Here is a 57,472-nt window from a genome sequence, read left to right on the forward strand (position 1 = left end):
CCAGCGGGTCGCCCTCGCCCGCGCCCTCGCCACCCGCCCCCGGCTGCTCCTGCTGGACGAGCCGCTGGCCGCCCTGGACGCCCGCACCCGCCTCGACGTGCGGGCCGGGCTCCGCCGCCATCTGGCCGAGTTCGAGGCGGTGGCCGTCCTGGTCACCCATGACCCGCTGGACGCGATGGTGCTCGCCGACCGGCTCGTGGTCGTGGAGGAGGGCCGTACCGTCCAGGAGGGCGCCCCCTCGGACATCTCCCGCCGCCCCCGCACCGACTACATCGCCAGCCTCGTCGGCCTCAACCTCTACCAGGGCCGTGCCGACGGCCACACCGTACGGCTCGACGGCGGCGCCACCATCACCACCACCGAGGACCTCACCGGCCCGGTCTTCGTCGCCTTCCCGCCCGCCGCGGTCACCCTTCACCGCGACCGCCCCGACTCCAGCGCACGCAACCTGTGGCGGCTGGAGGTCGCCGGTTTGGAGTCGCACGGCGACCAGATCCGCGTCGACCTCACCGGCGAACTCCCCCTGCTGGCCGACCTCACGACGGTGGCGGTGGCCGAACTGTCCCTGCACCCCGGCCGCACCGTCTGGGCCACCCTCAAGGCGACCCAGACCCACGCGTATCCGGCCTGATACTTGCTCCACCGGGCCGGGAAGTGCCGATCCATCAGGTGTCTCTTGAGCGACGGGCCAGGAACTTTCCCAGTTCCCACACGAGCAGGAGCCCGAGGGCGGCCAGCAGCGCCCAGCCGAACTGCCGCGCGTTGATCTGGGCCGTTCCGAGGATGCGGCGGAAGCCGTCCATCTGAGTCACCAGTACCGCGAGCACGAACTGGGCCAGCGCCACCCAGTTCATCTGCCTGCTGTCGAAGGTGGACGTCGTCAGCACCGAGTCCGTCTCGCTGCGGCACTCGAACGCGGCCACGATCAGACAGAGGGCGAAGGCGGTGAACGCGATCGACTGGCCGGTGCCGACGCTGTCGAAGCGGGTCTGACCGAGCTTGATCAGTCCGAGCAGGACGACGGTGATCGCCAGCCCGCCGAGTCCGACCGTGACCAGTACGGGCCGGGTGAGCACGGACTCGCCTCGCGGTCGCGGCATGCGTCGCATGAGCCCGGGGCTCTCCTGGTCGAAGCCGAGCGCGAAGCCGAAGGAGGCGTTGACGACGAAGTGGATCCACAGCACCTGCGGCGGGGTGAACGGCTCACCGGCGGTGATGTTGAAGACGGTGGCCCCGAGAAAGGTCAGCACGAAGGTGACCAGCAGGAGCAGTACGAATCGGATGTACTTGGTGAGGTTGTCGTAGATTCTGCGGCCCTGCTCCACGGCGTAGACGATGGTGGCGAAGCGGTCGTCGGAGAGGATCATGCGTCCGGCGTTCTTCGCCACGTCCGTGCCGCTGCCCATGGCGATACCGATGTCGGCGACCTTGATGGCGGGCGCGTCGTTGACGCCGTCCCCGGTCATCGCCACGACCTCGCCCTTCTTCTTGAGCGTGCCGGCGAGCAGTACCTTGTGCTCCGGCGCGACGCGCCCCACCACACCGATGCCGTCGATCCGGGCGAGCTGCTCGTCCTCACTCATGGCGGCGAAGTCGGCGCCGAGGACCGCCTCGCCGGGGATGCCGAGCTGCCGGGCGATCGCCGCGCCGGTGGTGACGTCGTCACCGGTCACCATACGGACCCGGATGTGCCCCGCCTGCGCGCCGGCCACGGCTGCCCCGGCGTCCTCGCGCGGCGGATCGACCATGCCGACGAGACTGGTCATCCGCAGTCCGGTGATGTACGCGAGGAGGTCGCCGTCCGGCTCGAAGCCGGCCGGGTCCAGATCACGGGTGGCCGCGGCCATCACCCGGCGTCCCTCACCGCCCATCCGCTCGGTCTGCGCGTCGGCGCGCGCGCTCAGTTCGGCGTCCCACCGTACGGTCTCGCCCGCCGCGAGCGCGGTGGCGGCCCGTTCCACCACTGCCGGGACCGCGCCTTTGACGAAGCACCGGACGATCGGCTGCCCGGAGGCGTCGACCGCTGAGTTGAAGGTGGCCATCAGCTTGTAGTCCGGGTCGAATGGCAGCGTGGCGAGCCGGGGAAGTCCCTCCCTGGTGGCGTCGATGTCCAGACCGGCCTTGTGCGCGAGCACCAGCAGCGCGCCCTCGGTGGGATCGCCCACCACCTTGCCGTCCACCAGCTTCGCGTCGCTGGCCACCACGTACGGCAGGATCGCGTCCTCGATGCCCGCGGAGGACCCCGCGGCATGGTGGATCTTCCCGTCGAGCCCGTAGCCGGTGCCCGAGACGGTGTACCGGTCGGTGGGACTCACGACTTCGACGGCGGTCATCTGGTTCATGGTCAGGGTGCCGGTCTTGTCCGAGTTGATCGCCGATGTGAACGCCAGGGTCTCGACGGACGGCAGTTCCTTGACGATGGCGTTCCGCTTCGCCAGGTTGAGGCTGCCGACGGACAGGATCGCCTGGGTCACGGTCGGCAGGGCCTCGGGGATGGCGGCGATGGCCAGCGAGACCGCGCTGACGAACAGGACGTCCCAGCTCTCGCCCCGCCCGCGCCCCAGGGCGAACATCACGATCATGGTCAGGGCCGCCGCCCCCGTGATCCACAGCGTCAGGGTGTTGAGTTCCCTGGTGAGTGGCGGTACCTCTTTCTCGGTGGCCGACAGCATCCCGGAGATCTTGCCGACCTCGGTTCCGGCGCCGGTCGCGGTGACGACGAGCACGCCGCTGCCGTGGGTGACCGGGGTGTTCATGAACGCCATGTTCGTCCGGTCGCCAGGTGCCGGCAGGGGGCCCGGGAGCGTGCCGGCGTCCTTCGCGGCGGGGACGCTCTCGCCGGTGAGCGCCGACTCGTCGATTTGCAGGGCACTGGCCTCGATGATGCGTCCGTCCGCCGCCACCTGGTCACCGGCGGCGATGAGCACGATGTCGCCGACGACCAGATGTTCCGCGGGGATCTCGGCCTCCGTGCCGTCCCTGCGTACCCGTGCCGTCGCCTTCATCATCGATTGCAGCGCGTTCATCGCGCTCTCGGCCTTGCCCTCCTGGCGCAGGCCCACGATCGCGTTCAGCAGGGTCAGGACGATCAGCAGGACCGCGGTGGTCCACTCCTTGATGAGCAGCGAGACCACCGCCGCGGCCACGAGGACGATCTGCATGTAACTGCGGTACTGCCTGAGGAACCGGCGCCAGGCCGCAGGCCGCTTCTCCTCGGGCAGCGAGTTCGGGCCGTGCGCGGTCAGCAGCTTCGTGGCCTGTGCCGCGGAGAGACCGGCCGCCGGATCGACACCGAACGCCGCTACGACCTCCTCGGGAGCGTGTGCGTACCAGCCGTCGTCCGAAGACGGAGGCGGTTCTCCCACGGAATTCGAACGCACCGTCATCGTTCTGCCTCCGATCCGTGGCCGCGGATGCGTCCGGGCCGGTCGCACGCCGCTCCGACAGGTCCTAGCCGCGCTTCTTCTTCGGCCGGTCTCTCCGCCCAGTGGCCCGCGCGGCTGATGGATGCCGGTCGGCGTACGGATCGGCCGGGACCCCCGCAGGGGCCTCCCGCGCCAGGTCCCGTCTGGTGACGAGCAGGTCCTTCCGCGCCTCTTCCCCGACGTCGGGGTACTGAGGATCGATGTCCATCAGGGTGTGCCCGAGGATCGCCGCCGCGCAGATCCGCGCGAACCACTTCCGGTCCGCCGGCACGACGTACCACGGCGCCCACTGCGTACTCGTGGCCGACAGCATCTCGGAGAACGCGTGCTGGTAGTCGTCCCAGTGGCGCCGCTCCCGGACATCGGCCGCGGAGAACTTCCAGTTCTTCTCCGGCCGGTCGATCCGCTTCAGGAAGCGGATGCGCTGCTCCTCCTTGGACATGTTCAGGAAGATCTTCACCACCTTGAATCCGTTGTCCGTGAGGTAGCGCTCCCAGTGGTTGATCTCCCGGTAGCGCCGCTCCCAGATGCCCGGCCCGAGCGTGTCGTCCGGCAGTTTCTGCCGGACCAGGTTCTCGGGGTGGACGCGCACGACGAGAACTTCCTCGTAGTGCGAGCGGTTGAAGATGGCGATCTCGCCGCGCGTGGGCAGGCGCTGGGCGTAGCGCCACAGGTAGTCGTGGCGGAGTTCCTCGGCGGAGGGCACCTTGAAGCTGCTGACCCGCACGCCCTGGGGATTGACGCCGCTCATCACATGGCGGATCGTCCCGTCCTTGCCACCGGCGTCGAGTGCCTGGAGGCACAGGAGTACGCCGTAGGAGTCCTGGGCGGCCAGCCGCTCCTGGTACTCGGCCAGCAGCGACACCCCGGTCCGCAGCAGCTCGATCCCGTCCCGCTTCTTCAGACCCGCCCTGTAGCGAGGATCGAAGTCCCGGTCGAGGCGCACCTTCGACCCCGGTTTCACCCGGAGTGGCGCGATGAAGTCCGCGATGCGTTCGGCTCTCTCGTCCGACATCACGATCAGTCCTTCTCTGGTCCGGGGTGAGCGCGGCGCGTCTCGGGGCCGCTCCGCTCTGCGGTCGACAGCCGGACCGGGAGCGGCGCGGCAGGCTGCACGGACCCATCTCCCACGACCTCCAGACCGCGGAACCACACATCCCGCCGCAGCCGTGACAGGATCCCTCTCGCTCATTGTCTGTTCGCCCGGACAAGATCGCCCCCTGAGGCCGGGGGCGGGAAACCGCCGAGGCGCCATCGCCGTCGTCGCTCCGCCGAACGAGACCAGCTCGCCGAAGCTGGAGTGGCCGTGGGGCGCACTCCTCGACCAGCGAGCCGCCACCCACCCGGCCACGTTCGTGAACCCCATCGGCTGACCGTCTCGGCGTTGCCTACGCGCCACCGGGGGCCTCGCGGCAGAGCGGCCGGCACACCCACAGTTCGACCTCCTGGGGCCTGCTGCCGCGGGCCCACACCACCGTGCCGAGCAACTGATCGGCGTACAGCCGCCGCCCGCACAGCGCGCAGTGCCAGCCCTCCAGTTGGGGCCCGGTCAGCGTGTCGGGATCCGGCAACTCGATCCCGCCCAGCGCGACGTCCCGCTGCGCGGCCAGGGAGCCCTCGCTCACCGGTCCGCCCCCTCATCGGTGCCCAACTCGGCAACGGCCGCCCGGGCGAGGGCCTCGCGAAGCCGGCCGGCATCGGTGAGATACCGACCCGGCCCGAGCGGCACGCGCCAGTGCGGATACGGCCCGCTGGTGCGGTCGACGGGGGGAACCCCGATATACGAGGTCTCGACGCGCCCCGTGCCGAGCGTCTGCACCTGCCGGATGCGTCGCCAGCACTGGGCGCTTCCCGGCCGGATCAGCCAGTACATGAGGTTGTAGTCGGCGATGACGGCCCCGGAGGCCCCACCGAGTAACTCCAACGCCCGCCCGCCGAGCGCCTCCGGCGCCCGTACGACGTCCCAGTGCGGGCCGACCCGCACCATCTCTACGTCGGCGCCGCGCGGTGGCGCCCATGTTTGTGGGTTAGGGGTGCTGGTGTGCACGGAAGCCCCCGGCGTCATGGGTGGTCAGATGATGACTGACCGTAGAGACACCGGCGGCTGCCCACCCGAGCTGTCAGTTCGGGCGAACCACGGGCTCGGTGGTCAGAAGACTCCGACCCGCTCCGCCAGCTTCTCAGCCTGCCGGGCATGCATCGTCCGGCCTCGTCGGATCACCGTGAGCATGAGCTTTCGCGCCAGGGGCGTACGTGCCAGGTCCTCCGGGGCCAAGTCCTCAAGTTCCAGCAGGTTCAGGAGCACTGCCGCGTCGTCGCGGCGCAAGTGGTGACAGCGCGCTACCTCCAGATTGAAAGTGAACGATCGCTCCATGGACGGCAGATCACTGGTGTCCACATCGTCTGCCACCTGTAGCGCCTCGCTTGTGTCGCCTGCTTCCATCTCGATGCTGACCTCGTGCAAGGCCACGTTCGTCGGCCCGAAAACGGTCCACATGATGTTGCCTTCTCCGACGCTCCGAGCCGCTGGACGGGCGTGGTTCCTGAGTCTGTCCCGTGCCGCAGACCAGTCACGACGCCGGGCCTCCGCGACGACCGCCACGAGTTGGAGCGCCCCTGACATCGCGACCCTGTCCGGCTCCGCAATGGGCGATCGGCGTAGCTCCTCGACCGCGCGGAGCGCGACCTGCTCGGCGCCGTCCAGTTCCTGAGCGGCCAGTAGAACGTGTCCCAGGTTCCACTGAGCGGCCGCCATGCGCAGCGGGTCATCCGCTTCCTCGGCTGCCCGTACGGCCCGATCGGCGGCCATCATGGACAGATCCACCCGGCTGGTACGCCGCAGGTACGACCGCAACAGGAAGTAGAGGTCAGCCCTCACACGCATGATGCTTCGGCGCTGGGCGGGGTCCATGGCCGAGCGGGCGGTCCGGGCAGCGTGCTCGGCATCCGCGATCAGGCCGGGCAGAACGCCTGCCATGTCGGTGAATCGGGTCTTTCTGCTCTGCCAGATCCGCCAGGCGCTCTCCACACGCTCGCGCAGTGCTGTCGGCTCGGCGGAGGAAGGGCTACAAGGCGACCCGTAGCCCATCAAAGCCCGCACGATCGCGGGCTCGGTCGTGTCCAGGGACGCGCGGCTGCCTACGGCCATGTCGGCAAGCAGCGCGGTGGTGGGCACTCCGAGTTCCTGGGCGATGGCGTGCAGGATGGGCAGCGAGGGCACCTTTAAGCCCCGTTCGATCTGGGACAGGTAATCGGGAGCGATGCCGACGAGCCCAGCCACGACATCTTGTCGCCGCTCGCCGCGGTAGTGCCTGATCCTGTCGCCGATGGGCAGATCGGATGCGACCATGCCTACCTCCGTACGTATGCCCACTCAGCGTATGGCGCCCGTCACCAACGGGGGTCGGTATCCAACGATCGGAAGGCAATACAGTGCCGCTGCTCGTGTTGTGGGACATCGACCACACACTCGTGGATACCCAGGGAGTCGGCCGCGAGATCTGGACCGAAGCGTTCGAAGAGGTCACCGGTCAGCCCATGCGGGAGCAGGTGAAGATCGACGGATCGACCGAGCCGGTCATCCTCCGGGAAACGCTGAGGCTCCACGGACTGCACGACAGCCGTGACCTGTTCGAGCGGTTCGCCCAGGCGCTCGGAGCGGCCCACGTACGGCGCGCGGCCGACCTTCGCGAACGCGGGCGTGCCCTCCCCGGAGCGTCACTGCTGCTCGCGGCCCTGGCGGCGCGGGCCGGGGTCACGCAGACCGTGATGACCGGCAACGTCCGGGCCGCCGCAGAGGTGAAGTTGGCCGCGTTCGGTCTCGACCACTACATCGACCTCTCGATCGGAGCCTTCGGCGAGGACGCGGACGAACGCCCGCAACTGGTGCGCACTGCTCTGCGGCGTGCGCAGATGCCCTCGGAGAACGCTGTCCTTGTCGGGGATACGCCATACGACGTCGAGGGCGGCCTGAGCTGCGGCGTCCGCGTCATCGGCGTGGCCACCGGGCGTACCGATGCGGACGATCTACAGGCCGCCGGAGCTGCGGAAGTCGTCGAAGATCTTGCGGACACGGAGAAGCTGATGAAGCTCCTGACGAAGTGAGCGAAGCCTTGCCCCGACCCCGAGTCCTACAGGGCGGCGAGCCGTACGAGATCGTGCAGCGAGTCGATCTGCCAGTCGGCACCGGCCGCCTCACCTGTGCCGGACCACAGATGACCCCACGGCCCACGGCGCAGATGCGCGACGCGCAGTCCCGCCTCCTTTGCCGGACGGATGTCGTTCGCGGGGTGGTCCCCCACGTACACCGTCTCGTCGGGCGGAGTGGCCACGAGGTCCAGGACGCGGGCGAAGAAGCGGGGGTCGGGCTTGGCCACGCCCCACTCTCCCGACGTGGCGATCTCGTCAATCGGGAGGTCCAGCTCCTGTAGCAACTGGCCGACGTGCGCGGTCTGGTTGCCCGCGATGACGACCCGGATCCCCTTCTCACGGAGGGCCGCGAGGGCCGGACGCACATCCGGGTAGAGATCGACCTCGCTCAGTTCCTCACCCACCCCGGCGGCCTCCATCGCGGCTCGCTCTGCCGCGATGTCGATGTCGGGCCGAATGAGCCGCAGGGCATCGGCGTTGTCGCGGCCCTGAGCGACGACCGCCCCGACGAGTGCGGAGAGCGTATGGCGGGGGACGTTCAGCCAGTCCGCCCACATGGCCCACCCACGGTCATCCCGGATCAAGGTCTCGCCGACGTCGAAGACCACTGCGCGCATCATGCGGGCAGCGTAGGCGGGTGGCCCGGGCCCACGCCTGTCCGGCCTGAAGCGGCCCCGGTTGGGGCATGCTGGGGCACATGAGGCAGGGGGAGCCCGGGGAGGGCGAGGGGTATTCGGGGCGGGGCGCGGGGCGTCGGTACATTGTCGCGTCCGTGGTGAGCGGCGTGGCTGTCGCGGTGGCCGTCACCCATGTGCTGGCACCGGATCTGAAGATAGACAACGTCACCGTGGCGCTCCTGGTCGTGGCGGTCGTGCCCTGGCTGCGCGATCTGCTCAACAGCATCGAACTGCCGGGCGGGGTCCGCCTGGAGTTCAAGGAGGCGGTCGAGCAGCGCATCGAGGCCGCCGAGCGCATCGCCGACGCCGCCCTCGTCGGTAGCGGCGACGACGGACCGGAGACCGACGACGCCACGGCGCTGGCGGACGTGCGCCGACTGGCCGCCGAATACCTCGGGGTCCGTAGGTCGATGGCCAGTGGATCCGCCCGTACGCAGCGCATGAGCGGCATCTTCGCGCGGCTGGTGCGCGCCACCCAGCGGCTCGCGGACCCCGACCTCGACGGCTGGCTCACCTCCCCGGACGGCGGTCTGCGGCTGGCCGCCTACGCGCGGCTCTACGCGGTGCCGGTACCCGACGCGCTGACCCTGCTCGCCGACGCCGTCGTCAGGGAGCCGATCGCCTTCAACCAGTACTGGGGCATCCACGCGCTCGACAAGGTCGTTGACGCCGTCGGGGTCGAGGACGTACCGCCAGGTGTCGTCCGCCGGCTGGAGGACTGCCGACCGCGTGGCAGCGACCGGGTGGCCCTCCTGCGCCGTCTGATCACCAAGCTCCACGGCCTCCGATAGGCCCCTCCGGGTACCCCCCCAAAAAACGCTTGATCTGAAGCAACTAATTTGTCAAGCATTTTCAAGAGGGGTACCCCAACCCCCTCCGGATGCCCGGCACCTACCCCGGCCCCCGACCAGCGCAGCCGCCACCGGCGCCCACCCCACCGACCCGGCGCCCGGCAGCGGCGCCGCGCCCCCCACCTCCGCCGCCGCTGCTCAATTGCGCCGAAGGCGCGAAACGGCGCCGCACCCGATCACCCCGACCAGCCCGATCACCCCGACCAGCCCGATCACCCCGACCAGCCCAACCCCGACCACCCCAACCCCGACCACCCCGACCACCCCGACCACCCCGATCACCCCGAGAACCCCCACAGGGTCCGTCGTACCAGCGGCTGACCCCCTCGCCCCCTCCGTACTGCGTTCTCAGTAGCCGGAAGTGTCGGCAGGCGCATGACGACACGACCGCCCCCTCCCAGCGAGCCTGGACGGACAGTCGGCACCAGATGTTCGGCACCAGATGTGGAGACCTCCTGCCGTGGCTACTTTCCTTTACCGAGTGGGCCGTCTGGCCTTCCGGCGACGCTGGTACGTCGCCCTGGTCTGGGCGGCCGTGCTGGCTGCCGTCGGGCTGGGCGCCCTCAAGGCTCCGGGAGCCTCCGACGACGGGTTCTCCATGCCGGGCATCGAGGCCCAGAAGGCGTTCGACCTGATGGAACAGCGCTTCCCCGGAACCTCCGCCGACGGCGCGACCGCCCGGGTCGTCTTCGTCGCGCCGGGCGGTGAGAAGGTCACCGCCGCCGAGAACAAGCGGGCCGTCGAGAAGGCCGTGGCCGACCTGGCCGACGGCCCACAGGTCGCGAGTGCTGTCGACCCGTTCCAGGCGAAGGCCGTCAGCAAGGACGGCTCGACGGCGTACGCGTCCGTCACCTACAAGGTCGCCGCCAACGACCTCACCGACGCCGGCAAGACCCGTCTGGAGCGGGCCATCGACACGGCCCGGGACTCCGGGCTGACCGTCGAGGCGGGCGGAAGCGCGATGGACGACGGTGCCGGGCCCGGCGGCGTGGCCGAGGTGATCGGGGTCGCGATAGCCGCCGTCGTACTGCTGGTCACCTTCGGTTCGCTGGCCGCCGCCGGACTGCCGCTGCTGACCGCCCTCATCGGCGTCGGCGTGAGCATGGCCACCATCCTGACCCTGTCCCAGGCGCTGGGCCTGTCCACGACGACCGGCACCCTGGCGATGATGCTGGGCCTCGCGGTCGGCATCGACTACGCCCTGTTCGTCGTCTCCCGCTACCGCGAGGAACGCGCCAAGGGCCGTGTGCCGCAGGAGGCGGTCGGTCTGGCGGTCGGCACGGCCGGTTCCGCGGTCGTGTTCGCCGGGCTCACCGTGGTCATCGCGCTGGCCGGACTCGCGGTGGTCGGCATCCCGATGCTCACCAAGATGGGCCTGGCCGCGGCGGGCGCGGTCGTCGTCGCCGTACTGATCGCGCTGACGCTGGTCCCGGCGTTCCTCGGGTTCTGGCCGAACGCCGTGCTCCGGCGGCGGGCCCGCAAGACCGGACGGATCGAGGAGGAGGGCACCCGGAACAACGGGGGCAGCCGCTGGGCGCGGTTCGTACTGCGGCGTCCGCTGCCCGTGCTGCTGCTCGGCGTGGTGGGCCTCGGAGCCCTCGCGGTGCCGATGACGGCCCTGCAACTCGGCATGCCCGGGGACGAGGCCAAGTCGACCTCCACCACCGAGCGCCGGGCCTACGACGCGCTCGCCGAGGCGTTCGGGCCGGGCTTCAACGGGCCGCTGACCGTCGTCGTGGACGCGAAGGGGGACGCCGGCGCGAAAGGGGACGCCGGCGCGAAAGGGGCCGACGGCGCGAAGGGTGCCGCCGACGCGAAGCGCGCCGCCGAAACCGTCGCGAAGCGGATCGGCGGCACCGAAGGCGTCATCTCCGTCTCCCCGCCCCGCTTCAACCAGGCCGGTGACACGGCCGTCTTCCAGGTCGTGCCGGCCACGTCGCCGACCGACGAGAAGACCAAGGACCTGGTCACGACCATTCGGGGCGAGCGGCCGGGAGTCGAGTCCGAGACCGGGGCGACCTTCGAGGTCACGGGCACCACCGCGCTGAACATCGACATCTCCGACAAGGTGCAGGCCGCGCTGATCCCTTATCTGGTCGTCGTCGTGGGCCTCGCGATCGTGCTCCTGCTGGTGGTCTTCCGGTCCCTGCTCGTCCCGCTGAAGGCGGCCCTCGGCTTCCTGCTGTCGGTGCTGGCCTCCCTCGGCGTGGTCGTCCTCGTCTTCCAGCAGGGCCATGGCGCCGGACTCCTGGGCGTGGAACAGACCGGCCCGATCATGAGCCTGATGCCGATCTTCCTGGTGGGCATCGTCTTCGGCCTGGCCATGGACTACGAGGTGTTCCTGGTCTCGCGGATGCGGGAGGCGTACGTCCATGGCGAGAGGCCCGGCGAGGCGATCACCTCCGGCTTCCGGCACAGCGCCCGCGTGGTGGTGGCCGCCGCGCTGATCATGATCGCGGTGTTCGCCGGGTTCATCGGCGAGAGCGACTCCATGATCAAGATGATCGGGTTCGGACTCGCCTGCGCCGTCCTGTTCGACGCCTTCGTCGTACGGATGGCGATCGTGCCCGCCGTGCTCGCCCTGCTCGGCGACAGGGCCTGGTGGCTGCCGAAGTGGCTGGACCGGCTGCTGCCCAACGTCGACGTGGAGGGCGAGGCCCTCAGCCGCCGACAGGAAGCGGGCCAGGAAGCGGGCCGGGCAGCGGACCAGGGAACAGACCCGCAAGCCGACCCGGAGGCGGACCCGGAGGCCGACCCGGAAGCGGACCCGGAGGCGGACCCGGAGGCGGGCCCGCATCCGGCCGGGACGCCCGGCCGCGAAGTGGCCCGTACCTGATACGACCACCCTGCCCACCCCACCGACCGGGGCCACCCGTGGCGAACGCCATGGGCGGTCCCGGCAGCCGTTCGCGCGGGGAGCGGGGAAACGGTCACGATGGCCCGAGAGCAACGACCGGAGAGCCCGATGAGCACCAGCCTTGAGCGTTACACGGACCGTTTCGAGCACTACGCCGACCGTTACCCCCGTGTCGTCGACGTGGCGCTCGTCCTGGCACTGATGGGCGGTGCGACCCTCGGCAGCAATCTCAGCCTGCCCGGCGCCAACCCACCCGACCAGGACAGGACCGCCGTCGTCCTCATGGGCGTGTCCTGCCTCGCCCTGCTGAAGTACCGCAGCCATCCGCGCACCGCCGTCGTCGTGACCGCGGTCTGCACCGTGATCGCGATCTCGCGGGGGTATCTGCTCACCCCCCTGCTGCTGGGCCCCGTCATGGCGGCGCTCTACTGGCTGGCCACGCTCAGCGACCGCAAGACCACCCGCGTCTTCGGCGTCACCACCATGGTGGCGCTGATGGCCGCGGCGGTGTTCGCCGACTCCATGGACGGCCTCCCCCTGCTGCTCAGGACGATCGGCCCCTTCTTCTGGCTGATGCTGCCGCTCGCCGCGGGCAACATGACCCGGCTGCGGCGCGTCTACCTGGCATCGGTGCAGGCCCGCGCCGAACACGCCGAGCGCACCCGGGAGGAGGAGGCCCGGCTGCGCGTCACCGAGGAGCGCATGCGCATCGCCCGCGAGCTGCACGACGTCGTGGCCCACCACATGGCCCTGGCCAACGCGCAGGCCGGTACGGCCGCCCACCTCGCGCTCACCAGCCCCGAGCAGACGAAGAAGATCCTCACCGACCTGACCGGCACCACCTCCTCCGCGCTGCGCGAGCTGAAGGCCACGCTGGGACTGCTGCGCCAGAACGACGACCCGGCCGCCGCGTCGCTGGAGCCGTCCCCCGGCCTCGCCCGGCTGCCCGAACTGGTCTCGGCGTGTGCGTCCGCGGGGCTCGCCGTCACGGTCACCACGACGGGGGAGCCCCGCCCGCTCTCCCCCGGGGTGGACCTGACCGCGTACCGGATCGTGCAGGAGGCGCTCACCAACGTCTCCAAGCACGCCGCCGCGGACGCCGCACACGTACGCATCGCCTACGCCGGATCCCGCCTGCTGATCACGGTCAGCAACGACGGCCCGGACGCCATGGGCAGCCCGGACGCCACGGGCACCACCGCTGCCGCCGAGCCCGGGCCGAACCGGGGCTTCGGCGTCATGGGCATGCGCGAACGCGCCCACACCATCGGCGGCGAACTCCGTGCGGGCCCCCGCCCGGAAGGCGGCTTCGAGGTCACCACCGCACTGCCGCTCCAGCCCTCGGCACCCGAGACGCCACCCCAGGCGGCGCCCGAAGCGGCCCCCCAGGCGGCCGCAGCGGCCACAGACGTTCCAGCAGCAGGAGAAGAGTCATGACCATCAGGGTGCTGCTCGCCGACGACCAGGCCCTGCTGCGGGCCACCTTCCGGATACTGATCGACTCCTGCGAGGACATGACGGTGGTCGGCGAGGCATCGGACGGCGCGGAGGCGCTGGAACTGACCCGCGCCCACCACCCCGACATCGTCCTCATGGACATCCGGATGCCGGGCACCGACGGTCTCGCCGCCACCTCCGCGATCTGCGCCGACCCGGAGCTGGCCGCCACCCGCGTCCTCATCCTGACGACGTTCGAGACCGAGGACTACGTCGCCCAGGCGCTGCGCGCCGGTGCCAGCGGCTTCCTCGGCAAGGACGTCACCGCCGACGCCCTGCTGGCCGGTCTGCGCACGGTGGCCTCCGGCGAGGCGCTGCTGTCACCCGCCGCGACCCGCACCCTCATCACGAACTTCCTCATGTCCCCCGCCCCCGACACCCACCTCGCGCCCCCGGAGCGCCTGTCGGAGCTCACCGGCCGTGAGCGCGAGGTGATGGGCCTGGCCGCCGAGGGCAGGTCCAACACCGAGATCGCCGAGATCCTCACGCTCAGCCCGCTGACCGTGCGCACCCATATCCACCGCGCGATGACGAAGCTGGGCGCCCGCGACCGCGCCCAACTGGTCGTCATCGCCTACCAGACGGGCCTGGCACAGGCGGCTCCGCCCGCACCGTGACCGCCGAGGCCGAGGCCGAGGCCGAGGCCGGTGTCACGGTGTCACGGTGTCACGGTGTCACGCGTCGGTGTTTCGCACCGCGCCTCACCCGCTCTGCGGGATCCGGACGGCCTGCCCGCTGACCCGCACCCGGGGCTCGTCGGGCGTGACGTCGAGCAGGAGATCGCTGGGGCGGCCCATGCCCTCGCCCTGGCGGATACGGACCCGGGTCGGGCCGTCGACCAGGCCGAGAGCCCGCAGATAGCCGCCGAAGGCGGCGGCCGCGGCGCCGGTGGCCGGGTCCTCGACCACCCCGCCGACCGGGAACGGATCGCGGGCGTGGAAGACGAAGCCGTTCGTAACGCCGTCCGCCGAGCCACGCGCGGAGCCGTCCCCCGCCTCGCGCCACACCAGATGCACCGTCGTCCAGCCGTGCCGCCGCATCACCGCCTCCAGCGCGTCGTAGTCGTAGTCGAGGTCCGCCAGCCGCTCGCGGGTGGCGGCGGCGAGGACGAGGTGGTCGTTGCCCGCGAAGGCGACATGCGGGGGCAGGGCCGGGTCCAGGTCGTCCGCGGACCAGCGCAGCGCGGCCAGCGTCGGTTCGACCTCCGTGCCCGGGTCGGCGGGGCGCGACCGGGTGGGAACGCTGGTGAGCGTGGCCCGGGACGGGCCGTCGCCGTCGCCGTCACCGTCGGCCGTGGTCTCGACGCGGATCTCGCCCGAGGCGGTGTCGAAGACCAGCTCGCCCGGGCCGTCGCGGTCGGCGAGGGCGACGGCCGTGGCGATGGTGGCGTGTCCGCAGAAGGCGACCTCGGCGAGCGGGCTGAAGTACCGCAGCCGGTAGCGGCGCGCGGCCTCGTCCCGCTCGGTGATGAACGCGGTCTCCGAGTAGCCGACCCGTGCGGCGACGGCGGTCATGGCCGCGTCGTCGTCCGCGAGGGCCGCGGCGTCGAGGACCACACCGGCGGGGTTGCCGCCGTCGGGGTGGGTGGTGAAGGCGGAGTAGTGCAGAACGTCGATGTCCGTCGTGGGTGCCGTCATGCCGTCCACCGTTCCACCGCGGCCGGTATCGCGTCCAACGATTCCTTTCGCTGGAGGCGATCGAGAAACCCGATGGAGCCAGGTGGGGGCTGCCTATCCTGACCGTCGTGGACACACGACTCCTGAGGACGTTCGCGGCGCTGGCGAGAACCGGCAGCTTCACCGCGACCGCCGCCGATCTCCATCTCGCCCAGTCCACCGTCACCGTCCAGATACGCACCCTGGAACGGGAACTGGGCACCCGCCTCTTCGACCGGCTGCCGTCAGGCGCCCTGCCGACCAGCGCCGGCCGCCGGCTGCTGAAGGAGGCCGAGGAGGTGCTGGACGCCGAGGCCCGGCTGCGCGCGGTGGCGGCGGCCGGAAACGGCGACGGCGCGGACGGCACGGTGGAGGGCCCCGTCGCCCTCGGCGCGGGCGAGTCCCTCTGCGCCTCGCACCTCCCCCGCGTGATCGCCTCCCTGCGCCGCAGCCACCCCGGTATCGACCTCCACCTCCACCCCGCGGGCACCGCGGCGGCCGTCGAGGGCCTGCGTACGGGCCGGCTCGACCTCGCCCTCCTCCTCGAACAGGAGGTGACCGACGCCGACTTGGTCGCCCGCCCCATCGCCCGCGAACCCCTCGTCTACCTCGCCGCCCCCGGCCATCCGCTGGCCGGCCGCGAGGCGGACTGGGACGAACTGGCCGCGCAGAGCTTCTTCGTCCACGAACAGGGCTGCTCCTACAGCGACCACCTCGTCCGCACCCTGCTCACCCTCCCCGGCCCGCCACCCCGCCTCACCCGCTTCGGCAGCATCGAGGCCGCCCGCTCCTGCGTCGCCGCCGGGCTCGGCCTGACGCTGCTGCCCCGCGCCACGGTGGAACGCCAGCTCGCCGACGGCCAACTCGCCGAAGTCCACGGCCCACCCATCCCCCCGGTGCCCGTGCACCTCACCCGGCACCGCCGCCGCTGGACCAGCCCGGCGGCGCGGGCGGTGGCGGACGAGCTGACGCGGTTGCTTCCGGGGTGAGCCGTGGGGGCGCATCCAGCCCGTCCGGCGATTGAGGACACGCCCGAAGGGCGTCCGGGGTCAGGGGAGCGGCCCGCCGCAGCCGTCACGACCCGCCGGACGCCCCCGGGACGCCCCCTAACGGACCTCGACCGCGCCGTCGTCCGCCCCGCCCTGTCGCTTCGGCTTCGGCTCGTCCTGCGGCCCCGGCGTGCCCATGTTGCGCCGCACCGCGTCCAGGATGGTCAGCCCCTGGCCGACCAGGCCCGCCGCGATCTCGCTCAGCCCATCGGCCCCGTTGAGGACGTTGACGTTCGCCCCGGACAGCCCGGCGGCGGCCTCCTTGACGATCTGCGGAAGCTGGTCGATCAGCATGCGGTCGAGCGCCACCCGGCCGTGCGAGGCCGCCGCCTCGGCCTGGATCTTCATCCGCTCCGCCTCGGCCATGGCCACGACCCGGATCCGCTCGGCCTCCGCCTCCGCCGGTTTCACGATCTCGGCCACGAGCTGCTGCTGCCGCAGATCGGCCGCCCGCTGGGCCAACTCGGTCCGCGCCGCCAGCACTTCCCGCTGGGCGTGTGCCTCCGCCAGCGGCCCCGCCTGGGCGGCCTCGGCCTGGGCGCGGTCCACCTCGGCGGTGTACTGGGCCTGGACCACCGCCGTCTGCCGCGCGTACTCGGCCTGGTTGCGCGCCGCCTCCTGCTCCGCCTCGGCCGATGCCTGGCTGGCCTGCGCCTGGGCGATCTGGGCCTGCCGCTGGATGGCGGCCTTGTGCGGGGCGGACATCGCGTCGATATAGCCGGTGTCGCCGTCGTCGATCGACTGGATCTGCAACGAGTCCACGATCAGACCGATCTTCGCCATCTCCGCCTTGGAGGTGTCCAGCACCTCGGTGGCCAGCTTCTGCCGCTCGGTGATGATCTCCTCGACCGTCATCGAGCCGATGATGGACCGCAGATGGCCCGCGAAGATCCGGCCCGTCAGCACCGCCATCTGCTCCTGGTCGGAGAGGAACCGCTGCCCCGCGTTGACGATGGACTCGGTGTCATTGCCCACCTTGAACGCGATCACCGAGCGCACCGTCAGCGTGATGCCCTGCCGGCTGACGCACTTCTCCTCGACCTCCGCCTCACACATCGCCAGCGTCAGGAAGCGGACCTTGCGGAAGACCGGAAGCACGAACTTGCCGTGCCCGGTCACCACGCGAAACGGCGCACCCCCCTGCCCACGCCTGCCCCCCGAGATCAGCATCGCCTGGTCGGGTGCGGGCACGCGGTAACCGAACATCCTTCGTCTCCTCAGCCGGCGCCGCCGGCCGTGCCGGACGACGCGTTCAATGGATCGGTCCACTCGATGACGTCGACCTGGCGGGAGCCACGGAAGTCGATCACGAGGACGGACGCGCCTTGGGGCAACGGGTCGGCAGACCAGGCGAGGAACGTCTCCGAACCGCCTCTGACCCGCACCAGGACCTCACCGGGACCACCGGCTCCCCGGGTGCCGAGTACCAGCACCCCGGTGCAACCGATCACAGGATCATCCGGTGTCATACGGCGGCCGCCCCCCAGTCGTTCCGCTGCTGAAATCCGACGTTAGACCGTTTTCCCGGCGCCGGATACGGTTGTGCGCTGCGAGGACCGGATGAACCGCCACCCGCGCGGATGGCCGCTACGAGGTGGCGTCCTTGGCTTCGGTGTCGGTGTCGGTGTCGGTGTCGCCCTTGGCGTCCGCTTCGGCCTCGCCGTCCGCCGAGTCCTCGAAATACGCGTCGAGCACCGCGTCGAGCTCCGCCGTCCATTCCTTGAGGAACTTACGGGCGGGTGCCTCGACATCGGCCGTGTACCAACGCCGGTTGGTCGTATAGACCGTGATCCCGAAGCGCTTCCCGAACCGCGGGGAGTCGACCTCCACCGCGCCGATCTCGTCCCATCCGAACTCGGCCTTCTCGCCGTCGAGTTCGAACACGACACCATGGCGTCCGGCCCGGATCGCACCGCGCCGGTCGGACACGTCGAAGGTGACGCCGCCGTCCTCCTCCTCGCCGTCCTCCTTCCCTTCCGCTTCCTCGCCGTCGTCGTCCGCTTCCCCGTCGGACCCGACGTCGCCCTTCGCATCGGCTTCGTCGTCGGACTCCGCCTCGGCGTCGGCGCCTTCTCCCTCGGCGCCCTTCACCTGGTCGGCTTCGTCCTCGGCGGTGACTTCCTCGGGCGGCCGCTCTGCTGCGTTGTCCGGTGCGTCCTCCTCCACTTCGGCAGGGCGCGGGGACGTCAGGCCGGGGACATACCCCGGATCCGTCCCGGCTGTGTGCATGGGCGGGATGATCGGTCCAGTGCTCTGCTCCACGGCGGGAAGTATTGCCGATAAACCTGTGCCGACGACAGGCAACCCCGTCCCCAATCGAGCCGACCCGGAAAAGCCGCAGGTTGCGCGGAGCGAATCCGGACGCGGGCCGCGGTGCGGGCCGGAGCCCGCACCTTTACCGTCCCTTTACTATGGGTGGAGGGACACTGCCTTCCCCGGACATGTGGGGATCGACCGGACGTCCCGGCGAGCCACCTACCAGCGACGAAGGAGCACCAGACCCGCGATGGGCGACCCTGACCCTCCCAGTACCACCCGTGCCACCCTCCGCCCGCCCCTCACGAGGACGCCCCTCACGAGGACGCCTCTCACGAGGACGCACCTCACCACGGCATCCCTCACCAGGGAGCCCCTGAGCGGGCAGACGGCGGTGGCACGGTGACCGAGATCCTGTTGCTTCTCCTCGCGCTGGCGCTCACGCTCGCCTGCGCGCTCTTCGTGGCCGCCGAGTTCTCCCTCACCACCGTCGAACGTGGTGACCTGGAGCGCGCCGCCGAAGCCGGTGAGCGCGGGGCCGACAGCGCGCTGACGGCGGTGCGCCGGCTGACGTTCCAGCTCTCCGGGGCCCAACTGGGCATCACCGTCACCTCCTTGGTGATCGGCATGCTCGCCGAGCCCTCGCTGGCCGCCCTGCTCCAGGGCCCGCTCACCGCGACCGGCCTGCCCGAGGGCGCGGCCTCGACGACCGCGCTGGTGCTGGGCGTGGCCCTCTCCACGGTGGTGCTGATGGTCGCCGGGGAGCTGGTGCCCAAGAACTGGGCGATCTCCCGCCCCCTGCACGTGGCCAAGGCGGTGGCCGCCCCGCAGCGCGCCTTCACCGCCGCCTTCGCCCCGCTGATCCACCACCTCAACAACACGGCCAACCGCCTGGTGCGCCGTCTGGGCCTGGAGCCCGCCGAGGAGCTGGCCTCCGCCCGTACCCCGGACGAACTGGTCGCGCTGGCGCGCCACTCGGCCGCCGCGGGCGCGCTGGAACAGGACGCGGCCGAGCTGTTCGTCCGTACGCTGCGTCTGAGCGAGCTGACCGCCGAGAACGTGATGACCCCGCGCGTGGACGTCCAGGCGCTGGAGGCCCACGCCACGGCCGCCGACGCCGCCAACCTCACCCTGGCGACGGGCCGGTCCCGTTTCCCCGTCTACCGCGACACCCTGGACGAGGTCGTCGGCACCGTACACATCCGCGATGTCCTCGCCCTGGCCGCCGCCGACCGCGCCACCACCCCCGTCACCGACCTGGCCACGCCCCCGCTCCTGGTCCCCGACAGCCTCCCGGTGGACCGGCTGCTGGACCGGCTGCGCAGGGCGCACACCATGGCCGTCGTGATCGACGAGTACGGGGGCACGGCGGGTGTCGCCACCCTGGAGGACATCGTCGAGGAGATCGTCGGCGACGTACGCGACGAACACGACACCGACGAGACCCCCGGCCTGGTGCCCCTCGGCCCCGGCACCTGGGAGGCGGACGGCAGCGTACGGCTGGACGAGCTGACCGGCATCGGCCTGACCGCCCCCGAGGGTCCGTACGAAACGGTGGCGGGCCTCCTGGCCACCGCCCTGGAGCGCATCCCGGCCGCCGGGGACACCGTCGAGACCGACGGCTGGCGGCTCACGGTCCTGAAGGTGGACCACCACCGCGCCGACCGCGTACGGATCACCAAGACCTCCAATACCACCGAGACCTCCAACACCAGCGAGACCTCCAACACCGGCGAGCCCGCCGAGATCACCGAGGCCACCCGATGACCGTCATCCAACTCGCCATCGGCGCCCTCACCCTCCTCACCAACGCCTTCTTCGTCGGTGCCGAATTCGCCCTGATCTCCGTGCGCCGCAGCCAGATCGAACCGCGCGCACAGGCGGGGGAGAAGCGGGCGCGCGGTGTGCTGTGGGCGCTGGAGCATCTGTCCGCGCTGATGGCCACGGCCCAGCTCGGCATCACCATCTCCTCGCTCGCCCTGGGCGCGGTCGCCGAACCGGCCATCGCCCATCTGCTGGAGCCCGTCTTCGACACCGTTCATGTGCCGCACGCCCTGGTGCACCCGATCGCCTTCGTCGTCGCGCTCACGGCGGCCACCTATCTCCACATGCTCATCGGCGAGATGGTCCCCAAGAACATCGCCCTGGCCGCCCCCGAGCGCACCGCACTCCTCCTCGGCCCGCCGCTGGTGGCCCTCACCCGCCTCCTGCGCCCGGTCGTCTTCGGCGTCAACGCCTTCGCCAACGCGGTGCTGCGGCTGCTGAAGGTCGAGCCCAAGGACGAGGTCGAGTCGGTCTTCACCGACGATGAACTCATCCGGCTGGTACGGGACTCCAGCGACGCCGGGCTGCTCGACAAGTCCGGCGGCGACCGGCTGCGCGACGCCCTGGAGCTGGGCACCCGGCGGGTCGGCGACATCCTCGTCCCCCTCGACGCGATGGTCACCGTCGACCATCGCGTCACCCCCGCCCAACTGGAACGCACGGCCGCCGCCTCCGGCTACTCCCGGCTGCCGGTCACCGGCCCCGGCGGCGCCATCCTGGGCTACCTCCACATCAAGGACACCCTGGGCGCCGTCGACCGGGACCGCCCGTTCCCCCGTACCGCCGTCCACACCATCTCCCGGGTGCGGGCCGACACCCCGCTGGACGACACCCTCACCACCATGCGCGCCACCGGCACCCACCTGGCCGTCGTGACGGCCGACACCGGTACGGCGGTCCTCGGCTTCGTCACGATGACGGACGTCCTGGACGAACTCGTGGGCCCGGCCGCGGTGTAGGGCCCCAGCCGCGCCGATCAGGACGGGTGCCGCGCCGAAGGGCGGTCCGGGCGCACGGAGAACGCCGTGTCCCCGGCCGTCCCCACGATCGCGTCCCGCACGAGCACCACCCTCGGCTCGGTGTCCTCCGCCGCCGTCCCGGGGTTGTCCAGCGCGGCCGTACGCCACGCCTCCGTGCCGTTGTCCACGTTCAGCGCCAGCAGCCGGCCGAAGCGGTTGGAGAAGTACAACTGCCCGTACCGTCCGGAGAGCACGGGCGTGGACAGGTTCTCCGTCTCCGTCGCCCGCTGCCACAGCTCCCGGCCGCTGTCCGCCGAGACCGCGGTGACCGTGCCGTTGGCACGGACGAAGTAGACGACACCGCGCAGCAGGGTCGGCTTGCCCAGCACCGGGCGGCGCAGCGGGATCCGCTTGGTCTCGCCGGTGCTCGGATCGACCCGGAGCATGGCGGTGTACGGGCGCTCGTAGCCCGATTCGTACACCTCCTTCGCGGTCTGCGGTATCAGGAACAGCGGCTTGCCCGCTGCCGCGCCGACGGTCAGTGTCTTCTTCGGCAGCGTGGTGAGTTCGTGCTGCTTGCCGTCCGAGGCGTCGAACCGCAGCAGTTCGTACGGGCCCTCGGCGGCCAGGCCGTTGGCGGCAACGGGTGAGCACAGGCCGTACGGTTCGCCGCCCAGTACCGTCGGCTCGCAGTACTTCCCCTGGGGCGCCGGTGACTGCCACAGCCGCTTACCCGACGTCCCGTAGGCGACGAGCTGACCGCCGTCCGGCGACAGCGTCAGCACCCCGCCGCGGAACAGCTCCACCGGGGCCGAGCCGTTGATCCGCTGCTCCCACCGCTGTCGCTTGGTGGCGGCGTCCAGGGCCACCACCGACCGGTGGCCGTCCTCCGACGCCCGGTAGGCGTAGGCGATTCCGTCCCGCACCCCGACCGGGCGCGCCGCCTGGGGGCGGGTGCCCCAGCGCCACAGTACGCGGCCGGTGGCGGCGTCGACCTTGGCGACCGTGAACCCGTTTCCGGCGCAGTACAGGGTCCGGCCGTTGTCCGGGACACATCCGGACTGCTGGTAGACGAAGGGCGGCCCCTCGGTCTCGACCCGCAGATCCGTTCGCCACGGCTTCCAGCCCTCGGGGAGCGACGCGGGCTTCTGGGACGGCGCGGTGGCGGAGGCGGAGGACGCGTCGCCCGACGACTCCGTCATGTCCGGCGCGAAGACCGCCGCCGCGACGATCAGCCCGGTGACGGCCAGGGCCACCCCGGCGGAGGTGACGACGAGCCGCCGCCGAGCGCCCCGGCCGGGGCCGATGCGCCCGGGGGCGGGGGGTTGCGAGCCGGGGGGCTGGGGAGCGGGCCGCGGATCGTGGGCCGAGGAGGCGGGAGGACGCCCAGCGGCAGCCGCTCCGACGTCGGCAACCCTCGCGGGACCCCCGGCTGCTCCGGGACCCCCGGCTGCTCCGGGACCCCCGGCCGCTCCGGGACCCCCGGCCGACCCGGGACCAGCGGCCGACCCCGGACCACCGGCCGTTTCGACGCGCTCCGCCGCGGGAAAGTCCGGCAGCGCACGCAGCATTTGATGCAGTTCGTCCAGCTTCGGCCGGGCCTCCGGCTCCTTGGCCAGACAGCGTTCGGCGATGCCCCGCAGGGGTGCCGGGACCTCGTCGAGCGTCGGATGCTCGTACATCACCTGGTAGCCCGACAGATACGGGCTGTCGGACTCGAACGGGCTGCTGCCGCGCGCCGCGAACACCAGCAGCGACCCCAGCGAGAACACATCAGACGCCGCCGTGACGTCCCGCGGACTGCGCAACTGCTCAGGCGACATGAACGGCGGGGTGCCCAGCACCCGCCCGATGGTGACGGTGAGCGTCTGGCTGTCGACGGCGCGGGAGATGCCGAAGTCGATGACGCGCGGCCCGTCCTCGGCCATCAGGATGTTGGCGGGCTTCAGATCCCGGTGCACCACCCCGGCCCGGTGGATCTCGCGCAGCGCCTCGACCAGCCCGAGGCCCAGCGTCCGCAAGGTGTGCCCGTCCAAGGGGCCGTTCTTCCGTACGACCTCCGAGAGGGTGCGCCCCGGCACATACAGCGTGGCCATCCACGGCCGGTCGGCCTCCGGATCGGCGTCCACGACGGGTGCGGTGAACGCCCCGCTCACCCGGCGCGCCGCCGCGACCTCCTGCCGGAAACGGGTCCGGAACTCCTCGTCCTGCGCGTACTGCTCGTGGACCAGCTTGAGCGCGACCTGCCGCCCCGACGCCGAACGCCCGAGATAGACGACGCCCATGCCGCCCGACCCCAGCCGGTCGACCAGGGCGTAGCCGCCTATGGATTCCGGATCCCCGGTGGCCAGCGGCATCGCCGATCCCCTTTCCCGCGCTGTCTCCGCGTCTTGAACGGCCCTACCGGCCTCCTAGATTAGGTCGGCGGGGGCATCGGCGGACCAGGCGGCCCAGGGCGTGGCGGAACGGTTACCAGCGCAGCGCCCTCCGGCGGCGGGACAAACGGACGGACCGGCGAACGGGCGGGGCGGCCAACTGGAGGTGGGACCCGTGCCGTTGCGTTAGTGCCGCGTTAGCGGAACGGCGTTTCGGCAGCAGCTTTACGCCAGCGGATCACGGCAGGCTCATAGCCATACCGAGGGCCGGAGCGGAACACCGGCCGGACCGCCGACCCGACGCAAGGGGAGAAACCCACCATGAACGTCACCGCCTACCGCCGCGGCCGCACCGTCCGTACCATCGCCGCCTCGATGCTGGCCGTCGCCGCGCTGGGCCTGACGGCGGCGTGCGGCGGCAGCGGAGACGGAGGTTCGGACAACGAGGGCAAGGCGAAGTCGTCGGCCTCGGCTCCGGCGGACAAGACGGCCAAGGGGGGCAGCGCGGACGCCAAGGACGCGAAGACGCAGGCCCAGAAGATCGGGGCGGCGCCCGAGGACGAGCCGATCGGCGACTGCGACGTCAACAAGACGGCCTTCTCCCTCCAGAAGGTCAAGAACCCGATCAACCACCTGCTGCTCAAGGCGACCAACGGGGCCGGCGTGGACTGCAAGCTGGTCGGCTACCCCGGTCTGAAGTTCGGCGAGGACGCGCAGTCCGCCACTCCGGTGAACGAGGACAGCCAGCCGCAGTCCGTCGTCGTGCTCGCCCCGGGCGAGAGCGCCTACGCGGGCATCACCACCTCCTCGGGGGACGGCTCGGGTTCGGAGGGCAGCGAGGTCAACTCCCTCGAGGTGTTCATCGACGGCAGCGAGGACCCCGCGAGCGTCGAACTGCCCGGCGGCTCGGTCTACATCGACAGCGCCGCCCAGGTCACGTACTGGCAGACGACCGCGCAGGACGCCCTGACCTGGTAGGCCCGAGCAATCGCGGCGCTGGGCGGCGCGGTCGGGGCCGCCCTGCTGCTGGGAACCCCGTCCTCCGCCTTCGAGACCGTCGTACCGTGGCTGATCGCCCTCGGCTCGGTGCTGATCCTGGTCCGCGATCCGCTCCGCCGACTCGTGGCCTCCCGCTCAGGGTCCCTCGCGCGGACCGCCCGGCCCACCCTCCCGCTCGCCATCGCCCTCGGCGGCCTGGGCCTGGCCATCTCCCTGTGGCGCTGGCCGGCGACCTCTTGACGTACGCCAGGCGAGCCGGCGGAGCGCCACCACCGCACGGGATCAGCGCGCGAGCAGGGACTCCACCCGGGACAAGGTGTCCAGCACATTGGCCTCGGTGATCGCCATGCGTGCCTCGTCCGGCGTCAGCCAGCGCAGCGGCGCGTCCGGGTTCTCCGGCCGTACCGCCTCGGGAACGCTGGTGGCCAGCACATACCGCACATCGGCGTGCTCATGCGCCGGCTCCCGGCTGCTCGCGGGGACCGGGACGATCACCACATGCCGTACGTCCGCGTCCGGCCACGGCGCCAGATCGGGCAGCCCCGTCTCCTCCCGCCCCTCCCGCAGCGCGATGGCGAGCGGATCGTGCTCGCCCGGGTCGCCGTGCCCGCCCACCAGCAGCCACGACTGGTGGCGCTGGTGCCAGCGCAGCAGCACGCGGCCGCTGTCGGGATGCACGATCAGGGCGGATGCGGTGATGTGAAGGGGCGTCGACCGGTCCCAGGGTGCGCCGTCCGCCTCGACAACGCCGAGCACCCGCTCGAGGTCGACGCATTCCGCGGTGGTCTTCGGCCGGTAGCCCGTAAGGACATGGGCAACTGCGTGGTCGGCTGTGGCCATGCGCCGGATCCTAACGACGCGAGGCCGCCTAGGGCGCGGGGTTTTTGCCAGGGAGAGAGCCGCGGCACCGCCAGGAGCGCATGCCCGACGGTACGGACACGAGAGGCCCGGGTCGGTGACCCGGGCCTTGAATCATCGTGGCCGACTGGAAATCCTAGTCCTCTGCGGAGGATATCCGGTGGGTGATGGTTACGGCGGCGATGTCTTCGGTATGCCGCACCACGCTGTACTGACTTCGGTCATTCGCCGGGGTTGCCGGATTGCTGGATGTCCATACGTTGAACAGCGTTGGCATGCATGCCAACGCTACCAAGAGAAACGTCACTGCTCGAAGCCGACCGGTACGGATTTTCAACGTGCACCTGTCCTCGCGGATTCTGCGGGGGCGTCAAGATCGCCGCCTGGCGAGGATATTAGACCTGTCGCCCCGCAAGATCAAACAGAAGAGCGGGGAGCAAGTGTTCGGTCGTCAGTCTAAGGGCTACCGGAGGTTAACTTACCGACCAGTTTAAAATTCTGTTTCTCCGTGATCGATTCTGGTCAGGAGTTTGTGCAATCTGTTCGCTTCTCGATCGTTCAGCCCGCGTAGCGTGGAAATCGCCCGCCGCAGCAGCTCCCTGGCTTCCATGGCGTCGCCTGCTGTCGCGCGTACCTCGGCGAGGATCGCTTGTGCCTTGGCTTCCTCGTCGCGGGCGTTGGCCCTGTTCGCGGCGGCTATGGCCGCTTCCAGGTGCTCGGCCGCGGCCTCGAGTCGGCCGCTGGCGAGTTCGCTTTGGCCCAGCCCGCGCAGGGCGCGCGTGACTTCCTGGGTTGTTCCGATGTCGCGGGCGATGTCCAGGGCCTTCAGGTGGTTCTCGATGGATGCGTCAACAGAGCCCTCCTTGAAGTACGCTTCCCCGAGACCGTTGTACGCTGTCGCCTGGCTTTTTCTGTCCCCGAGCATGCGAAATTCCGTCAATGCCCGATGGTGAAGCGCCAGTGCCCGGTCGATTTCGCCGGTTTCGGCAAGACTCGCGGCCAAATTGGTACGCACCATCGCCTGGGTGTAGGCATTTCCGGTGGACTCCGTCAGGGGAAGTAATTCCTCGAAAGCCTTCCGGGCCTGTGTGTAGTCGCCTCGGTGTGTGTAGAGGTCGCCTACGTTGTTGAGTGTTCTAATAACCCCGGCCTCATCCCCTGCGGACCGGAAACCGGATATCGCGTTCTGGAAGTGGTCCAGTGCGCGCTCCAGTTCCCCGAGGGCGAGAAGGGATATCGCGGTGTTGTTTCGAGCTCTGGCCTGATTCAGGACGTTGCCGGTCGCGATGCCGATCGCGAATGCTCTCTGGTGCATCACCACCGCGGTCTCGTTCTCACCTATATGCCAATGAATCACCCCAAGGCTCCGGTACGCCTCCCACTCCGCCTCCCGGTCCCCGATCGCCCGCGCGATCTCCAGTGCCCGCTCGCCCGCCTCCACGGCCCGCGCATAGCGGCCCGTGTTGGCGTGGTTGGAGCTGAGGCAGAGCAGGGCGTGGCACTGGGCCGGTTGGTCGCCGGTGTGTGACCAGTGGTCGGCGGCGTGCTGGAGGATGTCGATGGCGTCCTGCCAGTGGCACTCGGACTCCAGGAATCCCGCCAAGGCGTGGGCGAGCCGGGCCGCGGACGGCCGGGAGTCGTGGGTGCGGGCGTGGCGTTCGACGGCCAGGAGGTTGCCGTGCTCGGCGGCGAACCAGGCGCGCGCCTCATGGGCGTTGCGCATCCGGGAGAGGGCCAAAGGCTCCTGCGCGTTCTCCGGCGCGAGCCGGATCCTCCGCGGGTACGCCACCCGGTCGGCCTCCTCCGCGGTCCGAAGGTAGGAGGCGATGAGCCGTTCCAGGGCCTGCTCGCGCTCCCGCGCGCTGTCTTCCGAAAGGGCGAGCATCCGGGCGTATTCGCCCAGCAGGTCATGAAACCGGTACCGCTCGGGCGCCGGTTCCCGGAGGAGGTGGCACTCCAGCAGGGATTCGATCAGCCGTTCGGTATCCTCGGCGGGAAGGTCGAGCAGCGCGGCGGCCGATTCGGTTGTGAAGTCGGGCCCCGGATGCAGCCCCAGGCGCCGGAACGTGGTGCGCTGGGTGGCGTCGAGGGTCCGGTAGGAAAGGGCGAAGGCGCGCAGAATCTCCTGATCCGCGTTGCGGATCTCGCCGAGGGGGCCGGGGCTGCGCGCCAGGCGCTCGCCCAGGGTGGTCAGGCTCCAAGAGGGGCGGGAGCGGAAGCGGTTGGCCACCAATTCGATGGCAAGCGGCAAATAGCCGCATAGGCGCACGATACGGGCGGTCTCCGTGATGTCCTGGGTCCGTGCCGCACCCGCGAAACTCCGGAAAAGGGTGATCGCGTCATCGGTCGGCAGCACATCCAGGGCAAGCGGCACCGCATGCGGAAGCCCCGTCAGATGCCGACGGCTGGTGACGATGGTCAGGCATGGCGAATTGCCGGGCAGCAGCGGTGCGACCTGATCGGGCCCCGCCGCGTCGTCCAGCACGATCACGGCCCGGCGGTCGGCGATGGTGGTCCGCCACAGGGCGATCAACTCGTCCAGCCGGACGGGGATCGAATCGGCGGGCGCGCCGAACAGCCGCAGGAGCATGGCGAGGGCCGCGCCGGGACTCAGCGGTTCCTGGGAGGGGGAGTGGCCCCGCAGGTCCACGAAGACCTGACCGGCGGGGAATCGAGGAGCCAGCGTCCTGGCCGTGTCCACGGCGACCGCCGTCTTGCCGACCCCCGCCATGCCACTGACCGTTTCCAGCGTCAGCACGGCCCCTTCGCCCGGCTCCGTGTCGATGGACGCCATCAAGACGTCGAGCTCGGAGCGCCTGCCGATGAGCGGGGGTTGGTACGGCAGATTGCGCGGCGGAGGCTGCGCGGAGGAATGCCCTCCGGGAGAAGGCCCGGAGGACGCCGCGGGGGCGGCGGTCCGCAGGAGCCGGTCCACGGGTGTCCGGTCGAGGACGCCGCGGTGTATTCGGTCCAGTTCGTCCCCCGGCCGGGAGCCGAATTCCGACATCAGCAGTCGGCGGGCCCGCTGATGCACCCGTAAGGCGTCCGTGTACCGGCCGCTGCCGTAGTACGCCAGCATCAACTGTCCTGCCAGCGTCTCGTCCTCCGGGTGGTGGCGCACCATCGCCGACAGCTCCCCGATCGAGTCGGCGAAACGGCCGAGCCGGTGCAGAGCCGCGATGCGGGAAATGGCCGCCTGGAGACGGCGCTCGGCGAGCGTGCTGCGTACGGTTTCGGCCCAGGTGCCGGGGAGCCCGGCGAGGGCCTCCCCCTGCCAGAGGTGTTCGGCGCGAGTGAGGAGGTCCACGACGCGTTCGTCCTCGCCGCTTGTCGCCACCGCTCCGGCCAGCTCGGTGAGGCGTTGGAAGCGGTTCAGGTCCACCGAGTCGGGGTCGGTGTTCAGCACGTAGGTGTGGGCCCGGCTGGTGATGTGCGGGGAGCCCGGCCCGGTGCCGGCGAGGCGGAGATGCTTACGCACCCGTGAGATGTACGTGTGGGTGTTCTCGCGGGCGCGTGGTGGAGCCTTACCGTCCCAGAGCCGCTCCAGGAGCGAGTTCATGGAGACGGGGCGGCCGACTTCCAGCGCCAGCGCGGCCAGCAGAGCCCGTTCCTTGTCCGAACCGAGCTTCAGTTGCCGGCCCTCCAGCCGAAGCTCCACCGGCCCGAGTAAATGGATGTCCACCAGCGTCCTCCCGCTGGTCTGTCCTTTTCAGCGAGCATGGCATGAGGGCATCGAGAGCCGCCATACGCCGTTGGCGGCGCACTGGCCGAATCACGTCATCGGGCGTTCCCGGGTGCATCGTCGAAGCCCCCTCGAGGGTAGAACCGGGCTGATCCACACAAACGGCAACCGACTGACCGGGGGGCAGACGGATGGGCCAGGCACCCGGGGATGCCCACGAGAACCTGATCGGCGGCCAGGCCCGGATTCTCGGTCCCGCGGTACAGGCGCGCGACATTCACGGCGGCATTCACGTGCACACGGGAGCGGCCACCGCGGTGCCGCCACCCCGGCAGCTCCTGCCGGTCCCCGCCCACTTCACCGGCCGTGGGGACGACCTGGCGGCGCTCGATGGACTGTTGACCGGCGGTGGGCACGGCGGCCCGGCCCGCTCGCTGATCGTGGTCAGCGGCCCGGCCGGGATCGGCAAGACGACCTTGGTGTGCGACTGGCTGCACTCGCTCGCGCCCGAGTTCCCCGACGGACAGCTCTACGCCGACCTGCGGGGGCATTCCACCGAGGGCCCCGCGGGCCCTGGCGAGATTCTGAGCCAGTTCCTGCGGGCGCTCGGTGCCGGCTCGGTGCCCGCCGATATGGCCGAAAAGGCGTCGCTGTGGCGGTCTTGGACCGCTGATGCCCGGATCGCGGTAGTCCTGGACAACGCGTTCACCGCTGCCCAGGTCCGTCCGCTGCTGCACGCGGGCCCGGGTGGCCTCACCGTGGTCACCAGCCGCCGCCGGCTGACCGGCCTGCGCATGGACGGAGCGGCGATGCACCAACTCGAGGCGCTGGAACCGGCCGCCGGGGCCGAGCTGCTCAGCCGTGCGATCGGCGACGACCGCGTCGCGAACGAGCCGCAGGCGGCGCGCCAGGTCGTCGCGCTGTGTGCGGGATTGCCCCTTGCCGTCTGCCTTGCCTCCGCGCGCCTGGCGTCGAGGCCGCGACAGTCCGTGAAGACACTGGCCGATGCCCTGACCCGGGACACCGAGCGGCTGGCCGCGCTGCAAGTGGAAGGGGAGACCACGGTGAGCAACGCTCTGGACGCCTCGTACGCCGTACTCACCGAGGGCGCCGCCCTCCTCTACCGCAGGCTCGGCCCACTGCCCTTGCGGACCTTCGACGCGAGAAGCGCCGCCGCGGCCTGCGCCGCCTCCCTCGCGTGGGCGGAGTCCCGGCTGGACGAGCTCGTCGAGGCCAACCTGATGGAGGACATCGGCCCGGGCATCTGCCGCCACCACGACCTGGTGCGCGTCCACGCCCACGGCCGGGCGATCGCGGAGGAGAGCGCCACGACGCGTGCGGAGGCACTGCGGCGGGTCTGCGACTGGTATCTGGAGACGGCCACCGAAGCGGAGAAGCTGATCACACCCGCGCAGTTCACCCTCGACAGGGACGTGGCCCACCCCTCCGGGCTCCCCATCCCCTTCACCGACGATCCGGGCGCGCTCGCCTGGCTGGATGCCCACCGGATGAACCTCATGGCGGTGATACGCGCCGCCGCGGCAGCCGAGTGGCATGCGATGACCTGGCAGCTCGTGGACGCCATGTGGCCGGTCTTCCTTCGGCTGCGCTACTACGATCTGTGGATCGAGGCTCATGAGATCGGGCTGGCAGCGGCCCGAAGAGACGGTAACGCCGAGGCCGAGCGCCAGATGCTCAACTCCGGCGCCATCGGCCTCGGCGCCGCCGGCCGTGTCGACGACGCGGCCGAGTGGTACGAGGAGTCCCGCCGGGCGGCGCGCGAGGCGGGCGATGTACGGGACGAGGGACAGGCGTTGCTGGGCCTCGGCGGCTGCCACCGCGAGGCCGGGCGGATGGTGGCCGCCGTGGACCATCTCCACCAGGCCATCACCCTGTGGGAGGCGTGCGGCTACCCACGCGGTGTGGCCCTGGCCGGGATCGTCCTCGGGGAGATCGCACTCGCCCAGGACGACACCGGCCGGGCCGTCGAGTACTTCACGCACGCGCGCGCCGGTCTGCTGGCCGTCGACGACCCCCATGACGCGGCGCGCGCCCTGGTCTTTTCGGGGCGTGCCCGTGCGCGTGCCGGTGAACACGAGGCGGGTGTGACGGCGATGGAAGAGGCCCTCGCGGTGTTCACCTCGTCCGGGGCCGCGCACTGGCAGGCCCGTACCCTCGAGATGCTCGGAGACAGCGCCCGGGAACGCGGCGAGGAGACGGCGGCACGGGACTTCCGCGCCCGGGCGCTTGCGCTGTTCGAGGTCACCAGCCCCGCCGACGCGCGTCGGCTCAGGGAATCGCCGAGCGGTAGGTGATCCGCGGGCGGGCCGCCAACATTCCGCTCAGCGGGAGCCCCGCCACCAGCCAGGCGTGCAGGCAGGACACGAAGAGCCAGTGCTCCGGTGGTACTCGGCAGGGCAGGGCCACCACGTCCGGGTCGGTACCGCCGCGCGCCACCCAGCCGCCACCGGTCAGCGGTACGGCGGCCAGGCGGCACCCCGGTCCGGCGGGTCCGACCTCCGCCAGCCACCGCACCGCCTCGGCGACCGACCGCGGGCGGCTGCCACGCAGCACATCGGCGCAGTCCAGCCCGCGTGCGTCGGCGCAGGCATCGGCGTCCACCGTCAGGTGCTCGTCGAGGACGGTCGCCCGGCGGGTGCCCGCGAGACCGGTACGGGCCACGCGGGTGCCCGCGAGACCGGTACGGGCCAGCAGGACGCCTCCGCCCGCCGCCCGGCCCGTCCACAGGCATACGGACGGCGTCGGCGCTGGATCCGGTGGAGTCTCCTCCCACCACTCCACGGTGACGAAACACCCGGCCGGACGGCTCATGCCGATGCCTCCCCACGATCGGAGGACCACGTTCGCAGTGTCGGCGGCTCCGGGAGCGGTATCACCCGCGGTTCATGGGCGGGCTGGCCCAATCCCATCAGCCGGTACATCAGCCGCCGCATATTGCGATGGAAGCGGCCGGGTTCGGAGGTGATGCGCCCGGCGATGGCGGCGTACTCCTCCGGGCGGTATTCGGCGGCGGCGTAGTCGAGTTGCTCGGGGAGCGGATGAGCCGGGGACAGCGCCGGCGCGGTGACGGCGAGCGTGGCGGCCGGAGAGCCCGGGTTGATTTCCGGCTCCGGGGACCCGGTCAGAAGGATCGGCACCCCGGTGAGCGTTCCGTAGAGGGTGACCGAGCCATGGTCGCCGACGATGTAGTCGGCGGCGATCAGGACGCTGCGCCAGTCGGCCTCCGGCGGCACCACACTGACCCCCAGCCGACCGCACCACGCCAACCACGTCCTGACCTGCCACGGCCCATGGCCCGACCACACGTTGGGGTGGACAAGGATGGCCGTACGGAACCGTCCGGAGGGAAGCTCCCCGACCATGCGGGGCAGCAACATCTCGAAACGGCCGAAGAACGAGTTCGGACCCCAGGTGGAGACGGCGAGCACCAGCCGCTCCCCGTCCGCGAGACCCAGCGCACGGCGATACGCGGTGCGCCGCGGCAGGCTCGCGGTGATCCGGTCGTGCGCGGGGTCGCCGACCACATGCGCCAGCTCAAGCGCCTCGGGGCAATGACGGCCCAGCTCTCGCAGGTCGGCGTGGTGCGGTACGACCACGGCGGCCGGCGGCTTGCCGCCGGGCATGAGGTCCCGCCTGCGGAGCCCCGCCACGCCCGGGTCCGACATCCCGGGCAGGCGTTTGAGGTAGTTGGCGCCGTGCGGCATCGTGATCAGGGGCGCCTGCACCTGCTCCACCCCACGCGGGCCTGCCGCCACCGCGAGGTCGAACGTCATGCGGGTGGCCTCTGCCCAGGGAAGTACGGGGCTTCCGAGCTGTTGGAGGAAACGCGGTACTTCGTCCCCGAAGACATGGGGTGGCGTGGTGAACACCACCTGGAGCCGGAAGTCGGCCTCCAGCAGCGACAGGACATCGAGAAGTCGCTTGGCGTAGGTGACGGTGTGGACGACGGCCAGTACCTTCTTGCGTTCCACCAGTGTGAGCCACTGGCGTGGCTCGTCCGACGAAGACTCTGCGATCGTGCTGAACGCCGACATGGCGCCCCCCGTTGATCTCGCATCCGGAATTCGGGCATGGACTTTCGTGGGTCTCGCGTCCGTCCTCTGCCCGGCCCGGCGGACAGAAGGCTTGCCGACCCCTTGCGGAAACCTTGCGGGGCCGCCCGGAAGCAGATGCCGGTGGCGCCGCCCTTGGGGCTCGTGGCCGTTGACCACAAACGGAGGGCACAACACCGCATAGCGGTCAGAGCGGCAAAATGCGAGGTCACAGCGTTGCAAGCCTGTTAACAGGGCGTTAGTTGATCGTCAGCGGGAGCGGACAGACTTGTTGTCATGGCCCCGGGGGACGGGGCCAACGCTCACGACAACTGAGGGGCTCATGTCGCACCGCATCACCACTCGTCACGCACGCAAGGTCGCCGCCGCCGCCGTCGTCGCCGTGGCCGCGTTCGGTCTGACCGCGTGCCAGGACAACGCGGATGCCGGCGGGGACTCGTCCTCCGCAGCCTCGTCCAGTTCCGGCGGTTCGGACTCCTCCGACTCGGGTTCGTCCGGTTCCTCCGGTTCGGGTTCCTCGGGCTCCGGTGGTGGCGGCAACGCCGGTTCCGATGCCTGCGCGACCTCGCAGCTCGGGTTCCGCAGCACCCACGGCATGGGTGAGGGCACCCTGATCGTCGACCTCAAGAACAACGGGTCGGCCACCTGCACGCTCCAGGGCTTCCCGGGCGTCGACCTGAAGAGCAAGAACGGCACCCTGAGCGCCGAGCGCAGCGACCTCGCGGCGCCGAAGACGAGCGTCAAGCCGGGCGAGGAGACCCGCTTCACGCTCTACTACCCGCCGAACAACTCCGGCGGCTCCGGCGAGACCTTCACCACGCTCGTCGTCACCCCGCCCAACGAGACCCACTCGCACTCCCTGCCCGTCAGCATCAACGTCCCCGTCACCGACGGCTCCGGCTCCGCGATCAAGGTGGACCCCGTCGGCACCGGCAAGTAGCCACCGGCACGTAGACAACCGGCAGCAAAGCAGCCCCGGGCCGCCGGCCTGGGGCTTTGCTATGAGCACCGGGAGTCATGCGCTCGACCGATATCGATCACATGTTTGATTCTCGGTGTACCCGGCGTGCGCACTCGCCGGTGACGGCCGACCCTGGAGGGTGGACGCGCCCCGCGCAGGAGCCCGGATTCGAACTGGAAGGTGGACGTCACGATGAAGACACCCCCGGTCGTTTCGCCGCAGGAGTGGGAGGCCGCGCGCCGGCGGCTGCTCGGGGAGGAGAAGGAGCTGACCCGCGCCCGTGACGCACTGGCCGCCAAGCGTCGGCGGATGCCGTGGCTGGCGGTGGAGAAGGAGTACGCGTTCGAGGGTCCCGAGGGCAGGGTGAGTCTGCTCGACCTGTTCCAGGGCCGTCGCCAACTGATCGTCTACCGCGCCTTCTTCGAGCCCGTCGTCTACGGCTGGCCCGACCACGCCTGCCGCGGCTGCTCCATGGTCGCCGACCATGTGGGCCACCTCGCCCATCTCAACGCCCGCGGCACCACCCTCGTCTTCGCCTCGCGCGCGCCGCAGCCGGAGATCGAGCAGGTGAAGGCGCGGATGGGCTGGACGATGCCCTGGTACACGATCACCGACGACTTCGACGCCGACTTCGGTGTGGACGAGTGGCACGGCACGAACGCGTTCATCCGCGATGGCGACCGCGTATTCCGCACCTACTTCATCAACGCCCGCGGTGACGAGGCGCTGGGGAGCACCTGGAGCTACCTCGACATGACGGCGCTCGGGCGGCAGGAGGAGTGGGAGGACTCGCCGAAGGACTACCCGCAAACCCCGCCGTACGCATGGTGGAACTGGCACGACGCGTACGACGACGCCGAGCCCGCGCCGGAGTGGGTGGCCCAGACCCGACGCGGCACCCGGGCCCAGCCGGGCTGAGCCATGCGCCAAACTGTGTGGCATGGACAACCACAGCCATGTCCGCCCCGCGACCCCGCCCGACGTTGACGCGGTAAGGGCCGTCACCGACGCGGCATACCGCCCCTACATCGCCCGGATCGGCGTCCGCCCCGCGCCGATGGACGCGGACCACGCGGCCGATATCGCGGCGGGGCGCGTCTTCGTCACCGGCGACCCGGTCGTGGTGGGGGTGCTGGTCCTGGTGGCCGAGCCCGGCCATCTCGTCCTGGAGAGCATCGCCGTGGACCCGGACGCGCACCGGCAGGGCGTGGGCAGACGGCTGCTCGCCTTCGCCGAGCTGCACGCCCGCGCCCTCGGCCTCCCGGAGATCCGGCTCTACACCAACGCCCTCATGCGGGAGAACCAGGAGATCTACCCGAGGTACGGGTACGAGGTGACCGAGCGCCGCCAGGACGGCGCGTACGACCGGATCCACTACCGGAAGCGCATCCCCGAGGCGGCGCCCGACGAGCGGTGAGGGGCCCGCTGCCGCGGGGGGCCGCGATGGGCGGGGGCCGCGATGGAACGAGGACGGCCGCGTCATACGCCCCTAAGGCCGCCGCAGAAGCCCCCGCTCCATGGCCACCACCACCGCCCTCGTCCGGTCGTTCACATCGAGCTTGGCGAACAGCCGCAGCAGATGCGTCTTCACCGTGGCCTCGGCGATCACGAGGCGTCGTCCGATCTCGGCGTTGGTGAGACCGTCCGCCACGGCGCCCAGGACCTCGGTCTCGCGGTCGGTCAGCGGCTCCTGAACGGGCCGCCGCATCCGCGCGACCAGCTTCTCGGCGACCCGGGGGGCGAGCACCGTCTCGCCCCGGGCCGCCGCGTGGATGGCGTCGACGAGTTGCTCACGGGTGGTGTCCTTGAGCAGATAGCCGATGGCACCGGCCTCCACCCCGCGCTCGATCTCCGTATCGGTGTCGTACGTCGTCAGGATCAGCACCCGGGTACGCGGATACCGGGCGACGATCTCGGTCGTCGTCGCCACCCCGTCGAGTACCGGCATCCGCAGATCGACCAGGGCCACATCGGGGTCGTACCGCTCGACGAGTCCGAGTGCCGCGCGTCCGTCGCCCGCCTCGCCGACGATCTCGATGCTGTCCTCGGCGGCGAGCAGGGCGATCACTCCGGCCCGCATCACGGTGTGATCGTCCACCACGACGATGCGCAGACCTCCCTCGCTCATGCCTCCACCTCGCCCACCATGGGGATCATCGCCAGGATGCGTGTCCCGTCGCCCACCGAACTCGTCACCGTGAGCCTCCCGCCCAGCTCCGCCAGTCGCTTGCGCATGCCGTCGAGTCCGAAACCCGTCGACTCCCCCACCCGGAACCCGGCTCCATCGTCGGTGATCTCCAGCTCCACCCCGTGCGGACGCCGCGCCAGCACCACGCCGACCATGGACGCGCGGGCGTGTTTGCGCACATTGGCCAGGGACTCCTGGGTGCAGCGCAGCAGCGCGATACGGGTCTGCTGGTCGCACTCGATGTCTGCCAGGTCGGCGTCGACCGCCAGGCCGGTGTCCTCGGCGAAGCGGTCCAGCGTACGGCGCAGCGTCCGCGCCACCGATCCGGCCGCCACCTGGCCCGGACCCGGCTGCCCCGCCGAGCCGACCAACTCCCTGGCCTCGGCGAGGTTTTCCCGGGCGGTGGACTCGATCGACCGCAGTTGCTGGGCGCTGGTGGCCGGATGATGGTCAATGCCCGCCTGGGCCGCCTCCGCGAGCACGATGATCGACGCGAAGCCCTGCGCGAGCGTGTCGTGGATATCGCGTGCGATGCGTTCCCGTTCGTCCGCCGCGCCCTGGCGCTGATGGGCCTCGGAAAGCTGTGCCTGCGTCCGCTCCAACTCCTCGATCAGCCGCGCCCGTTCACTGCTCTGCGCGACGACCGAATGTGCCCACAGCCCGATCAGTACGCCCACCGCGACCACGATCAGGGTGGACATCAGCGTCTCGCCGAAGAACTCCGCCGACCAGCCCTGCCGGACCAGACTCCCGGCCAGCGTGGCACCGGTGGCCAGCCCGAGGAACCACATCGAGGCCCGCGGGCTGCGCCCGAACATCCAGTAGTGCGGCAGCGTCACCATGAACAGCGCCGCATAACTGCTGCCCAGATAGGCCAGCCCGCCGAGCGCGACCACGAGCACCGAGAGATAGCCCTGCGGCCGTACGACCGGGTTCCCCGGGAAGCGGTCGAGCACCGCGTAGCTCAGCACCACGCAGCCCAGCAGCGCGATGGCCCGGTACTTGCTCCCCCCGGCCGGAGCCGTGGTCACCAGCCCGACGGCCATCGCGGCGAACAGGCCCCAGCACACGGCGTTCCACCGGCGCAGCGAAGTGGCCCAGAAGGCGTCGGCCAGGGGGCTGGCGAGAGCGGTCATACCGATCAACGTACGTCGACCGCCGGTCGTCCGTCGGCCGGATGCGCCGAGGACGCCGCCGTTCGCCCCGCCGTCCGCGAGGGCCACCAGCTCGCCTCACCGAGCAGCAGCATCGCCGACGGCAGGACCATGATCCGGACGATGAAGGCATCGAGCAGCACGGCCGCCGCGAGGACGAAGCCGATCTGCTTCATCTCGATGATGTGCAGAAAGACGAAACTCACGAAGACGGTCGTCATCACCACGGCCGCACTTGTCACCACACTCGCCGACCTGCGGATTCCCTCGAGTACGGCCTGCCGGGTGGGCACGCCCGTAAGGACGGCCTCCCGGATCCGGCTCACCACGAACACCTGGTAGTCCATCGAGAGCCCGAAGAGGATCACAAAGAGGAACAGCGGGACGCGCGATCCAATCGAACCCGTGGAGTGGAAGTCCAACAGCCCCTCGGCCCAGCTCCCCTGGAAGACCAGGACGAGCAGTCCGAGCGCCGCCGCGGCGGACAGCAGATTCAGTACGACGCCGATCAGGCCCAGCACCACCGAGCGGAACGCGTACGTCGTCATCGCGAAGGTGACCAGCAGCAACGCCCCGAGGACCAGCGGGAGTTTGCTGTTCTGGTGGGCGGGATAGTCGGCGTACCGGGCGACGTCCCCGCTCACCCCGGACTCCGCCCCCTCGACCCGGCCGACGGTGGCGGGCAGATAGTCCTCGCGCAGGTGGTCCAGGGAGTCGTACGCCTGGTCTGAGTTGCCCAGGTACGGCACCCTCAGCTCGAGCGCGCTGATCCGGTGGTCGGCGGAGGTCCGCACGCGCGAGGCGCCGGCGAACAGCGGGTCGGCGTCGGCGCGCCGGGCCAGCTCGCGCAGCGCCCCGCCGACCTCACCGGAGCGCTCGGCGTCGGCCCGTACGACGACCTGGTGGGTGACCCGTCGCTCCGGGAACGCCGCGTTGAGCCGGTCGTACACCCGCATGGCGGCGATGTCGCGGGAGTGGGTGTCCCGGCTCATCTCCGTGATCTTCAGCCCGGCCAGCGGGGTGACGAGCGCGAGCAGGGCGAGAACCGAGACGCACAGGGTGGCCAGGGGGTGCCGGCTCGCGGGTCGCAGCAGAGCGGCCCATACGCGGCCACCGCCCTCGTCCCGGGTCCGGCGCGCGGGCTTTCCCCGCTCGGCACGGCGCCGCGCCCCGCGCTCCTCCCGCTTTCCCAGCTTGACGAGCATCGCGGGCAGCGCCGTCAGCGAACTGGCCACCGCGACCAGGACGACCACGATCGTGCCGGTGGCGAGCGAGGAGAAGATGACATCGGAGGCGAGATAGAGCGTCGCGGTGGAGGCCACGACCGCGAGTCCGGAGATCATGACGGCCCGGCCGGAGGTCGCCGCGGCCAAATCCACCAGCGCCTCGGAGCTGAGCCGGCCGCCCGAGCGGGCGCGCTCCTCGCGCTCCCGCTTGAGGTAGAAGAGCGTGTAGTCGACGCCGACCGCGAGGCCGATCATCAGGATGACGTTGGTGCCGACCCCGGCGTCGGGGGAAAGGTGTGAGGCCACCATCGAAAGCCCGATGGCCGCCGCGATGGACGACAGCGCGAGCAGCAGCGGCACCCCCGCCATGGTCACGGAGCCGAACACGACCAACAGGGTGACCAGGGTGATGGGAAGCGTGATCTTCTCGGAGAGCGCCAGGTCGTCACCGCGCTGCTGGTCGACTCCCTTGCTGATGGAGGGACTCCCGGTCTCCTCCAGCCGCAGCCCCGGATACGCCTTCGCCACGGCGTCGGTCTGTCCGGCCAGCGCGTCGACCTTGTCCTTGGCGTCCCGCTCCTCGCCCTTCAGGGCCACCTCGACCATCAGAATCCGGCGGTCCTCGGACAGCAGCGGATCGGCGACGCCCGCGACCTCGGGCAGCCGCTTCATCCGGGCGGTCAGCTCCCCGGCGGCGGCCTCGGCGGCGTCCCGGTCGAAGGGTCCCGACCGGGAAGAGATCAGCACTTGTTCGGCGGCTCTGCGCTCCAGACCTCCCTCGGCGGCGATCGCCTCCGCCCGTCCGGCCTCGCCGACCCGGTAGTCGGCCGTGGTCGCGCTGTGGGTGCCGACGGCACTGCCGATGCCCAGACACAGCACCACGAACACCAGCCAGCCGACGATGGCCCGCCAGGGGTGCCGGGCGCTCCAGCGCGCCATGCGCACAGTGAATGAGTTCATGGCCAAAAGCGTTGCTGGCCAGGGTGGTTGGCCGACAGAGGTGCCCGGTTGAACTTCCCGTCCACCGATCGGTGGACGGGACAGGGCCAGGTCCCGGGATGGGGACCTGGCCCTGGATGGTGCGCCGGGGGTGAGGTCAGGCGCAGGACTTGTAGAAGTGCTTCCAGCCGTCGCCGGGCATGGCGGGCGGCTCGGCCGTGCTGCCGAACTCCCCGTACTTCTGCTGTGTCGCGTAGTCGTAGTCCCCCGGGCCGCTGCCCGCGGTCGACAGGCGCACATCCCGGTCGAGCTGCCCGTCACCGGGGTTGTTGAGGATCGCGAGGTCCGGGTACGGGTCGTCGCCGTAGTTGGCGATCCGGAGCTGCTGGGCCTCGCCCTGGTCGCCGATGTCGGAGTGCCGTGCGTCGGGGGAGCTCAGGTTCTTCCGTGCGAGGGGGCCGGGGCGGTATTCCGCGACGCGCGCGGTCGAGGCGTCGTCCCCGTCGGCCGGCTCGACGATGTTGACGACCATGTCCAGGGTGCCGTCGTTCTGGAAGTCGGCGACCGCGGCGGTCGCGACCTCCCCCTTCTTCGCGCCGAGAAGTTTGCTGACGGCCTGCTTCGCGCCGAACGTGCCGTCCGCGGCGCCCCACTGGATGGTCATCTTGGTTCCGGTGTGCCCGGGGTTCGAGATCTTGTCCGGGTTGCCGTCGCCGTCGAGATCGCCGACCAGCGTCGTGGCGTCGGCCAGACACGGGCCCGCCGCCTCGCCGGCCTTGCCGGACCGTTCCGCGCCGCTCGAGTGCGACGACCCGGCCGCACTGGCCTGGTAACCGGCGATGGTCAGGGTCAGGGCGACAGCCGCGATCGGGGCGGCGATCAGACGTGACCGTTTGCGAAGCATCTGCGAACTCCTAACGTCGTTACTGCGAAGTGAGAGGGTGGCGACGCCCCGCGAGCGCGTACCGAAGGTGCCGTACCGCGTAGTCGCGGTGTGCGACCGGGGAGAGCGGGCGTGCGCGCTCCCCGTCGACCACCGTCACCGGACTGGGTGGCCCGGCCGGTTACTGGTCCGTTCCGCCGCCGAAGGGGACGGCGTCCGCCGGGGAGGTGTGCCAGTTGGTGACGACGGGCCTGTCGACGGTCATGGCGCTGACCGGCAGGGAGACCGGGTTGGGGTCCTTGTCACCGACGGCGACGATGATGCTGTCCAGTTCCTTGCCGTTGTTGTCGTTGGTGGTCTTCGGGTTCACCCCGGCATAGGCGGTGGTGCTCCCGCTCAGCGTGACCGCCGGTCCTACGGCCTGCTCCGCGGGACCCGCCTCGGTGCCGTCCGACCCGAAGGCCACCGTGGGCAGCGCGGCGGGCAGGTCACAGGTGATCCCCGCCTTGGCCTTCGCCATGACCAGGATGTATCCACCGGCCTGCGTCTCTTCCCGGGTGCTCCAGGAAATGTCGTTGGCCCCGCACACCTGCCCGACCTTGCCGCGCTCGCCGTTGCCGGTGTCGGCTCCGGAACCGTCCTGGGCTCCCTTGTCCTTGGCACCGGGGGTCTTGGCCGACGAGCCGCCGGCGGTGTCCTTGTCGGCCGCGGCATCGCCCGCGGCCCCGGTCGTGGCCTTGGCCGAGGCGGACGAGTCACTGGACCCGCTGCTCTTCTCGTCCGACTGGCAAGCGGTGGCGAACATCGCGGCAGTCACCAGCAGGCTGGCACCGGCGAACATACGGACCCGGGGGCGGCTGATAAGCATGGGAAGTCCTTCTTCGTCATCAGTGGTCTAGTGCTCCCGGCGATGTTTCGCTCGGTGTGCAACTCACTGTGCCGGTGCCCGCTACCGTTCTGTTAGCGCTCCGCTAACGAAGCGCTGACGCGATCTCGGACCGGCCGACCCACCTGCGTATCGCCGGGGCGCCAGTAGAGTGAAACGGTGACTTCTCTGCCGGAAGACCCGCCGTTACTGGTCAGCGAGGACGACCGCGACGCGGCCGTGCGGCGCGTGCAGGAGGCGTACGCCGAGGGGCGTATCTCGCACGAGGACATGGACGAACGCCTCCACCAGGTGCTCACCGCCAAGACCCGCGGCGAACTGGTGTCGGCTCTGGCCTCGCTCCCGGAGGAGAACGCGGGCACCACGTCCACGATCGCCGCCGCCGGCGGGCGGATCAAGCGGCGCGGCGCATGGCAGGTGCCCCGGGTCCTCAAGGTCGCGTCCGCGTTCGGAAGGGTGCGCCTGGACCTGTCCCGGGCGGTCATCGAACATCCGGTAGTCGACATCGAGCTGCAACTCGGCACCGGCAGGGCCAGGATCACGGTGCCGCGCGACGCCATCGTCGACCTCGAGGATCTGCACACCGGGTGGAAGGACACGCACTACAAGCCCCGGCAGAGCCCCGGCCCCGGCGGGCCGAGGATCCGCATCTCCGGGACCATGGGATTCGGACGGCTGAAGATCCGCCACGCGCGGCGGTGAGGCGGCGTCAGCGTCCCGGGCGGTGTGTCGGGAAGGTGAGCGTGACCGCGAAGGCGCGGGGGCCGGTGGTGTGGTCCAGGGTGCCGCCCATGGCCTCGGTGAGATCGCGGGAGAGCCGCAGGGGCAGGGTGTCGGCTCGGGAGCCGTTCGGCTCCGAGGTGGTTCCGTCGGTGATCCGGACCGTGAGCCGTTCCGGCCGGGCCTCGGCGGTGAGGGCCGGCGGGGTGTCGGGGGTGCTGTGGCGCAGTGCGTCGGCTCCCAGTGCGGTGAGGACTCGGGTGAGCAGGGCGGCGTCGGCGATCACGTACGGGAGCTGTTCCGGCAGGTGGAGGGCGATGGTGCGGCCGCTGGTGCCGAGGTCGTCCAGCGCGGCGGTCAGTGCCTCGTCGAGGTCGACCGGCCGGAGGTAGAGGTCCAGGGCTCCGGCGTGCAGCCGGCTCAGATCGTCCAGGTCGGTGACGAGCTGGGCGGCGCGGCGCACTGCTGACCGGGCGGCGGCCAGGAGGCGGCTCGCCTCCCGGGACGGGCCGGTGGGCCGGAGGTCGCGCAGGCGTACGAGGGCGTCTTCGGCCGAGCGCAGCGGGGCCCGCAGATCGTGGCTCGCGGTGAGGAGCAGCGAGGCGCGGGTGCGTTCGGCGGCGGCCAGGGTGTCGGTTTCGGCGGCGTGGCGGGTGAGCGCGCCATGGGTGTGGGCGATGCCGATCTGCGTGGCGCATGCGGAGAGGATGCGCTGGTCGTCGCCGCTGAGTCCGTGGCCGTAGGCGGCCAGGGTGAGGTGGTCGCCGATGGGGACCTCGACGTCGCCTTGGTGGGGCCGCTCGGGTGGCCGTTCGCCGGTGCTGGCGACGACGTACCAGCGCGGCTCGCGGGCGTGTTCCGGCTCAGGGGCGTGTTCCGGCTCGCGTACGGGGCCCGGTCCGCGTTCCAGCAGGCTGACCGAGGTCAGGGAGAAGTTCTCGCGCACCTGTTCGAGGAGGGCGGGCAGGTCCTGGCCGCGCATCATGGCGGCCGCCAGCCGGCTCAGCACCCGGGCCTCGGAGGTGGCGCGCCGGGCCTGACCGGTCCGGCGGGCGGCGGCCCCGGATGCGGTGCCGACCAGCCACGCGGCGGCCAGGAAGACGGCCAGCGCCACGACGTCGATGGTGTGCACGACGTCCAGCGAACGCAGGGGCTGGGTGAAGTAGTAGTCGGCGAGCAGTCCCGCCGCCACGGCGGTGACGAGCGCGGGCAGGACGCCGCCGACCAGGGCGGTCAGCACGACGGCCAGCATGTAGATCACCAGGGCGCCGGGGAGGCCCATCCGGTCGCGCAGGGCGATCAGGACCAGGGTCAGCAGGGGCAGCAGCCCCGCGGCTCCGGCCAGCGCCGACCACAGCCGCGCCGGGCCGGTGCCGCGGGCGGGCTGCGGCAGCCGGAGGGAGGGGCCCTTCGCCGCCTGCTCATGGGTGACGATGTGGACGTCGATGGGCCCGGACCGGTGGATGGTCCGCTGCCCCACTCCCGCCCGCAGCAACAGCGAGAACCGTCCTCGGCGGCTGGCGCCGAGCACGATCTGGGTGACGTTCTCGTCCTCGGCGAACCGCAGCAGCGCCTCGGGGACGTCCTCGCCGACCGTCTGGTGGTAGCTGCCGCCCAGCGACTCCACCAGCGCCCGCTGCCGGGCCAGCACGCCCAGGCGGTTGGGCTGGGCGAGCCCGTTGCCGGGGACGACATGCAGGGCCAGCAGCTCGCTGCCGGGGGTCCGGGTGGTGATGCGGGCGGCGCGGCGGATCAGCGTCTCGCCCTCGGGGCCGCCGGTCAGGCCGACCATGATGCGCTCCCGGGTCTCCCAGGGGGCGGTGATGCCGTGTTCGGCGCGGTAGCGCTGGAGCCCCTCCTCGACACGGTCGGCGAGCCACAGCAGGGCCAGTTCGCGCAGCGCGGTGAGATTGCCCAGCCGGAAGTAGTGGGTGAGGGCTCCCTCGACGCGGTCCTGCGGATAGACATCGCCGTGCACCAGACGGCGGCGCAGCGTCTCGGGCAGCAGGTCCACCAGCTCGATCTGGTCGGCGCGGCGCGCCACCTCATCGGGCAGCGTCTCGTGCTGGGTGACGCCGGTGATCTGCCGTACGACGTCGTTCAGCGACTCCAGGTGCTGGATGTTGAGCGTGGTGACGACATCGATCCCGGCGTCGAGGAGTGCGTCCACGTCCTGCCAGCGCTTGGTGTTGCGTGACCCCGGAACGTTGGTGTGGGCCAGCTCGTCGACCAGCGCCACCTGGGGGCGGCGGGCCAGGACGGCGTCGAGATCCATCTCGGTGAAGGCCGTACCCCGGTGGACCAGGGTGTGCCGGGGGACCGTCTCCAGCCCTTCGGCCAGGGCCGCCGTCAGCCGCCGCCCGTGCGGTTCGACCAGCCCGATGACCACGTCGGCGCCCTGGCCGCGTAGCCGTTGGCCCTCCTGGAGCATGGCGTACGTCTTCCCGACCCCGGGAGCGGCCCCGAGGTGGATCCGCAATCGTCCACGCGCCATCAGCGGGCTCCTGTCGGCTCGGCCGCGATCATGCGCCCCGCACTTCCATGGTGCGCCGGGGAGCGCGGGACGGCGGCCGGGTGCGGTACGCGCCGAAGGGCAGCGGCCGGTACTCAGCCGACGTGGACGTGGGGCCGCCGGGCCCGGTCGGGTTCGGCCTCGCGGAGCACTTCCCGGGTGACGGGGGCGACCTCTCCCTGGCCGAACAGGAAGAACCGCAGGAACTGGGCGAAGGGGCTGCCCTCGGTCCACTCGAAGTAGATATGCGGCCTGCACCCGGTCACATCCCGTACGTGCAGCAGCAGCGCGGCCAGCGAGTTGGGGATGGAGGAGCCGTCGAGGGTCAGGACGCGGTAGCGGCCGTGCAGCACCTCGCCATGCACACGCAGCGCCGATTCGAAGTCGGACGGGTCGCGGACGGTGACCTCGACGAAGATCAGATCCTCGTCGTCCGGGATGTCGTTGTCGGCCCGTATCTGCTGGGTCTTGTCGCGGTACTCGGCCACGTCCCGGCGGTCCGGCTCGTTGGCGATGAACCGTATGCGGCGGGTGGCGCTGTCGCGGACGAAGCGCTCGGCCAGGTCGTCCAGATCCATGTCGGTGACGCGTAGCTCGAAGGCACGGGCGAGCCGGGACAGCAGGGACACCGCGATGATGCCGGCGATGAAACAGGCGCCGATCTTGACGCCGTCGGGGCGTTCCGCGACGTTGACCGCCGTGGTGTAGCCGAAGACCACCGAGATCACGCCGAAGCCGATGGTCCAGCCCCGCTGCCCGGCGCGGCGGGCGGCGATGGTGACGGCGACCGCGGCGGAGGTCATCAGGACCAGCACCCCGGTGGCGTAGGCACCGCCCTGGGCGTCCACATCGGCGTCGAAGAGCCAGGTGACCAGGAAGGCGATCAGGGTGAAGACGAGCACCATGGGGCGCACCGCCCGGGCCCAGTGCGGGGCCATGCCGTAGCGGGGCAGATAGCGGGGCATGAGGTTGAGCAGTCCGGCCATGGCCGAGGCGCCCGCGAACCACAGGATGCCGATGGTCGCGGCGTCGTAGACGCTGCCGAAGACGGAGCCCAGGTAGTGGTGCGCGAGATAGGCGAGGGCCCGTCCGTTGGCCTGGCCGCCGGCCTTGAACTCGTCCTGCGGGATGAGCACGGTGGTGATGAAGCTCGTGGTGATCAGGAAGACGCTCATGATCACGGCGGCGGTGGTGAGCAGCTTCCGGGTGTCCCGGATCCGTCCGGTGAGACGCTCCTCGGTGTCGCCGGGGCCGCCGTCCACATGCGGCATGACGGCCACCCCGGTCTCGAAACCGGACAGGCCGAGCGCCAGCTTGGGGAACACCACCAGCGCCAGGCCGACCATGACCAGCGGATTGCTGTGCTCGGCGGTCAGCGCCCGCGACCAGTCGGTGACCACGTGGGACGCGGTGGCCACATGCCACAGTCCGACGATCACGACGACCGCGTTCAGCGCCAGGTAGCCGCCGACGAGCACCACCGCCACCCCGATGGCCTCCATGAAGCCCTTGAGGAAGACGGCGCCGAGAAGGGCGACCAGCCCCAGCGTGATCGGCACCTCATGGCCGTGCAGCGCGCTGGTGAAGTGCGGGTTCTCCACCAGGTGGGTGGAGGCGTCGGCGGCCGAGAGGGTGATGGTGATCAGGAAGTCGGTGGCCGCGAACCCCAGCAGCGTCAGAACGAAGAGCTTGCCCTTCCAGAACGACAGCAGCCGCTCCAGCATCGCGATCGACCCCTCGCCATGCGGGCTCTCCTTGGCCACCCGCCGGTACACCGGCAGCGCCCCGGCCAGGGTCACGGCCACCAGCACGACGGTGGCGATGGGGGACAGCAGCCCGGCGGCGAGGGCGGCGATGCCGGGCTGGTAGCCGAGCGTGGAGAAGTAGTCCACTCCGGTCAGGCACATCACCCGCCACCACCGCTGCCCCCGGTGCCCCTCGGGGACCTGGGCATGCGGTCCGGGCTGCTGTTTGGCCATCTCGGACAGGCCCTGGAGCAGCCAGGTCCGCAGACGGCCTCCCGTGGGGGCCTCCGCCGGGCGGGGCTCCACATCGGGGGAGATGGCCATGGTGCACTCCTGGTCAGATCGCGATACCGAACACACCGTCGAAAAGAATCGGCCGAATCAGGGTAGACAGGGCCGCAGGCAGGGCCATCTCCGGGCCTACCAGTGGCATGCCCGGACTTCCGGGAGCCGCTTACTTCGGGTCGCGCTTGAACGACGCCGTCGACCAGCGGTAGCCGAGCGCGGTCAGGCCGATGGACCAGCCGAGGGCGAGCCACCCGTTGTGGCCGATTCCGGTGCCCAGCAGCAGACCGCGCAGGGTCTCGATGGCCGGGGTGAACGGCTGGTATTCGGCGATGGGCTGGAACCAGCCCGGGATCGAGTCGATCGGGATGAAGGCGCTGGAGATGAGCGGCAGCAGGATCAGCGGCATCGCGCTGTTGCTGGCGGCTTCGGCGTTCGGGCTGGCCATGCCCATCCCGACCGCGATCCAGGTGAGGGCCAGGGCGAAGAGCACCAGCAGTCCGAACGCCGCGAGCCACTCCAGGGCGGTGGCGTCCGTGGAGCGGAAGCCGATGGCCACGGCGATGGCGCCGACGAGGACCACGCTGGCGATGGACTGAAGCACGCTGCCGATGACATGCCCGATGAGCACGGATCCGCGGTGGATGGCCATGGTGCGGAAGCGGGCGACGATCCCCTCGGACATGTCGGTGGCGACGGACACCGCGGCCCCGATGACCGTGGAGCCGATGGTCATCAGCAGGATGCCGGGGACGACATAGGCGATGTAGTCGGAGCGGTCGGCGCCGCTGCCGGCGATGCCCGCGCTCATCGTGTCGCCGAAGAGGTAGACGAAGAGGAGGAGCAGCATGACCGGTGTGAGCAGCAGGTTCAGGGTCAGCGACGGGTAGCGGCGGGCGTGCAGGAGATTGCGGCGCAGCATCGTGGCCGAGTCGCGGACGGCGAGAGAGAGGGCGCTCATCGGGCGGTCTCCTTGGACTGGTCGTTCTGGGCGGCGGGCACGGTGGGGCCGGTGGAGCTGGTGGAGCTGGTGGAGCCGGTCGGGCCGGTCAGGGCGAAGAACACGTCGTCGAGGTCGGGAGTGTGCACGGTCAGCTCGTCGGCCTCGACGCCGACCGAGTCCAGCCAGTTGAGAATGGAGCGCAGTTCACGCTGGCTGCCGTCGCTGGGGAGTTGCAGCGACAGCGCCTCGTCGTCCCGTGTCACCTCGCGCAGGGCGGCGGAAGCGGACCGGTAGGCGGCCGGGTCGGCGAAGCGCAGCCGGACATGCCCGCCGGGGATGAGCCGCTTCAGCTCGTCGGCGCTGCCCTCGGCGGCGATCTTGCCGTCGCTCAGCACCGCGATGCGGTCGGCGAGTTCATCGGCCTCGTCCAGGTACTGGGTGGTGAGGAAGACGGTGACGCCGTCGGAGACCAACTCGCGGATGATGCCCCACATGTTGTGGCGGCTGCGCGGATCCAGGCCGGTGGTCGGCTCGTCGAGGAAGATGATCCGCGGGCTGCCGACCAGCGTCATGGCGATGTCCAGGCGGCGCTTCATGCCACCGGAGTAGCTGGCGGCGGGCTTTTTCGCGGCCTCGACCAGGTCGAACCGCTCCAGCAGCTCGGTGGCGACCCGCCGCCCCTCGCGCTTGGAGAGATGGTGCAGATCCGCCATGAGGAGCATGTTCTCCTCGCCGGTGATCAGCCCGTCGACGGCCGAGAACTGCCCGGTGACACCGATCGCGGCCCGCACCGCCTGCGGGTCGGCGGCGAGGTCGTGGCCGGCGACGTGCAGGTCGCCGCCGTCGGCGCTGATGAGGGTGGAGAGGATCTTGACGGCGGTGGTCTTGCCGGCGCCGTTCGGGCCGAGCAGGGAGAAGACCGTGCCTGCCGGCACCGCCAGGTCGATGCCGTCGAGGACGACCTTGTCGCCGTAGGACTTGCGCAGCCCGTTCGCCGCGATGGCCAAGCTGGTCATGAGAGGTGCTCCTTCTGGAAGCCGCGGATCGGAGGTTGCGGGGCAGAGGCTGTGGGGTCAGAGGTTGTGGGGCCAGAGGTTGTGGGGTCAGAGGCTGCGGGCGGCGATGTCGCCCCGGGAAGTGGTCGCGTGGATGTCGAGCTCGGCGGTTCCCGCGTTCTTGAGGCCGTTGCTGACGCGGCCGTAGGAGGTACCGGCGTCCAGGGAGGCCGAGACCCCGGCGGCGGCGGTGACCGAGATGTCGCCCTGCTGGGTGCTCAGCACGACCTTGCCGCGTACGGCCTCGGCGATCCGGATGTCACCCCTCGCGGTGCTGATCTCCGCGGGTCCGTTGAGCCGGCCGACCTCGACATCGCCGTCGACCGCGGTGAGGCGGACACTCGCGGCCTCATCGATCTTGATCTGGCGGTACGCACCCTCGAAGGCGATGTCGCCGAGGCGGCCGACGGCCCGGAATTCGGTGCTGGCCGCCTTCGCCTCGATGTGGGAACCGGCGGGGAGTTGGACGGTCACCTCGATGGATCCGGAGGGGCCGAGGTACTGGTTCTTCACCGGGAACTCGATCCGCAGGGCTCCGTCGGCGTACTCGACGGTGGTCTGCTCCGCCGCCTCCACATCGCGGCTCTTCGAGGCATTGGTGGGCCGGATCTCGACCGCGGTGTCGGCGCGATCGGCGGCGATGATCTGGATCCGCCCCGCGGGGATGTTCAGGACGGCGGCGATCGGGGCGGGGGTCTCGAACTTGCGCATCGTGCTCTCCTTGCGACTCGTTGTTTCCGACATTGGAAAAGCTACGTTGCGTTCAAGGAGCTGGCAACGAAGTTGTTGCATCAGATTTCCATCGATGCAGGTGAGGGCCGAGTAATCGTTGCGATGACCCTGAAACATAATGCAACGAGGATGCGCCGAACGTTGCAATGGATTGCGGGTGAACGCTATGCTGGGCCATCAGACAACGCCATCGGACAACACGAAGGAGGGCGCGATGCCGGGCGGCAGGCTCACCCAGAAGGACCGTCAGCAGATCGCGCTGGGGCTGGCCGACAACCTCCCCTATGCCGAGATCGCCCGCCGCCTGGAGCGTCCGACCTCGACGGTCACGCGTGAGGTGATGCGCAACGGCGGCCCCACCGGCTATCGCGCGGAGCCGGCCCACCGCGCCACCGAACGCCGCGCCCACCGGCGCAAGCCCGCCTCGTCCCGGGGAGCGGAGCCGGCCGCCCTGCCGCATGGACGCGACCCCGAGGCCGTGGCCGAATACGAAGAGCGGCTCACCGCCGTCATGATGCAATCGGGCCTGTCCAACAAGATGATGGCGCGGGTGATGGTCTGCCTCCTGACCACCGATTCCGGCAGCATGACCGCCGCCGAACTGGTCCAGCGCCTTCAGGTCAGCCCGGCGTCCATCTCCAAATCGATCACCTTCCTGGAGAGCCAGGCCCTCGTCCGCAGGGAACGCGACGAACGCCGCCGGGAGCGCTACGTCATCGACCACAACCTCTGGTACCAGTCGATGGCCGCCAGCGTCCGCGCCCTCACCCAGCAGGTCGAGATCTCACGCCAGGGCGTCGGCATCCTCGGCCCCGGCACCCCGGCCGCCGTCCGTCTGGAGAACATCGCCCGCTTCCTCGACTTCGTCGCCGAAAGCCTCGCCCGCGCCACGGAACAGGCCCGCGACATCCTCTACACGAGCGCCGAAGCGCCCTCGGACGGCCCCGCCACACCGTGATCGACGCTCACCATCCCCTCTCCACATGGGGCTTGGCCCGGATCTGTATCGCGATATAGCGTTAGCCTTCCACTCGCGCCGCTGTCTCCATCGAGCGGAGACGGCGGAGACGGCGGAGACGGCGGAGACGGCGGAGACGTTCGTCAGGACCAGGACCAGGACGGAAGCATGTCGGGAGAGATCTCGCCCGCCGGGGAGCACTCCGGCCCCGCCTCGTCGCCCGAGCTGCGGGCCTCTCATGCGGACCGGGACCGGGCGGTGGATGTGCTGCGTATCGCGGCGGGGGACGGCCTGCTGACCGCGGACGAGTTGGACGAGCGCCTGGAAGCCGCCCTGTCGGCGCGGACCCTGAGCGAACTGGCCGCCCTCACCGCCGACCTGCCGTCCGTATCGGCTACGGGCGGCGGCATGGCCGGAGTTGAGGTCAAGGACGTAGTCCGGATCGAACAGGTCCACAGCGGCGCGGTCGAGCGCGCGGGGCACTGGGTGGTGCCGCGGAGGCTGGAACTCGCCGTGACGTACTGCAAGGTGACCCTCGACTTCACGGACGCCGTGATCACGCACGACACCTTGCGGATCGACGTGGCCATGACGGGCAAGACCCTGAAGCTGATCACGAGGCCGGGCGTCGTGGTCGACACCGATGAGCTGCGGCTGGTGCACAGCAGCGTCAAATACCGTCGGACTCCAGCGAATCCTGATGCGCCGGTCACCCTGCGCGTGGAGTTGGTCGGTCAGAAGGCCCACGGCCGCGTAGTGGTGCGGCCCGCGCGCCGGACGTTCGGACAGTGGCTACTGCGCAGGCCCCCGTCCCTTCCCGCAGGTGATTGACGCCACGCCTGGTCTGGTTGACCTGCGCCGGGTCACGCGTCGGGTCACGCGTTCAGTCATACGTCCAGTTGTGCGCGAATGAGCACGTCGAGCCGCTGCCATGCCGGGGACGAGGCATTGACCGTGCCCTGGATGAGGGCGGGAATCGCGGAGGCCGCGTCCAGCTCGGGCAGTTCGCCGGGGCCGTAGCGTTCCCGGGTCGCCTCGGCGATCCGGCGGGCGAGGCCGTCGAGGCGGGGATCGTCGGCGTTGAGATCGTGCGCTGCGCGAGCTGGCCGATCAGGGCAATGAGACCGCCTTGGACCGGCTGGCCGACCTCGCCGATGCAGCCGGCGACCTCGGCGAACTGAGCGGGCTGCTGGACGAGGGATCCACACACGCCGGATTCCTGCTCACCCGCCGCGCCGCCGCGACCGCCGACCTGCGCGAACTGCAACGGATCGCCGACGCCGGATACGACGAGGCCGGGCACGAGCTGGCCCGGCTGTTGAAGACACCGGCCGACGGGCATGGGGCTTGCCCGGGCCCGTGACCTGTGCCTTTACATGGAGCGGGCAACCGTCAACATACACCTACCCAGCGGCGCAAGAGGCGATCATGGCTGCCGGACGACCCGCGGGCACCACTCCCACGACCTGCCCCTAAGCCTCCTGTCCGGCGGCGGATGAACCACCATGCTGCACGGCTCCTGTCTCCGCCTCCTCCGTGACCGTGATGGCGGAGGCTGAGTCCTTCGGGCCGCGAAAAGCGATGTAGACGAGCAGCACGCCCATCAGGGCGGCGCCTGCCCACATGGCTTGCTGCCAGCCGTCCACGAAGGACTGCTGCGCGGCGTGGATCAGGTCCTGGGAGTGCGTGCCGGTGCTGGGTGCCACCTCGACGGCGTTGGCGATGCCTTCGCGTGCGGTGTCCGCGGCCCCCTGGGGGATGCCGTCGAGCTTGTCGTCGATGGCGCTGCGGTAGCCGGCCGACAGGAGTGCGCCGAGCATGGCCACACCGAGGGCGGTGCCGAACTCGCGGGTGACGTCGTTGAGCGCGGAGGCGACTCCCTGCTTGGCGCGGGGCAGCGAGCTGGTGATGGCCTCGGTGGAGGGCGTCATCGACAGACCCATACCGGCACCCATGGCGAGCATGCCGGCCAGGATGGAGAGGTAGCCGCCGTCGACGGAGACGAACAGAGCCATCAACGCGAGGCCGAGGGTGGCCAGGGCGACGCCCATGGTCATGGTGGAGCGGGCGCCGATGCGTGCGGCCATCTTGGGGGCCAGGCCGGACGTCATCATCATCATGACGGCCATGGGCATCATCGCCACGGTGGACAGCAGCCCGGACCAGCCCAGGACGGCCTGGAAGAACGGAAAGAGGACCACGGCGATACCCGCCTGGACCCCGAAGACGACCAGCAGCGTGATGGAGCCGCCGGCCAGGTCGCGCTCACGGAACAGGCGAACATCCAGCAGCGAGGCGTCTTGGCGGTGCAGCTCCCAGGCCACGAATCCGACAGTGGCGATGACACCGACGATCACGCTGATCAGAGTCACCGGGGCGGTCCAGCCGCGCTCGGGGCCTTCCTGTAGAGCGGAGATCAGACCGATCACGGCGACGGCGGACAGCAATGCGCCTGTGGTGTCGAAGGAATGAGCGGAGTGCTCGCGGGAGTTCGGCACCGACTTCAGCGTCATCGCCAGTGCTACCACGACCAGGACCACGGGCAGCACGAACAGCCAGCGCCAGTCGGCGACATCGACCAGCAGCGCGGACAGGAACATGCCCAGAATGCCGCCGCCCCCGGCGACACCGGTCCACACGCCGATCGCCTTGCCCCGCTGCTGCTCCGGGAACGTACTGGTGATGACGGCCAGCGTGATCGGCATGATCATCGCAGCGCTCACACCGGCGGCCACGCGCGCGGCGATCATCACCTCGGCCGATGGGGCCAGGCCCGCGACGGCGCCGGCGGTACCGAAGATGGTCAGTCCGGTGATCAGCATGGGCTTACGGCCCAGCCGGTCACCGATGGCGCCGAGCGGCAGCAGGAGCGCGGCCAGGGCCAGGGTGTAGATATTGATGATCCACAGAACGGTGTTCTGCGAGGCACCGAACTCCACGGCCATGTGGGTCTGGGCGACGTTCAGCCCGGACACCGACGCGATGACGGCCATCAGCGCGATGGAGACGGCGATCAGGATCGAGCGCAACTGACGCGCATCCGGTGTCCCCGCGTCGTTCATTGGAGCCGCCGCTCGGGGAGGTTCGATCGTACTCATATCTTCCTTCCAGGAAGGGCATGCGGGATCAGCGCCGGAGCAGGGCCGGTCGCCGAATGGATGAGATGAGGGCTCGTACTCGCTCACCGCGTGGACCGTTGGGTGCGGCCGCGCGGTTCAGCGGCGGGCCGGGGGTCAGCAGCGGCCGGGGTTCAGCGGCGGGCCGGGGTTCAGCGACGGGCCGGGGTTCAGGCGGTGGTGTTCTCGCTCCGTGCGGCAGCGAGGGCCGTGCCGGGCGCTCTCGTAGCGGGAAGTCTGCGCAGACACCTCGCGCCCTTTCGTCGTGCGTGGCCCCCCGTCCGGACCACCTGCCTTCGACGTTAAGCCCGCATTGCGGCAAGGGCATATCATGTTGCCCATGACGCAAGAAGATGGGCAGTTGGACGGCCTCGTACGCAAACGCATCCGCGCCCTGCGGGTCGCCCAGGGCTGGTCCCTGGAAGAGCTGGCCACCCGCGCGCACCTCAGCCAGTCCTCGCTCAGCCGCATCGAGAACGGCCGGCGCCGCCTCGCCCTGGACCAGCTCGTCACCCTCGCCGGCGCCCTGGACACCACGCTGGACCAGCTAGTGGAGAACGCCGCCGACGATGTCGTCATCAGCCCGATGATCGATGGCACCCACGGTCTGATGCGCTGGCCGGTGAACGGCGACCCCGGCGTGAGCGTGATGCGGCAGCGGATGACCGAACCGCCGCCCGACAACCCTGCCCGCATGCGTGCCCATCCCGGCCGCGAATGGCTTGTGGTCCTGTCCGGCACCGCCATCCTCATGCTCGGCCACCGCAGGTTCCGCATCGAGACCAACCAGGCCGCCGAGTTCCCCACCATGATGCCGCACGCGATCGGCGCCGAGGGCGGGCCGTGCGAGATCATGGGCATCTTCGACCGCGACGCCCGCCGCGGCCACCTGCGCGAGGCCGCCGAGGCGGGCGACTGCGGCGACGCTCAGGGTCCCTGTCAGTGACGGTGTCGGAGGCCCGGCGCGGGCGGGATCTTGCGTGATGGGCAGCGGGCGAAGCGACCTTCTTGCGTAAGCGGCAAGATGCTGTGCCGTTGGCGCATGAGCGTCGTACGGTCTTGCCATGACCCAAATCCACCAGCACACCCCGCACGGCGAAGGCGGCCACCACCAGGCGCACGATCATGGCGGCCAGGCGGAGATCCTCGACCTCGATGCCGAGGTGCTCGCCGAGCACATCGCATTCATCACCGACTGGCTGCCGCTGAAGGCTGAGCCGCGCCAGATCGTGGATCTGGGCTGCGGCACGGGGGCGGGCACCTTCGCGCTCCTCGAGCGTTTCCCCGAGGCACACGTCACCGCCGTCGACACCTCGGTCGGGCACCTTGAGCTCCTGCGCGAGAAGGCGTGCACCCGTGGAGTGGAGGAGCGCGTGCGCACCGTACAGGCCGACCTCGACGCCGCTGACTGGCCCGATCTCGGGACGCCGGACCTGGTGTGGGCCTCCGCCTCGATGCACCACATGGCCCACCCCGACCGCGCCCTGACCAGCGTCCACGACCTGCTCGCCCCAGGCGGCCTGTTCGCCGTCGTCGAGCTGGACGGCTTCCCCCGCTTCCTGCCCGCCGACGCCCCCGAGAATCGGCCCGGTCTCGAAGAACGCTGCCACAGGGCGACCGACAGCTTCCACGCCGAACACGTTCCGCACCGCGGCGCCGACTGGGGACCGATGCTGTCCGCCGCCGGTTTCACCGTCGAAGACGAGCGCACCATCACCGTGAACATCGAAGGCGACCGCAGCGCAGCCATCGGCCGCTATGCCCACGGCAGCTTTCTGCGCATCCGCGGCGCCGCCGCACCAGCGCTCAGCCCCGAAGACCTTGCCGCACTCGACGAACTACTCGACACCGACAGCCCGCACAGCATCCTGCGCCGCGGCGACCTCGCCGTACGCACCGAACGCACCGTCTGGGCAGCCCGCCGCGCCTGAGTCGTGGCCGCGCAGCTCCAGCACGCCACGACAATGATCGATGCGGTGGCAGGGGCTCGCCTTGAACCCGGAGTGATGGCCCGGTACTTCAGCCTGAGGCCGCCCTGTCGGCGCGGATCGTACATGAGATCATCCAGTGGCATTGATCTGGGTAGATGCCGACCAAGGGGGATCTGGGCATGGCAGACGCGGAGACGAAGCGGGTTGCGGGGCTGGTTGCCGCGCAGGAGAAGGCGATCGCGCTGTTCGGCGAAGTGGAGGCACGCGGGATCGTGGCTCCAGGGCGCGGGGAGCGCGAGGTGAGCGACCACATCCGGGACCTGGCGAACGAGATGTTCGGCACCACCAAGCACTGGCACAAGCGGATCATCCGGTCCGGCCCCAACACACTGCTGCCCTACCGGGACAACCCTCCGGACCGGATCATCAGCGAGGACGACGTCGCCTTCGCCGACTTCGGCCCGATCTTCGAGGAGTACGAGGCCGACTTCGGGCGCACCTACGTCTTCGGGCAGGATCCCGACAAGCATCGCCTCCTGGCCGACCTCCCCCGTATCTTCGACGCCGGCCGCGCCGCATTCCAGGCCGACGAGACGATCACCGGGGCCCGTCTGTACGAGACGGTCGAGAAGCTCGCCGCCGAGGCCGGCTGGGAGATCGGCATCTGGCACACCGGCCACCTGGTCGGCGAGTTCCCTCACGAGACCAACGACGGAGCCAAGGCCGAGTCGTACATCACTCCCGAGAACCACACCCCTCTGCGCCGCACCGACCGGTCCGGACGGCCCTGCCACTGGATCCTCGAACTCCACTTCGTCGACCGCGAGAAGGGCTTCGGAGGCTTCTACGAGCAACTCCTGGACCTGGCCTGACACCGACCGGCGCCTGTTCAGCCTGAGACCCGCGCCGAAGCTGAAACGCCACCCGGTGCGGCGGCTGGGTCCTGACGAGACACCGCGTGGCAGACTGACGGCACATTGAAGCACCGTTGCAGCCAGACGACTTGGGAAGGTCATCTGCGTCAACGGTGCTTCGTTGCGTCAGGCACGGCCATCCGGCTGCGACGGTACGAGATCACGCGGGTCCGGCCCTGAGGAAGGCGAGGCGGTACGGCGGCTCCTTGACCGGCGCGGCACCACCTCCACCGCACCGGACCGGCACACCAAGCTCTACCCCAACTACCTCGGCCGCATCGCACCGCAGGACCGCGACCTGGTCCTGCCCTCGTTGATGAACTCCCTGGCCCTGGTCGGCAGCCGCGACGACCTCCTCACCCGCATCACCGCCCTGGAACAGGCCGGCATCGACGAACTCCTCATCCAGCCGGTGATCGACCCGCCCACCGAGATGGCCCGGCTCGCGAAACTCCTCACCTGAGCGAACCCGCCCGCCGCACGTCCAGGACGGCGCTTGATTCGAAGCGCGGTTGCAGCCGATGGACGGATGGCAGGAGGGCGGCTCCGCCGGTGCAGCACCCTCCGGCGTCCCGCCTCGGGGGTGCAACGGGCGGTGTGGACGACGGGCATCAATGTTCCGTAGGGAGCGCGTAAGGGTCATGTAAAGTGCCGTGCGGTGTGCCGGGAAGCCTGGTCGGCGGTAGGGGATTGCTCTCTTCACCGATCGGGGACGGTATTCATGGTGCTCATCGCGGTCTTCGGCGTGGCGCTTCTCATCGCGGTCCTGGTCTCGGGGCCGGCGGCCCGCTCGATTCTCTCCACCTCGCTGCTCTTCGCGTCGGCGATCGTGGGCCGTAAGGACGGCGGGCGCGGTGCTCGCCTCCGTCTCGCCGGAGTCCGGCCGCGCGTTCGAGCCGTTGGGCGAGGCCGTGGCGGAGTTGCGCAAGTTCGCGGCGCTGCTGGTGTTCGGCGCGCTGCTGACGCCTCGGCTGTTCGGGGACCTGTCAGCCGGGGGCTACGTGGCCGTGGTGCCGGCCATCGTTCTGGTCGAGGACCTCGTCGGCATCCCGGACGACGATGACGAGGACGGCCACGATGGGGGCAGGGAGAAGCAGACCGCCGGGTCGGTCCGGACGGCGTCCCGAGCGAAGGAGGA

Annotated in this window: 49 protein-coding genes and 2 pseudogenes; 24 read left to right on the plus strand and 27 right to left on the minus strand. The window is 70.6% G+C overall.

Going from position 1 to position 57,472, the window contains the following annotated elements:
• Positions 1–631 (plus strand): TOBE domain-containing protein (locus KN815_RS05815; RefSeq protein WP_216340666.1); only part of this gene is annotated, 631 nt, incomplete at its 5' end.
• A 34-nt stretch (positions 632–665) separates the two neighbouring features.
• Here the strand turns inward: KN815_RS05815 and KN815_RS05820 are convergent.
• The 5 genes from KN815_RS05820 to KN815_RS05840 all read right to left on the minus strand — a co-directional run bounded on the left by KN815_RS05820 (position 666) and on the right by KN815_RS05840 (position 6,774).
• Positions 666–3,386: a cation-translocating P-type ATPase gene (locus KN815_RS05820; RefSeq protein WP_216340667.1), complete on the minus strand. Its 2,721-nt coding sequence runs from the start codon at positions 3,384–3,386 to the stop codon at positions 666–668.
• 64 nt (positions 3,387–3,450) lie between these two features.
• Positions 3,451–4,440, minus strand: a complete 990-nt coding sequence (locus KN815_RS05825) for a polyphosphate kinase 2 family protein (protein ID WP_216340668.1) — start codon at positions 4,438–4,440, stop codon at positions 3,451–3,453.
• Positions 4,441–4,813: 373 nt separating this feature from the next.
• Positions 4,814–5,050, minus strand: coding sequence for a hypothetical protein (locus tag KN815_RS05830; RefSeq protein ID WP_216340669.1), 237 nt, complete (start codon positions 5,048–5,050; stop codon positions 4,814–4,816).
• Positions 5,047–5,490: a hypothetical protein gene (locus tag KN815_RS05835; RefSeq protein ID WP_308403637.1), complete on the minus strand. Its 444-nt coding sequence runs from the start codon at positions 5,488–5,490 to the stop codon at positions 5,047–5,049. The genes KN815_RS05830 and KN815_RS05835 overlap by 4 nt, the downstream gene beginning before the upstream one ends.
• An 84-nt stretch (positions 5,491–5,574) precedes the next feature.
• Positions 5,575–6,774 carry a helix-turn-helix domain-containing protein gene (locus tag KN815_RS05840; protein ID WP_216340670.1) on the minus strand — a complete coding sequence of 400 codons (1,200 nt, stop codon included), beginning with the start codon at positions 6,772–6,774 and terminating at the stop codon, positions 5,575–5,577.
• Positions 6,775–6,857: 83 nt separating this feature from the next.
• Between KN815_RS05840 and KN815_RS05845 the strand changes: the two genes are divergently transcribed.
• On the plus strand, positions 6,858–7,529 hold the full coding sequence (locus KN815_RS05845) for an HAD family hydrolase (protein WP_216340671.1): 672 nt from the start codon (positions 6,858–6,860) through the stop codon (positions 7,527–7,529).
• 26 nt (positions 7,530–7,555) lie between these two features.
• Here the strand turns inward: KN815_RS05845 and KN815_RS05850 are convergent, their stop codons facing one another.
• Entirely contained in the window at positions 7,556–8,194 is a 639-nt protein-coding gene (locus KN815_RS05850) for an HAD family hydrolase (RefSeq protein ID WP_216340672.1), read from the minus strand.
• A 164-nt stretch (positions 8,195–8,358) separates the two neighbouring features.
• Between KN815_RS05850 and KN815_RS05855 the strand changes: the two genes are divergently transcribed.
• On the plus strand, positions 8,359–9,042 hold the full coding sequence (locus KN815_RS05855; RefSeq protein WP_216340673.1) for a hypothetical protein: 684 nt from the start codon (positions 8,359–8,361) through the stop codon (positions 9,040–9,042).
• A gap of 198 nt (positions 9,043–9,240) precedes the next feature.
• Here the strand turns inward: KN815_RS05855 and KN815_RS05860 are convergent, their stop codons facing one another.
• Positions 9,241–9,399, minus strand: coding sequence for a hypothetical protein (locus tag KN815_RS05860; RefSeq protein WP_216340674.1), 159 nt, complete (start codon positions 9,397–9,399; stop codon positions 9,241–9,243).
• Positions 9,400–9,562: 163 nt separating this feature from the next.
• Between KN815_RS05860 and KN815_RS05865 the strand changes: the two genes are divergently transcribed.
• The 3 genes from KN815_RS05865 (at position 9,563) to KN815_RS05875 (ending at position 14,073) form a co-directional block, all read left to right on the plus strand.
• Complete coding sequence (locus tag KN815_RS05865) at positions 9,563–11,938, plus strand: MMPL family transporter (protein ID WP_253208787.1); 2,376 nt, start codon at positions 9,563–9,565, stop codon at positions 11,936–11,938.
• 129 nt (positions 11,939–12,067) lie between these two features.
• Complete coding sequence (locus KN815_RS05870) at positions 12,068–13,396, plus strand: sensor histidine kinase (protein WP_216340675.1); 1,329 nt, start codon at positions 12,068–12,070, stop codon at positions 13,394–13,396.
• Positions 13,393–14,073, plus strand: coding sequence for a response regulator transcription factor (locus tag KN815_RS05875; protein ID WP_216340676.1), 681 nt, complete (start codon positions 13,393–13,395; stop codon positions 14,071–14,073). The genes KN815_RS05870 and KN815_RS05875 overlap by 4 nt, the downstream gene beginning before the upstream one ends.
• A gap of 84 nt (positions 14,074–14,157) precedes the next feature.
• Here KN815_RS05875 and KN815_RS05880 read toward each other — a convergent pair whose 3' ends face one another.
• Positions 14,158–15,093, minus strand: a complete 936-nt coding sequence (locus tag KN815_RS05880; protein ID WP_216340677.1) for a PhzF family phenazine biosynthesis protein — start codon at positions 15,091–15,093, stop codon at positions 14,158–14,160.
• 107 nt (positions 15,094–15,200) lie between these two features.
• Here KN815_RS05880 and KN815_RS05885 point away from each other — a divergent pair, with 107 nt between their 5' ends.
• Positions 15,201–16,100 (plus strand): LysR family transcriptional regulator, encoded by a 900-nt coding sequence (locus KN815_RS05885; RefSeq protein ID WP_216340678.1) that lies wholly within the window; start codon positions 15,201–15,203, stop codon positions 16,098–16,100.
• Positions 16,101–16,217: 117 nt separating this feature from the next.
• Here KN815_RS05885 and KN815_RS05890 read toward each other — a convergent pair whose 3' ends face one another.
• From KN815_RS05890 to KN815_RS05900, 3 genes are all read right to left on the minus strand, one after another.
• Complete coding sequence (locus tag KN815_RS05890) at positions 16,218–17,366, minus strand: SPFH domain-containing protein (RefSeq protein ID WP_216340679.1); 1,149 nt, start codon at positions 17,364–17,366, stop codon at positions 16,218–16,220.
• 11 nt (positions 17,367–17,377) lie between these two features.
• Positions 17,378–17,629, minus strand: coding sequence for an NfeD C-terminal domain-containing protein (locus KN815_RS05895; protein WP_216340680.1), 252 nt, complete (start codon positions 17,627–17,629; stop codon positions 17,378–17,380).
• Between the two features lie 118 nt (positions 17,630–17,747).
• A complete protein-coding gene (locus KN815_RS05900; RefSeq protein ID WP_216340681.1) occupies positions 17,748–18,389 on the minus strand; it encodes a hypothetical protein in 642 nt (213 codons plus the stop codon).
• 429 nt (positions 18,390–18,818) lie between these two features.
• Between KN815_RS05900 and KN815_RS05905 the strand changes: the two genes are divergently transcribed.
• Both KN815_RS05905 and KN815_RS05910 read left to right on the plus strand, forming a co-directional pair.
• On the plus strand, positions 18,819–20,183 hold the full coding sequence (locus tag KN815_RS05905; protein WP_216340682.1) for a hemolysin family protein: 1,365 nt from the start codon (positions 18,819–18,821) through the stop codon (positions 20,181–20,183).
• Positions 20,180–21,199, plus strand: a complete 1,020-nt coding sequence (locus KN815_RS05910; protein ID WP_216340683.1) for a hemolysin family protein — start codon at positions 20,180–20,182, stop codon at positions 21,197–21,199. The genes KN815_RS05905 and KN815_RS05910 overlap by 4 nt, the downstream gene beginning before the upstream one ends.
• Before the next feature lie 17 nt (positions 21,200–21,216).
• On the opposite strand, the gene KN815_RS05915 is transcribed toward KN815_RS05910, so the two are convergent.
• Positions 21,217–23,556: a serine/threonine-protein kinase gene (locus tag KN815_RS05915; protein ID WP_216340684.1), complete on the minus strand. Its 2,340-nt coding sequence runs from the start codon at positions 23,554–23,556 to the stop codon at positions 21,217–21,219.
• 339 nt (positions 23,557–23,895) lie between these two features.
• On the opposite strand from KN815_RS05915, the gene KN815_RS05920 reads away from it, so the two are divergent.
• Positions 23,896–24,552, plus strand: a complete 657-nt coding sequence (locus KN815_RS05920; RefSeq protein WP_216340685.1) for a DUF4232 domain-containing protein — start codon at positions 23,896–23,898, stop codon at positions 24,550–24,552.
• Between the two features lie 108 nt (positions 24,553–24,660).
• Entirely contained in the window at positions 24,661–24,813 is a 153-nt protein-coding gene (locus KN815_RS50070) for a hypothetical protein (RefSeq protein ID WP_253208788.1), read from the plus strand.
• 42 nt (positions 24,814–24,855) lie between these two features.
• Here KN815_RS50070 and KN815_RS05930 read toward each other — a convergent pair whose 3' ends face one another.
• On the minus strand, positions 24,856–25,413 hold the full coding sequence (locus tag KN815_RS05930; RefSeq protein WP_216340686.1) for an NUDIX hydrolase: 558 nt from the start codon (positions 25,411–25,413) through the stop codon (positions 24,856–24,858).
• A 508-nt stretch (positions 25,414–25,921) separates the two neighbouring features.
• Entirely contained in the window at positions 25,922–29,113 is a 3,192-nt protein-coding gene (locus tag KN815_RS05935; protein ID WP_253208789.1) for an AfsR/SARP family transcriptional regulator, read from the minus strand.
• Positions 29,114–29,304: 191 nt separating this feature from the next.
• Here KN815_RS05935 and KN815_RS05940 point away from each other — a divergent pair, with 191 nt between their 5' ends.
• Entirely contained in the window at positions 29,305–31,428 is a 2,124-nt protein-coding gene (locus KN815_RS05940) for an AAA family ATPase (RefSeq protein ID WP_216340687.1), read from the plus strand.
• Here the strand turns inward: KN815_RS05940 and KN815_RS05945 are convergent.
• Positions 31,403–31,945: a hypothetical protein gene (locus KN815_RS05945; RefSeq protein ID WP_216340688.1), complete on the minus strand. Its 543-nt coding sequence runs from the start codon at positions 31,943–31,945 to the stop codon at positions 31,403–31,405. The two genes, KN815_RS05940 and KN815_RS05945, sit on opposite strands and share 26 nt — an antisense overlap.
• Positions 31,942–33,105 (minus strand): hypothetical protein, encoded by a 1,164-nt coding sequence (locus tag KN815_RS05950; protein ID WP_216340689.1) that lies wholly within the window; start codon positions 33,103–33,105, stop codon positions 31,942–31,944. Before KN815_RS05950 ends, KN815_RS05945 begins: the two co-directional genes overlap by 4 nt.
• Positions 33,106–33,508: 403 nt before the next feature.
• Between KN815_RS05950 and KN815_RS05955 the strand changes: the two genes are divergently transcribed.
• The 3 genes from KN815_RS05955 to KN815_RS05965 all read left to right on the plus strand — a co-directional run bounded on the left by KN815_RS05955 (position 33,509) and on the right by KN815_RS05965 (position 35,564).
• Positions 33,509–34,126: a DUF4232 domain-containing protein gene (locus tag KN815_RS05955; RefSeq protein WP_216340690.1), complete on the plus strand. Its 618-nt coding sequence runs from the start codon at positions 33,509–33,511 to the stop codon at positions 34,124–34,126.
• 213 nt (positions 34,127–34,339) lie between these two features.
• The gene (locus KN815_RS05960; RefSeq protein WP_216340691.1) at positions 34,340–35,065 is read left to right on the plus strand and encodes a DUF899 domain-containing protein; all 726 of its coding nucleotides are present in this window, start codon (positions 34,340–34,342) and stop codon (positions 35,063–35,065) included.
• A gap of 22 nt (positions 35,066–35,087) precedes the next feature.
• Positions 35,088–35,564 (plus strand): GNAT family N-acetyltransferase, encoded by a 477-nt coding sequence (locus KN815_RS05965; protein ID WP_216340692.1) that lies wholly within the window; start codon positions 35,088–35,090, stop codon positions 35,562–35,564.
• A gap of 72 nt (positions 35,565–35,636) precedes the next feature.
• On the opposite strand, the gene KN815_RS05970 is transcribed toward KN815_RS05965, so the two are convergent.
• The 5 genes from KN815_RS05970 to KN815_RS05990 form a co-directional block, all read right to left on the minus strand.
• A complete protein-coding gene (locus KN815_RS05970; protein WP_216340693.1) occupies positions 35,637–36,275 on the minus strand; it encodes a response regulator in 639 nt (212 codons plus the stop codon).
• Entirely contained in the window at positions 36,272–37,471 is a 1,200-nt protein-coding gene (locus tag KN815_RS05975) for a sensor histidine kinase (protein ID WP_216340694.1), read from the minus strand. The genes KN815_RS05970 and KN815_RS05975 overlap by 4 nt, the downstream gene beginning before the upstream one ends.
• Before the next feature lie 5 nt (positions 37,472–37,476).
• A complete protein-coding gene (locus KN815_RS05980) occupies positions 37,477–39,675 on the minus strand; it encodes an MMPL family transporter (RefSeq protein WP_216340695.1) in 2,199 nt (732 codons plus the stop codon).
• 136 nt (positions 39,676–39,811) lie between these two features.
• Complete coding sequence (locus tag KN815_RS05985) at positions 39,812–40,558, minus strand: FG-GAP repeat domain-containing protein (RefSeq protein ID WP_216340696.1); 747 nt, start codon at positions 40,556–40,558, stop codon at positions 39,812–39,814.
• A gap of 160 nt (positions 40,559–40,718) precedes the next feature.
• Complete coding sequence (locus KN815_RS05990) at positions 40,719–41,405, minus strand: DUF4232 domain-containing protein (RefSeq protein WP_216340697.1); 687 nt, start codon at positions 41,403–41,405, stop codon at positions 40,719–40,721.
• Between the two features lie 177 nt (positions 41,406–41,582).
• Here KN815_RS05990 and KN815_RS05995 point away from each other — a divergent pair, with 177 nt between their 5' ends.
• The gene (locus KN815_RS05995) at positions 41,583–42,125 is read left to right on the plus strand and encodes a DUF1707 SHOCT-like domain-containing protein (RefSeq protein WP_216340698.1); all 543 of its coding nucleotides are present in this window, start codon (positions 41,583–41,585) and stop codon (positions 42,123–42,125) included.
• Between the two features lie 7 nt (positions 42,126–42,132).
• On the opposite strand, the gene KN815_RS06000 is transcribed toward KN815_RS05995, so the two are convergent.
• The 5 genes from KN815_RS06000 to KN815_RS06020 form a co-directional block, all read right to left on the minus strand.
• Positions 42,133–44,637 (minus strand): sensor histidine kinase, encoded by a 2,505-nt coding sequence (locus KN815_RS06000; protein ID WP_216340699.1) that lies wholly within the window; start codon positions 44,635–44,637, stop codon positions 42,133–42,135.
• Between the two features lie 113 nt (positions 44,638–44,750).
• Positions 44,751–46,724: an APC family permease gene (locus KN815_RS06005; protein ID WP_216340700.1), complete on the minus strand. Its 1,974-nt coding sequence runs from the start codon at positions 46,722–46,724 to the stop codon at positions 44,751–44,753.
• 130 nt (positions 46,725–46,854) lie between these two features.
• Positions 46,855–47,646: an ABC transporter permease gene (locus KN815_RS06010; protein ID WP_216340701.1), complete on the minus strand. Its 792-nt coding sequence runs from the start codon at positions 47,644–47,646 to the stop codon at positions 46,855–46,857.
• Positions 47,643–48,644, minus strand: a complete 1,002-nt coding sequence (locus tag KN815_RS06015; RefSeq protein WP_216340702.1) for an ATP-binding cassette domain-containing protein — start codon at positions 48,642–48,644, stop codon at positions 47,643–47,645. Before KN815_RS06015 ends, KN815_RS06010 begins: the two co-directional genes overlap by 4 nt.
• An 87-nt stretch (positions 48,645–48,731) precedes the next feature.
• A complete protein-coding gene (locus tag KN815_RS06020) occupies positions 48,732–49,394 on the minus strand; it encodes a DUF4097 family beta strand repeat-containing protein (protein ID WP_216340703.1) in 663 nt (220 codons plus the stop codon).
• A gap of 235 nt (positions 49,395–49,629) precedes the next feature.
• Between KN815_RS06020 and KN815_RS51485 the strand changes: the two genes are divergently transcribed.
• From KN815_RS51485 to KN815_RS06035, 3 genes are all read left to right on the plus strand, one after another.
• A complete protein-coding gene (locus KN815_RS51485; protein ID WP_216340704.1) occupies positions 49,630–50,373 on the plus strand; it encodes a helix-turn-helix domain-containing protein in 744 nt (247 codons plus the stop codon).
• A 168-nt stretch (positions 50,374–50,541) separates the two neighbouring features.
• Complete coding sequence (locus tag KN815_RS06030; protein ID WP_216340705.1) at positions 50,542–51,204, plus strand: DUF1707 SHOCT-like domain-containing protein; 663 nt, start codon at positions 50,542–50,544, stop codon at positions 51,202–51,204.
• A 298-nt stretch (positions 51,205–51,502) separates the two neighbouring features.
• Complete coding sequence (locus KN815_RS06035) at positions 51,503–51,736, plus strand: hypothetical protein (protein WP_253208790.1); 234 nt, start codon at positions 51,503–51,505, stop codon at positions 51,734–51,736.
• A 109-nt stretch (positions 51,737–51,845) separates the two neighbouring features.
• On the opposite strand, the gene KN815_RS06040 is transcribed toward KN815_RS06035, so the two are convergent.
• The gene (locus KN815_RS06040; protein WP_216340706.1) at positions 51,846–53,471 is read right to left on the minus strand and encodes an MFS transporter; all 1,626 of its coding nucleotides are present in this window, start codon (positions 53,469–53,471) and stop codon (positions 51,846–51,848) included.
• A gap of 358 nt (positions 53,472–53,829) precedes the next feature.
• Here KN815_RS06040 and KN815_RS06045 point away from each other — a divergent pair, with 358 nt between their 5' ends.
• The 5 genes and pseudogenes from KN815_RS06045 to KN815_RS52055 all read left to right on the plus strand — a co-directional run.
• On the plus strand, positions 53,830–54,435 hold the full coding sequence (locus KN815_RS06045) for an XRE family transcriptional regulator (RefSeq protein ID WP_216340707.1): 606 nt from the start codon (positions 53,830–53,832) through the stop codon (positions 54,433–54,435).
• Positions 54,436–54,553: 118 nt separating this feature from the next.
• Entirely contained in the window at positions 54,554–55,420 is an 867-nt protein-coding gene (locus KN815_RS06050) for a class I SAM-dependent methyltransferase (protein ID WP_216340708.1), read from the plus strand.
• Positions 55,421–55,599: 179 nt separating this feature from the next.
• On the plus strand, positions 55,600–56,292 hold the full coding sequence (locus KN815_RS06055; RefSeq protein WP_216340709.1) for a M24 family metallopeptidase: 693 nt from the start codon (positions 55,600–55,602) through the stop codon (positions 56,290–56,292).
• Between the two features lie 214 nt (positions 56,293–56,506).
• Positions 56,507–56,797 (plus strand): annotated as a pseudogene (locus KN815_RS06060) (LLM class flavin-dependent oxidoreductase); the annotation flags it as partial.
• Positions 56,798–57,167: 370 nt separating this feature from the next.
• A pseudogene (locus tag KN815_RS52055) lies at positions 57,168–57,365 on the plus strand (cation:proton antiporter); the annotation flags it as partial.
• Positions 57,366–57,472: the final 107 nt, after the last annotated feature.

Source organism: Streptomyces niphimycinicus, from assembly GCF_018883605.1.
Lineage (GTDB): Bacteria > Actinomycetota > Actinomycetes > Streptomycetales > Streptomycetaceae > Streptomyces > Streptomyces niphimycinicus.

Bases quoted from the DNA above. Each gene is read 5' to 3' on its own strand.
- KN815_RS05820 (WP_216340667.1), bottom strand. From the start codon at position 3,386: ATGACGGTGCGTTCGAATTCCGTGGGAGAACCGCCTCCGTCTTCGGAC.
- KN815_RS05825 (WP_216340668.1), bottom strand. From the start codon at position 4,440: ATGTCGGACGAGAGAGCCGAACGCATCGCGGACTTCATCGCGCCACTC.
- KN815_RS05835 (WP_308403637.1), bottom strand. From the start codon at position 5,490: ATGACGCCGGGGGCTTCCGTGCACACCAGCACCCCTAACCCACAAACA.
- KN815_RS05840 (WP_216340670.1), bottom strand. From the start codon at position 6,774: ATGGTCGCATCCGATCTGCCCATCGGCGACAGGATCAGGCACTACCGC.
- KN815_RS05850 (WP_216340672.1), bottom strand. From the start codon at position 8,194: ATGATGCGCGCAGTGGTCTTCGACGTCGGCGAGACCTTGATCCGGGAT.
- KN815_RS05870 (WP_216340675.1), top strand. From the start codon at position 12,068: ATGAGCACCAGCCTTGAGCGTTACACGGACCGTTTCGAGCACTACGCC.
- KN815_RS05875 (WP_216340676.1), top strand. From the start codon at position 13,393: ATGACCATCAGGGTGCTGCTCGCCGACGACCAGGCCCTGCTGCGGGCC.
- KN815_RS05880 (WP_216340677.1), bottom strand. From the start codon at position 15,093: ATGACGGCACCCACGACGGACATCGACGTTCTGCACTACTCCGCCTTC.
- KN815_RS05890 (WP_216340679.1), bottom strand. From the start codon at position 17,366: ATGTTCGGTTACCGCGTGCCCGCACCCGACCAGGCGATGCTGATCTCG.
- KN815_RS05895 (WP_216340680.1), bottom strand. From the start codon at position 17,629: ATGACACCGGATGATCCTGTGATCGGTTGCACCGGGGTGCTGGTACTC.
- KN815_RS05900 (WP_216340681.1), bottom strand. From the start codon at position 18,389: ATGCACACAGCCGGGACGGATCCGGGGTATGTCCCCGGCCTGACGTCC.
- KN815_RS05910 (WP_216340683.1), top strand. From the start codon at position 20,180: ATGACCGTCATCCAACTCGCCATCGGCGCCCTCACCCTCCTCACCAAC.
- KN815_RS05915 (WP_216340684.1), bottom strand. From the start codon at position 23,556: ATGCCGCTGGCCACCGGGGATCCGGAATCCATAGGCGGCTACGCCCTG.
- KN815_RS05920 (WP_216340685.1), top strand. From the start codon at position 23,896: ATGAACGTCACCGCCTACCGCCGCGGCCGCACCGTCCGTACCATCGCC.
- KN815_RS05930 (WP_216340686.1), bottom strand. From the start codon at position 25,413: ATGGCCACAGCCGACCACGCAGTTGCCCATGTCCTTACGGGCTACCGG.
- KN815_RS05940 (WP_216340687.1), top strand. From the start codon at position 29,305: ATGGGCCAGGCACCCGGGGATGCCCACGAGAACCTGATCGGCGGCCAG.
- KN815_RS05945 (WP_216340688.1), bottom strand. From the start codon at position 31,945: ATGAGCCGTCCGGCCGGGTGTTTCGTCACCGTGGAGTGGTGGGAGGAG.
- KN815_RS05955 (WP_216340690.1), top strand. From the start codon at position 33,509: ATGTCGCACCGCATCACCACTCGTCACGCACGCAAGGTCGCCGCCGCC.
- KN815_RS05960 (WP_216340691.1), top strand. From the start codon at position 34,340: ATGAAGACACCCCCGGTCGTTTCGCCGCAGGAGTGGGAGGCCGCGCGC.
- KN815_RS05965 (WP_216340692.1), top strand. From the start codon at position 35,088: ATGGACAACCACAGCCATGTCCGCCCCGCGACCCCGCCCGACGTTGAC.
- KN815_RS05970 (WP_216340693.1), bottom strand. From the start codon at position 36,275: ATGAGCGAGGGAGGTCTGCGCATCGTCGTGGTGGACGATCACACCGTG.
- KN815_RS05975 (WP_216340694.1), bottom strand. From the start codon at position 37,471: ATGACCGCTCTCGCCAGCCCCCTGGCCGACGCCTTCTGGGCCACTTCG.
- KN815_RS05980 (WP_216340695.1), bottom strand. From the start codon at position 39,675: ATGAACTCATTCACTGTGCGCATGGCGCGCTGGAGCGCCCGGCACCCC.
- KN815_RS05985 (WP_216340696.1), bottom strand. From the start codon at position 40,558: ATGCTTCGCAAACGGTCACGTCTGATCGCCGCCCCGATCGCGGCTGTC.
- KN815_RS05990 (WP_216340697.1), bottom strand. From the start codon at position 41,405: ATGCTTATCAGCCGCCCCCGGGTCCGTATGTTCGCCGGTGCCAGCCTG.
- KN815_RS06000 (WP_216340699.1), bottom strand. From the start codon at position 44,637: ATGGCGCGTGGACGATTGCGGATCCACCTCGGGGCCGCTCCCGGGGTC.
- KN815_RS06005 (WP_216340700.1), bottom strand. From the start codon at position 46,724: ATGGCCATCTCCCCCGATGTGGAGCCCCGCCCGGCGGAGGCCCCCACG.
- KN815_RS06010 (WP_216340701.1), bottom strand. From the start codon at position 47,646: ATGAGCGCCCTCTCTCTCGCCGTCCGCGACTCGGCCACGATGCTGCGC.
- KN815_RS06015 (WP_216340702.1), bottom strand. From the start codon at position 48,644: ATGACCAGCTTGGCCATCGCGGCGAACGGGCTGCGCAAGTCCTACGGC.
- KN815_RS06020 (WP_216340703.1), bottom strand. From the start codon at position 49,394: ATGCGCAAGTTCGAGACCCCCGCCCCGATCGCCGCCGTCCTGAACATC.
- KN815_RS51485 (WP_216340704.1), top strand. From the start codon at position 49,630: ATGCCGGGCGGCAGGCTCACCCAGAAGGACCGTCAGCAGATCGCGCTG.
- KN815_RS06030 (WP_216340705.1), top strand. From the start codon at position 50,542: ATGTCGGGAGAGATCTCGCCCGCCGGGGAGCACTCCGGCCCCGCCTCG.
- KN815_RS06040 (WP_216340706.1), bottom strand. From the start codon at position 53,471: ATGAGTACGATCGAACCTCCCCGAGCGGCGGCTCCAATGAACGACGCG.
- KN815_RS06045 (WP_216340707.1), top strand. From the start codon at position 53,830: ATGACGCAAGAAGATGGGCAGTTGGACGGCCTCGTACGCAAACGCATC.
- KN815_RS06050 (WP_216340708.1), top strand. From the start codon at position 54,554: ATGACCCAAATCCACCAGCACACCCCGCACGGCGAAGGCGGCCACCAC.
- KN815_RS06055 (WP_216340709.1), top strand. From the start codon at position 55,600: ATGGCAGACGCGGAGACGAAGCGGGTTGCGGGGCTGGTTGCCGCGCAG.